Source organism: Nocardia sp. NPDC059180, assembly GCF_042754945.1.
Taxonomy (GTDB): domain Bacteria; phylum Actinomycetota; class Actinomycetes; order Mycobacteriales; family Mycobacteriaceae; genus Nocardia.
Genome location: NZ_JBHZBU010000001.1, coordinates 512,625 through 569,524 on the forward strand (window position 1 = coordinate 512,625; position 56,900 = coordinate 569,524).

The window sequence follows — 56,900 nt, forward strand, 5'->3', positions numbered from 1 at the left end:
GTGGCCAGTGTCTGATCGGCGAAAATGACGACCAGGACCAGGGTTCCGGCGGCAAGGCCGGGTGCGAGAAGCGCGGCGTACCGGAAGATCCCGCTGCCCAGCGAACCACGCGGGCGTTTGGCAGGTTTCGCGTTGTTGTCCCGAACAGCACCGCTATCGGGCTCGCCAGCAGAGCCACTGCCGGCCGCCGTGGGACCCTCGGCGGCGATCTCCGCGCGAGCCTCGCCCTCCGATCGACTATCTCCTTCTGCCGGAGCGTCACCCTTCGACCGAGCGTCGTCTCCCGGCTGAGCTTCGCCGCCGGACCCCCGCGCTTGCGCCCGCGCCTCGGCGAGAATCGACTGCGTCGCCGCCTCACCACGCGCCCGCTTCACAATCACCTGCAACACCGGCCGCGACCCCGCGATCAACGCCGCGATACAGATCAGCCCCGTCGGCCCGGCCGCAAGCGAGAACGCTGCGATGAGAATGCCGATCGCCGCGGGCAGCAGTCGCGATGTGGCGATGGCCCGCTCGATCGAGCACCAGGTGAGCAGCGCGCCCGCCGCGATCAGCGGTTCGGGCCGCAGACCGTTGTCGTAGGGCAGCCAGAAGGCCAGGAACACCAGTCCGGCCGTCCACAACGCCACCTTGTTGCTGCGCACCCGCGCACCGAGCCGTGGCAGCACCTCGCGGCTGATCACCAGCCAGCACACCACTCCGGCCAGCAGTGCGGGCAGCCGCATCCACGGGCTGGCGTCGGAGACCCGGGTCATCCAGGACAGCACCTCGTAGGACCAGCCGAACGGCGCCTCTGGCACCCCGAACCACCGGTAGTAGTTGGCCATGTACCCGGCGTGCTCGGAGGCGCGCGCCATGTTCAGGATGTAGCCGTCGTCGGAGGTGTTGGCGCCGATGACGTGCCAGACCGCGAGGGTTCCGAGCACCGCGCCGTCGGCCAGGGTGAAGCGCCACCAGTGCCCGGGGAGGAAGCGGCGCGCGCGCCGTCCGTCGGCGGTGTCGAGCAGATGCAGTGCGATCAGCGCGACGATGGTGCTCAGTACCGCGATGATCATCGCGGCGAGCTTCAACGCGGTGGGGGAGGAGCTGAACCGCGAATCGATATCGGCGTGCAAGCGGATGCCATCGAGTTGCGCCTGATCCAGCTCGGTGAACACACCGACCATCTGCGGGCGGATATCGCGAGTGACGATGGCGCGGAAGGGCGTTCCATCCGCGCGATTCACCCCGACGATCTCGGCGCTGGTGGCGGCGGCCTCGGAGGTGACGCTGATCGCCGTGCAGTCGCCGATTTCGGCCACCGGCGCCGACAACAGCGGAACGTCACGCAGCAGCACCGACAGCGTGCCGTCACGCACCGCCACGATCAGCCCCTTGGCCGAGGCTTGATCGGAGTCCATCGGGATGGTCGAGACCAGCGTGCCCGTCGCGTCCCGCAGCACCGGGCACGGCACGGTGAGTTCGAGTCGCAGTGGCTCGTAAGTCACCAGCGGCGCTTCGACACTCGCCTGCCCAGCCTGCGGCCAGTCGAGGACCGCCTGGTCCTGACGCACCGGCAACAGCGGGGTCAGCAACGCCAGCACGAATCCGAGGAATCCGGAGACGAGGGCGATCAGGCGGAGACGGTTGAACGCTCTGGGAGATCGGTCCGGTCGCACGGGTCTCGACTCTAATGGGCGCTGTCGGACGGAGTCCGCCCCCAGCCCGCGCATGGCCGCAGCGAATGCGGAGGTACGCCTAACCGCGAGTGATAGTGGTTACCGCAACGCCCGCACGTCCCAGACCCACACGTCCTGCACCCGGGTCGGCTCGACGCCGAGCAGCGAGGCCATGGTCTGGCGCAGGGTGTCGTCATGGTGGGTCTGCGGAAGCACCACCACGTCGGCCCGCCAGAACCGCAGATCCGCCAGCGCCGATGCGCGATCGTCGGCGTCGATGACCGGCACCTTGCCGGTGTCCTGGGCTTTCACCAGCAGTGACGCGGTGGCCCGTGCGGCAGGCCCGTAGATGGCCTTCTTGTCCGCGCCGGTGGGGCCGACGAAGTAGCCGCCCGCGAGCGGGAAGGAGAAGCCGGCGTCGGCTTGCCAGCGCAGGGCCTTCGCATCGGGCGGACGCGGCGGGGGCACGACGACCACGGAACCGTCATCGACATACCGGTCGACAGTGCCGTCGGCGAAGAACTGCGGCGTGACGGTCCGCTCGGCCACCGGAAGGATCGTCGGCACCAGCGGCAGCAGTGCGAAGGTCAGGGCAGCGAACCAGGCCAGCGGTTTGGGATCGACCGCCGACTCCTTCCACAACGCGATCGCGCGTTCGGTGGCCAGTGCGAGAATCACCGCGATGGCTGGTATCGCGGCCATGGTCAGCCGGGTTTCCAGCATCGAGTTGACCAGCGGCACCGATTCCAGCAGCCGCCACGGCAGCATGACCCCGGTGCCTTCCTTACCGAACATGGCTTCCGAGCCCAGCGAGAGCACGCCGAACACCGCGATGACGCCCGTCGCGGCCCGCACCATGCGCTCGCGCCACAGCAGTGCGGCGGTGACGACGAGCAGCAACAGCAGCGGCCAGCCGAAGTAGGCGTTCTGCTCGGTCGGGTTGATCGCGACGCTCTGACCGGGTGAGAACATGCCGCCCAGCGATTCCGACGGGAACTGGGTGATGGTCTTCAGGTCGTTGCCCATCTGACCGTGGTCGATGGACCGGTAGCTCTGCGGTCCGAAGAACTGCCACCACAGTGGAATCGCGGCGAGCACAAGGGTGATCACCGCGGCCAGCGCCACCGTCGGGGCGATGCGGCGCAGCATGCGCAGCCCGGTGCGTGGTTCGCGCAGGTAGTAGCCGATCGCGAAGACAGCGAAGGCCAGCGCGAAGATCAGCAGCGGCTCTTCGCCGAGCGCGATCTGCATGGCCACCAGCAGCCCGAGGATCACGGCGTCGCGCACTCGCCGTCGTGGGCGCGGAGTTTCGGCGTCGCCTGCGCGGCGCGCCATCCGGATCAGCTGCCCGGCGATCACCGGCAGCAGCACCAGCAGCACGAAGTTCGGGTGGGCGTTGGCGTGCGAGATCATCGCGGGCGCGAAACCGCAGAACAGGCCACCGATGGCGGCGGCGGCCCGCGAGCTCACCAGTTCACGAGACAACAGCCGGTACCAGGCGAATGCGGTACCGCCGAGCCCGAGGGTGAGGACAAGCACGAAGGTGACGGTCGGGCCGAACAGCAGGGTGACCGGCGTCAGCGGGACGCCGACCCCGAACATGGCCGTGTTGGCCATCATGTTCACCCCGGCCGGGAAGTTCTGCAGATGCGTGCCGAGCGGGTTCTGCAGATTGGCCACCGAATGGGCGGTGACCGAGAAGAACCACTCCCACATGGTCTGGTCCTGACCGCTCTTGATCAGGTAGGAGCCACTGGTGTCACGCCATTGCCCGGACAGAATGGTGGCGGCGAGCACCAGGTAGCTCGCGCCGATCAGCAGGTCGGCGCGCGGTATCCGTAGTCGCGGACGGGTTCGTTCGGGTGTGTGTTCTGGGCTTGGCCGCAGGGTCGGCGTCGACCCTTTCGTCGCGACGTCCACCGCCGTCGATCCACCCCGCTCGACGTCAGGTTCCCCACTCAAAACGTAAAACCACTCCTCGTACCGGCTAGATCAGCAGCCCACCGTACCCAACCACCCTGAACACGAGCTGACAAGCCAGGGACGGACCGGGCGCCGTCAGTGCGCGACGGTGACCAGCGTGAACGGTCCGATATCGGTGCTGGTGAAGCGCGGATCGTCGAACAGCGTGCTGGGGAAGGCGACGGTATAGCGGCTCACGTTCGGATCGTTGGGATACACGTCCTTCGCAAGCCTCAGCGTGTAATCCTCGCCGCTGCGCCGGAACAGGAACGCATCCGGCGCGCGCCACGCCGCCGCCGCCATCGCGTCGAGCAGTTCCTGCGGGGTTTCCAGCTCGCTCCACTGTTCGATGGCCGCCGCGCGTTCGGGGAACTCGGCGAGCGGATTGGCGTAATGCGAGGTCAGGCCCTGGAAACCGAAGTACGGGTAGTAGGCGAGAAAGGTGGTGTCGGCGGTGAGCACCACCGTCTCCGAACGGGGACGCCCGGTCTGCGCGGTGAGCGCGGCGTCGATCTCGCGGTAGTAGTGCACCGCCGAGGCGTCGCGCTGGTCGGCGCGGACGCCGTCGCCATCGGTATCGGTGTAGGCGGTGGTGATCTCCGGCGCCAGCACCCGGGGAATGTCCTGGGTGAAGGCCAGCGCACCGACCAGTGCCACCGCGACCACCACGATCCGGAACCGCTCGGGTTCGTTGAACGCCTGGTAGGCAGCCCGCGCACCCTCGACGAAACCGAACGCGCCAGCCGCGGCCAGCAGCACATACAGGATCGGTTCCAACCGGAACGACAGCAGTGTCGTCCCGGCGACCGTCGCCAGCATCGACAGCAGCGACCACAGATACACCGCGACCACGCCGATACCGAGCGCCTGCGCCCGCCGCGACGACCCGGCCCGCAGCACCAGCCAGATCGTGCCGATCAGGCAGAGGCCGCCGATCAGGGAGAACTCCACCATGGGGAACGGCAGTTCGGCGCCGGCTTCGGGCAGGTAGTGGAAGGCCGTGCCGCCGCTGGGCCAGGAACCGCCGAGCAGTTCCAGCAGGAATGGCAGGTACACCGTCAGCGCGATGAGCCCGGCGATCAGGCCGATGACAACGAGTCTGGTCACTGGGGGGATAGCTGCCTGCCACGCGCCGCCGTTCGTATCGTCGGCACTCCGGCGATGCGAGCGACCTTCCGCCCGTCGTGCCCATACCGCGTATCCGGCTGCGACCAGCGCCATCACCGTCACCGCGAACGCCGCGAACGCTAGGTACAGCGTGTAGAAGGTGGCCGCGACGCCGAGGAACACCCCGGTGCCGATCACCGCACCCCAGCCGCCTGCGGTCCCGCGCTGATCGTCGGGCCGATGCAGCGCACCCCACGCAAGCACCAGCACCGGCGGCAACAGAATCGCGATCACCGCGCCATACGCCTCGGGCGAGGCGAAGGTGAGCCCGACCGCGGTGACCGCCGCCGCAACACCGACCGCCCAATCCGCGCGAATCAGCTCCGACCAGAGCGCCAAGGCGATCACCGCCGCCACCGCGATCGAGCCGATCGCGTACGGCTTGAAGACCTCCCAGCCGTCCATCCCGAGCACATTCGCCACGCGGCCGCCGATCCAGAACCATCCGGCGGGATAGAACGGCGGCAGATCCGCGTAGGTCATATCGCGCAGCGCAGCGCTGTCGGTGAGCCTGGTCAGATACTCGGTGCGGAACTCCTGATCGACCGAGACACCGAACAGGTACAGCTTCGTAGCGGCCAACGGCATCCCGAGCGTCACCGTGACGAACGCCGAAAGCCCCGCCCACGACAGCAGTTTCGCCAGCCACAGCTTGGTTCTGCGCCGGTAAAGCGCGATCGAGGCGACCAGCAGGACGGCGGCAACCACCTGCCCGACCGTGGTCAGCGCCCGAGTCACATTGGAGGAGTTGAACGCAGGCCACTGCACCAGCGAAAACGCATAGAGCCCGACGGCCGCGACCACGGCCGCCACCACTGCCGCGAGTACAGCGGTGCCCGCACTCGAGCCGATCCGCCGAATCAACAGAGTGCCACGGCCGGACTCGTTCACCTGCGTACTCACGCGATCACTCCGGCGATACTCGTGCCACCCGGGATCGACTGTCCAGTCGCGGACCAGCCGTGGCAGCGGGCATATCGACCCGCGCCGATCTCGCACCGGACCGCCGAAAACGTCGACGAATCCTCGCGGCGGGCGCGGTGCTGCCCGAATGCTCGCATACTGCCTCCGGATCGATGGCTGTGACTCCGCGGTCGGCGCAACGTTATCGCGGACCGCCGAGCACGGACCGCCGAGCACGCCGGGCGATCCTCGTCAGCGGTGGCCGCCCATGTCCTGGACAACCACCGCTACGGGAATCGATTCACAGGGGGAGTTTGCGGAAAACCGGGCGCGGGATGTGGCGAAGCACCGACATCAGGAAGCGCACCTGACCGGGAGCCCAGATCAGCTCCTTGCCCTTCTGCGACGCCGCCACCGCCATGGCCGCGACCTCTTCCTTGTCGACGGTGAACGGTGCTTCCTTGGCGCCGGTTGCCTTCCAGTGCTCGAGCGTGGTCGTGGTGCGGACCTGGCCCGGCCGGATGACGAGCACGCGCGGGCCGTACGGCCGCAACGCCTCACCGAGACCGAGGTAGAAGCCGTCGAGGCCGGCCTTGGTGGAGCCGTAGACGAAGTTGGAGCGGCGCACCCGCTCACCGGCGACCGAGGACATGGCGATGATGCGCCCGTAGCCCTGCGCCTTCATCTTCTCGCCGACCAGCACACCGACCGACACCGCCGCGGTGTAGTTGATACCGGCGATCTGCACCGCCTTGCGCTGGTTCTGCCACAGTTCCTCGGCGTCACCCAGCATGCCGAACGCGACGATGGCGACATCCACATCGCCGCCGTCCCAGGCCTGGTCGATCACCTTGGCGTGGCTGTCGGTGTCGAGTGCGTCGAAATCGATGACGTCGACCTGCTCGGCGCCCGCCGCCTTCATCTGCGCGACCGCGCCCTCACGCAGCGGATCGCCCGGCAGCGCGGCCAGGATGATGCGAGCGGCACCCTTCTTCAGGTACTCGGCGCAGATCGCCAGCCCGATCTCCGAGGTTCCGCCGAACAGCAGGATGGTCTGCGGGTTGCCAACTGCGTTGATCACTGGAGCTCCAGCCTCCTGGCCATATCGGACATGAAAACGCCTGTGGGGTCGACACTTCGGCGGATCTTGATCCACTCGTCGATCCGGGGATACATCTGGTGGAAGGTTTCGGCGGTGGTGCGCGAATCCTTCGCGGTGTAGAGCCTGCCGCCGAATTCCAGCACGCGCTTGTCGAGTTCGGTGACCAGCTCGTTGAGGCCGGGCCGGATCGGGAAGTCGACGCAGATGTTCCAGCCCGGCATCGGGAAGCTCAGCGGCGCCTGGTTGCCGGGGCCGAACAGCTTGAACACATTGAGCGCCGAGTAGTGCCCGGAGGCCTGGATGTCGATGATGATGCTCTTGAACGCCTCGACCGCCTCGGTCGGCACCACGAACTGGTACTGCAGGAAGCCGTTGGAGCCGTAGCCGCGGTTCCACTCGGCGATCATGTCGAGCGGGTGATAGAACTGCGTCAGGTTCTGCACCTTGCCGGTGTAGTTGCCGCCCATCGCGTAGTACGCCTGGCCGATCGCGTTCATCGTCAGCTTGTTCATCGTCCAGTTCGGGAAGATATCCGGGACGGTCATCAGCTGTGGGGCATCGAACTTCAGCGGGCGCTTGCGCAGTTTCTTGGGCAGTTCGTCCACCTTGGCCAACCTGCCGCGCGTGAGCGTGCAGCGGCCGAGCGCGGGCAGCGGGCTGATCACGTCGAACCACGCGCTCGAGTAGGTGTAGTTCGCTTCGCTGCCGTCGCTGTGCACCGCGATCGTCTCGTCGAGGGTCGTTGTCTTGACGCCGTCGTTGAGGAAGTACGCGGTCTCGGTCGGGATCATCTCGATCGTCGCCCGCAGAATGATGCCGGTCAGGCCGTTACCGCCGACAGTCGCCCAGAACAGCTTGGCGTTCTTCTTGGGCGAGATGGTCTGCACCTGCCCGTCGGCGGTGAGCAGGTCGATGGAGCGGACGTGGTTGCCGAAGCTGCCCTCGGAGTGGTGGTTCTTGCCGTGGATATCGGAGGCGATGGCGCCGCCGATGGTGACCTGCCTGGTGCCGGGTAGCACCGGAACCCAGAGGCCGAACGGCAGCGCCGCCTTCATCAGCTGGTCCAGGCTCACACCACCGTCGACGTCGACCATGTGGGTGTCGCCGTCGATACGGTGGATGCGGTTGAGCGCGGTCATGTCGACGACAAGGCCGCCGCCGTTCTGCGCGTGATCGCCGTAGGAGCGGCCGAGTCCGCGCGCGATGACGCCGCGGCGCAGGTGAGCGGGCTTGCCGTCGTTGTCCTCGGCGACCATGCTCACGGCCTTGGCGATCAGCTCGGGATCGCTGGTCGAGAGCACTTCGGCGGACGTTGGCGCGGTGCGACCCCACCCGGTGAGCGTGCGGGTGCGCGTCGGTAGATCGAACGTGCGGGCCGCGCCGTTGGTGGCGGCGGAAACGCTGTCATCACCGGGCGTCGTGGTGGGGGTCGTGGCTTTCGTGGACATCGGCATAGAGGCTACAGGTATCGCCGGATACGCGGCCGGGGTCGCCGTACCCGCCGGTATGGCGTCGGCCACGCCGGCGCGTTCGGGTTACTCTCGTGCGCGTGAGTGCCGAACCCCATTTGCCGCTTCCGGTCGAGATTCCGCTGGTCGACGAGCCGGGCGGCACCGATGTCGACCTGAAGACGCAGATCATCCGGTTCGGCGTGACCGGCGGGTTGTCGGCTGTGGTCGACTTCGGCTTGTACTCGCTGCTGTATCTGGCGGGCCTCCCGGTCAACGTCGCCAAGGCCATCGGCTTCATCGCGGGCACCACCACCGCCTACCTGATCAATCGCCGCTGGACGTTCCAGGCGCCGCCGAGCCGGGCCCGGTTCATCGCGGTGGTCGCGCTGTACGCGGTCACCTTCGCGGTGCAGGTCGGTATCAACTGGGTGATGTACCAGGCATTGGACGACACCTGGTGGCGGTTGCCGCTGGCGTTCGTCATCGCGCAGGGCACCGCCACCGTGATCAACTTCGTCGTGCAGCGGATGGTCATCTTCAAGATCGACTAGGGCGAGTCGCTCGGCGGACCGCTCATCTGCTCAGCTCTCCACCAGGGCGTCCGCCTTGACGCCGAAGTAGTCCCCACCTTTGGCGCGCATACTGTCGGTGCCCCACTCCCGCTGTTCCCTGGTAGCGGGCATCAGATGCGGAATGTGCTTGCGGCAGTGGATATAGGCCTCTGCCACGTCGACCACCACCCAGACCTGGGCCTCGCGGCCGCGGCGGCTCGGCGGCAGGCCGGGCGCCCAGCCGCGTAGCGCGCTGTCGTCGACGATGCGGGCCGACCCGTTGATGTGCAGTCCGATCAGATCGCGGACGAAGTCGACCATCAGGATGCCGATATGCGGGTTGGTGTGGATATTGCCGAGGCTGGCCAGCACCCCATTGCCCCGGTATTCCGGATACGCGATCGTCTGCGCGTCGATGACGTGCAGAAAGCCAGGATCGCCCGCCCGGAAGCTGGCATCGCATTCGCCGTGCGCGTCGGCGGTGGCGATGAACGCCATATCCATCCGGCCGACGAATTCGATCATGTGGTCGTTGAGTCGATCGCGGACCTGATCGTCGTAGAAGCGCCGGGCCCGGTCCTGTGTCCCCTGGCGTTCCTGTAGTACGTGCTCGCCGTCGCTGCCGCGCATATGCGCCCCCTGTGATAGCCGGATTCGAGAGATCGTCGAGGCTCAGCATCGAACCAGCGACATAAGAGGAATCCGGTCGATTTTATCGTGAACATGCTCGTGAGGGGGCGAAACCCGTCTACCCCGATGGACGAATCATCGGTCGGCCCAAGGGTTTCCGGGCGTCCAGCAAACAGACTGGTTCGTTCGTTGGGCAATTGTCGTCATGGGGTAGCGCTCCCCGGCGACGACGAACGTTCCCGGCAACGACGAAGACCCCGCCGGTGCTCGGCGGGGTCGGTGTCTACCGTGTGCAGTTGTCGTCCTGGACGGTCTTGTCCGTGGCTCCGGTGCCGACTCAGCAGGCGACGCTGGTGAGCTGTCCACGCCGGCGACGGGCCGCGGCGGCCCGGACGGCGGCGCTGATCGCGACCACCGGCGGCACCCAGCGGGCTTCGCCCGGGGCGATGCCCCAGGCGGCCGACCCGGCCGAGAGCTGCGTGGGCGGCAGCGGGATGCCTGCACCGTCGGTGTGGACGGTGGCCCCGGCCTCGCGCAGCGCCTCGATCGCCATGGCGGCCTTGCGGGCGCCGGTGACGAGGTGGATTTCGCGACGTTCGGTACCGGGGATCTCGATCACCGGTCCGGACAGGTTGTTGGCACGCAGGAAGCGACGGACCTCGGCGGCCAGCTCCCCGCTGACCTCGATGGCGGAAATGTCGTCATCGGTGATCAGGCACAGACCGTTGGCCGTTTCAGCGACCGTCCAACCGCGCTGGGTGTAGTCCTGCGCGGCGGCGGACATGGTGTCCGCCGAGACGGAAGTCGGAAACGTCGTACGCACTGTCTTCTCCATTCCCCGTTACAGATCAGGTCCTGCATTCATGGTTCGTATCGAGGGCAGGTGCCCGAAGCGTTACGAGATTTCGCGAATTTTTCACAACTGTCGGATTCGTCTCATTTACCGGCCGGTAATGCCGATCGGTGCTAGTGCCCGGCAGGGCCGGTTCCTCGAGCATGGCCACGATGGATGTGACGAGGTCGGGGGTGGTTTCGGGGGCTGGATAGAGGAAGGATTCGGGGAATGACAGATGAGTCCGCAGGCACCGAAGCGCCACAACCGGACGACGAGCTGGAGACCGAGTCGCGCTGGATCACCTGGCGCTCGACCGCGGCGCGCCGGTTCCCCGGCGCGTCGGCCGAGGAGGAGACCGCGCCCGAGCCCTTCGTCAGCAGGCGCGCGTTCCGCCGATGGTGTGCCGACGCGGTGCGCGGCCTGCTCGATGTGCAGTTCCGCAGGCCCGCGACTCGGACGATCCTGCCGTTGGCCTATCTACTCGGGCTGCTGTTCGCCTTCGGCATCCCGATCGCCTTGACGGTGCTGATGTGGCAGGTATCGGCGCTGCTGGGGATCTTCGCGGCACTGATCGCGGTGCCGCTGGGGCTCAGCATCGCCGCGTCGGTGCGTCTGGTGCTGGAGTTCCTGGTGAACGCGTCCCGGCTGGCGACGCGAGTCGAGCACATCAGCGATCTGGCCGACGACCTGTTCCAGGCGCTCTCCGATGTGGCCGAGCCGGTGAATCAGCTCTCCGAAGACGTTCGTGCGGTGCAGTTCTGGCGGTTCCGCCGCGGCGGCTCGCGAAAATAGCTGTCGTGGAGGTGACGTCGGCCTGTCTGTGACATCGTTGCTATTTCCCTCGCGGTTCCGTTGTGGAACAATGCCGTTCGTCTAACAAGGGGGAGCAACGATGGCATTACCGCAGGGGACCACCGGATCGACCATGCCGAGGCGTCGCCTCGGCAGGCAGCTGCGCGATCTGCGCAACCGCGCCAGGATGACAACGCGCGCCGCCGCACAGCAATTGGAGTGGTCGGAGGCCAAGATCTGGCGCATCGAAACCGGGCAGACCTCGTTGCGTGGTCTGGACGTGGAGGCCATGTGCAAGGTGTACGGGGCGCCACCGGAGGCGGTGGCACCGCTGACGGCGCTGGCCAAGGAGACCAAGGCGCGCGGCTGGTGGACCGGCTACAGCGACGTCATCGGTGAGGGATTCGAGGTCTACATCGGTCTCGAGGAGGCCGCGTCTCGGCTGTTCGCCTATGAGGACCAGCTGATTCCCGGTCTGCTGCAGACCGAGGCCTATGCCAGGGCGCTACTGCTGGCCGCGCGCCCGGACCTGTCGGAATCCGATGTCGAGCGCCGGGTCCGCCTGCGCATGGCCCGTCAGCCGCTGTTGACAAGGGACGATTCGCCGCTGCGGCTGGATGTGCTGATCGGGGAGGCGGCGCTGTGGCGTCCGCTGGGCGATCGTTCGGTCACCGCGGGCCAGCTCGACCATTTGCGGTTGATGTGTGAACTGCCCAACGTGCGCATCCAGGTGGTGCCCTCGGATGCCGGATACCACCGCGGCATCGAGTCCGGCCCGTTCGTGCTCCTCGAATTCCCCGCCCCGGACCCGGCGGCGGGCCCACCGGAACCGCCGGTGGTGTACGTGGAGGCGTTCACCGGGCCGGTGTATGTCGACAAGGCCCACGAAATCGACCGTTACCGGGCGGCTTTCGACAGCATCCGGTCGGTGTCGGTGGACGCGCGTACCGCGATCGACGAGGCGCGCGCGAACTGTCGCTGAGCGCAGCGGCTCGAGCACGCCGTCGGATATCCGCCTACGCCGCTTCATTGCCCGGCCGGGCAATGAAGCGCCGGGCGACCGTAGTTCAGCGCTCGGCCAGCCGTGGCGCGGCGGCGTCCTTCGGCGAGCGCAGATAGGTGATCGCGCGGCCTTCTCGATCGGTGCTCGGCCAGTCGATGGCCAGCTCCGGGTCGAAAGCGTCGAGGTCCCGGTCGAATTCGGGCGAGTATTCGAGCGAGCACAGATAGGTGACGGTGGAGTCGTCGGCCAGCGAGAGGATCGCGTGGCCGAGACCCTCGGACAGGAACACCGAACGGCGGTCCACGTCATCGAGCAGCACGCTGTCCCAGCGTCCGAACGTCGGCGAGCCCTCGCGCAGATCCACCACCACGTCGAGGAACGCGCCGCGCACGCAGCTCACATATTTGGCCTGGCCGGGCGGGTTTTCGGTGTAGTGGATGCCGCGAAGCACGCCGGCCGCCGAGACCGAGGTGTTGACCTGCAGCAGATCGAAGCGACGCCCCGTTGCCTTCTCGAACTCGGAGGCCTTGAACGTCTCGGCGAAGGTGCCGCGTTCGTCGGCCAGCAGGCGCGGGGTGAACACCCATGCCCCCGGGATCGACATTTCTCTGATCTGCATGCTTACCAACTTCGTCCGTGCTCGAGCAGGTCGAGCAGATAGCTGCCGTAACCGGACCGGACCAGCGGATCGGCCAGCGCGCACAGTTGTTCGTCGTCGATGAAACCCAGCCGCCAGGCGACTTCCTCAGGTGAGCCGATCTTGAGGCCCTGGCGTTCCTCGATGGTGCGGACGTAATTGGCGGCGTCCAGCAGCGAGTCGAAGGTTCCGGTGTCCAGCCATGCGGTGCCGCGCGCGAGCACATCGACCCGCAGTTTGCCCGCGTCCAGATAGGCTCGGTTGATATCGGTGATCTCGTATTCCCCGCGCGCGGACGGGCGCAGGCCGCGGGCGATCTCGACGACGTCGTTGTCGTAGAAATATAGACCCGGGATCGCGTAGTTCGAGCGCGGCGTCTTCGGCTTCTCCTCGATGGATACCGCGCGGCCGTCGGTGAATTCGACGACGCCGTACGCGGTCGGATCGGAGACCCGGTAGGCGAACACCGCACCGCCGTCCAGACCGGTGAACCGGTTCAGGCTGGTGCCGAGCCCCGGCCCGTGGAAGATGTTGTCGCCGAGCACCAGCGCCGCGCAATCGGTGCCGATATGGTCCGCGCCGAGGACGAAGGCCCTGGCCAGGCCGTCGGGCTCGGGTTGGACGACATAGTCGATCGAGATGCCGAACTGGGCGCCGTCACCGAGCAGTCGCTGGAACGAGGACGCGTCCTCCGGGGTGGTGATCACCAGGATGTCGCGGATTCCGGCCAGCATCAGTGTCGAGAGCGGGTAGTAGATCATCGGCTTGTCGTAGACCGGTACCAGCTGCTTGCTGACGCCGCGCGTGATCGGGTGCAACCGGGTCCCGGTGCCGCCGGCCAAAATGATTCCGCGCATGTCTGGACAGTCTGCCAGTCCAGGAGTACCTGTCGACGACCGGTTCGATCCGCCTGCCCTGCCCTGCGGTGACGATCAGGCCGTTCGGGTGGCGCCGCAGGTCGGTCCAGGATTCGGGGAGATTCCGACTCCTGTTCGAAATGATTACGGAGTGCGGGTACCAGGTATGGGGAAGAGCGGATTCGGGCAATGTTGTTGCACAGGTCACTTCCACATGGTGTGCTGAGGCCGCGAGTTTTGAAACGTTCTCGTTTCTGAAGCGTCACCGTGTGCGATCGGTGCGAACGTCAGCGTCGACGCTCATCCGGGCAGCTGTCCGGCCGGGGGATTCGACGCCCCGAGCGGAGGGCAGGTGCGCGATGGCTGCGACCAGAGAACCCGGCATCGTCGTGAACCCCGGCGGACCGAGCGCGCCCGGACGCGTGCTCGAGGTGGCCTTCCGTGGCGTCGTGCGGCCGGTACTGCGTACCTTCCCGATCAACCGGATGACCCTGCCTGTCGGTGCGGCCCTGGTGGATGGACTGTCGATGTTGCGCCCGGAACCTTCGGGCATCGACCGCGAGCAGGTATCGCTGAACGGTTTCCGGATGGAGATCATCCGGCCCGCAGGCGCGGCGCGGTCGCTGCGACACGGTGCGGTCCTGTATTTCCACGGCGGCGGCTTCGCCATCTGCGGATTGCGCACGCACCGCCCGGTCGCGGCAGGTCTGGCCCGCCGGACCGGCCTGCCGGTGGTGAACGTCGAATATCGGCAGCTGCCCGGCACCCGGATCACCGATTCGCTGGCCGACTGCCTCAATGCCTACCGCTGGCTGCTGCGTCACCGCGTCGATCCGGCGCGCATCGTCATCGCCGGTGATTCGGCCGGTGGTCTGCTGGCGTTCTCGACGGTCTTCGCCGCGCTCGAGGCGGGCCTGCCCGCGCCGGCCGGTCTGCTCGGGCTCAGCCCGCTGCTCGACCTGGATTACGCGGCCAAACGCGATTACGAGAAGACCGCGCGCGACGCCTACATTCCGCTCGCGGCGCTGGCCGCGGTGGTGAAACTGGCCGGCGAGGTCGCCGGGGTGCTTGATCCGAAGCTGTCGCCGGTCAACGCCAATCTCAGCGGTCTGCCACCGGTACTGCTTGTCGCGGCGGAACAGGAATTGCTGCGCTACGACAGTGAGCTCATGGCCCGGCGCCTCACCGCCGCGGGCGTACCGAACTCGCTGGAGCTGTGGCGCGGGACGGTGCACGATTTCATGAGCATCGCGCCGAATCTGCCGGAGGGACGTGCGGCGTTGGCTCGGGCATCGCGGTTCATCAGGGCGCGAATCGAGCAGTCGGAGCGGGTTCGCACCGCCTGACCCGGTCATGGGCCGGAGGCGGCAGCGCAGCGTCACCACGCAGGACCTCCGGGTCAGGCAGATCCGATACCGCCTGAGCCGCCGCGCATCCCCGAACCCGGCGGTTTCGCCCGACCTGTCGAGGACCATGTGCCCTAGACGCCGACCGTCTGATGCGGGCACAGTGGAGCCGGCTCGGACGGCCTCGACCACGGTCGGCCGGACGAGTCGAACCCCGCCCCAGTCATGCCGGGGCGGGGTTCTCTTGTCTGTGCCGATTACTTGGCCGGCGCCACGAACGGCTCGTTGATGGTGGTGAAGTACTGGATCGCGGAGGCGATGGCCACCGGGACGGTGATCAGGATGGTGCCCGCGATACCGATCAGGCCCGCACCGAGTGCGCCGCCGACGAGGCAGCTGACGACCGGGCCGGCGCCGAACAGCGTCGCCACCGGAAGGGTGACGATGCCACCGGCCAGCGCGCCGAGAGCGCAACCTGCGATACCGCCGATGACGGTGGTGGTCAGGCCCGCAACGGTGGCAGCAAGGCTGATCTCGTCCTTCATCCGCGCGAAGGCGGCCTTCTCCCGCTCGTACGGCGACTTGAAGGTGTCCTGCTCCTGGAACGGCAGCGCTACCGGCTTGTAGACCGCGTGCTCCATATCGAACTGTGGGGTCAGGGTGGCGCGGCGGTCGTCGAGCTGGGCGGCGATCGGAAAGACGAAATCGTCGACCCGGAACTCCAGCGGGGTGCCTGCCAGCACGGTGCCGTCGGCCGACTTGATCGCCAGGCGGCCGTTCTCGACCGCGAGCGATCCGGAGTCGATGGCGATCGACGCGGTCTTGTCGTTGGCCTCGTAGGAGACGTTGACGCCCTCGGCGGGGGCGGGCTGAGCCTGGGCGGTGCCGGTGGCGACGCCGATCGCGGCGATCAGCAGGGCGGACGTCGCGGCGAATTTCCTCATCATCATTTCTTGACCAACCTCGATGGAGCGTGTGGACGGGGTGGCTTGATGAGAATCGAACTCAGCTAACGGTCAGTGAATTACATGCCGCCGGGTATTAAGAGCCCGTTCACCGAAAAGATGGATCTGCGTGGGAGTTCCACAGAATTCAGCCGTAACGAGCCTAAATGGTGATCTTGATAGGAGGCTGAGAAGTTACTGCCGAGAGCTGACTCGAGGCAAAGGTCACTATCTTCAGGCTCGGCTATTTCAAGAAATGTGATGTGCAGCGCTCATCGAGCAAATTGTCATGAATGTTGCTCGGATCATAGAAGTTCCGCTGCTCCGCAATTGTTTCGTGGAAATGTCCACGCCCGCACCGCATCGCATCGGGCCGGGTGCGCTGCCGGGCGCCCCGCCCGGCCCGTAAGGTCGTGGCGTGCGATTGCTGGTAACCGGCGGTGCCGGGTTCATCGGGGCGAACTTCGTCCAGCAGACCGTGACCGAGCGGCCCGAGGTCACGGTCACCGTGCTCGATGCGCTCACCTACGCGGGCAACAGGGCCTCGCTCGACCCGGTCGCCGACCGCATCGACTTCGTACACGGTGATATCGCCGATCTGGACCTGGTCGACGAACTGGTCAGCGGTGTCGACGCGGTCGTCCACTTCGCCGCCGAATCACACAACGACAACTCGCTGACCGAGCCATGGCCGTTCGTGCAGACCAATATCGTCGGCAGCTACTCGCTGCTGCAGGCGGTGCGCCGCCACGACGTGCGCTACCACCACGTCTCCACCGACGAGGTGTACGGCGACTTGGCAGCAGACGATCCGGCGTTCACCGAGCAGACCGCCTACAACCCGTCCAGCCCCTACTCGGCGACCAAGGCCGCCAGTGATCTGCTGGTGCGGGCCTGGACCCGCTCGTTCGGGGTGCGCGCCACCCTGTCCAACTGTTCCAACAACTACGGCCCGTACCAGCACGTGGAGAAATTCATCCCGCGCCAGATCACCAATCTCATCGACGGCGTCCGGCCACGGCTGTACGGCGCGGGCCACCAGGTCCGGGATTGGATCCACGTCGACGACCACAACCGTGCGGTCTGGGATGTGCTGGAACGCGGCCGGATCGGCCAGACTTACCTCATCGGCGCCGACGGCGAACTCGACAACAAGACCGTCGTGCAATTGATCCTCGAAGCGTTCGGCCGCGATCCGGACGATTTCGACCACGTCACCGACCGGCCCGGCCACGACCAGCGCTACGCCATCGACGCGAGTCAACTGCGCACCGAACTCGGCTGGCAGCCCCGCTTCGCCGACTTCCGCGCCGGTCTCGCCGACACCATCGCCTGGTACCGCGCGAACGAGGACTGGTGGCGCCCGCACAAGGCGAGCACCGAAAGCGCCTACGCCGCCGCCGGTGAAACGACGATCAGCCCCACACCACCACGTAGTACTTGATCGCCGCCGCGGCCAGCGCGATCGCCGTGGCCGCGACGATGGTGATCGGTGCGGCCCGCCCCGGCGCCTTACCGCCGGGACCGGTGAGCCGCAACGGCATCCAGCGCAGCAGCACCGCGAAGGTGAGGATCGCCAGCGGCACGAAGTAGCGGCCCTGCACGCCATCGATGATGTAGAAATCGACCGGCGTGAACGACATGTAGAGGGTCACGTAGATCATCGCGACACTGGCCGCGAGGGTCAGCGCGACGACGAGGGTGCGGCGGAAGTCTGGGGTGGTCATCCGCTCGGCGATCCCGAGGCCGACCGCGAAGGCCAGCAGGCAGGTCACGACCGACATCGCAGGCACATCGACGTAGCCGAAGCCGAGTTCGCCGAAGAACTCGGTGAACCATTCCTGATCACGGCGGGCGATGCTCTCGCCGAAGACACCGAGGAAACCGAACGGATCGCGCAGGATTCCACTGAGCTGCTCGCCCGGGTTCACCGTGTACCACTGGTGCTCGGGCCGCATCAGGCTCATGCCGTCACCGGTCGGCGCGGCGATCTTCATCCAGACCGCGAACCCGATCGCACCGATCGCCGCGCACACCCACGGCACCCACCGCAGCAGGCCGGAGAAGCCGAATCGCTTGGCGGGGACCAGCACCACGAGCATGGCGAGCAGCACGTAGGTCGGCTTGCTCAGCGGCAGCAGCACCGTCGCGGCGAGCAGCGCAGTCGTCTCCACCCGGCCCAGGCCCTTGCCCAGGAACAGCGCCTTGACCAGCAGCGCCGACACCATGATGGCGAGCGCGTTGGTCATCGTGTCCGCGGTGACGGTGCCGGACTGGAAGACCGCGATGGGCAGCAGCGCGATGCTGAACACCAGCCACTGCACGCGGTATGCCCGCAGAGCCCAGAGCGCGAACCCGACGATCACGAGGTAGGCGAGCAGCCCGGACAGCCGGGTCAGCAGCACCATGCCGCTCGCGTCGAGGCCGGTCAGCTCCGCCACCCGGATACCGATCGCGGCGGGCACATAGGGGACGGGGGAGTAGGCGGCGGTATTGGTGAACCAGACCTGCTTGTGCTCCGAGGTGATCTCGGCGTCACCGACCCGGTCGTAACCGCCCGGGTCGCCGACCATCGCACCCGGTTCCTCCGGGTTGTCGTTGTAGTCGCGGAACGCGAAGCCCATCAGCGCGTCGATGGCCGCGGGCGCCTGACCGCCGTAGGCGACGCCGCGCGGGTCTTCGATCTCCTGCGGCAGGAAACCGCCGTGCGCCACCTGGTAGGCGCGGCCGAACTGGGTGATCTCGTCATGGCCCCAGAACGGCGGGGTGATCACGGCGAAGACGGCGCCGAACAGGGTCGCGAGGATGGCGAACGCGACCGTCGCGGCACCGAACTTGGTGATCAGTGCCTCGGCCGTGCGGCGCAGTGGGTTCTGGGCAGCGGAAGACTTCGCGGTGGCCGGCGCTTCGGTCTCAGCCGCCTTGTCGCCGTCGGCTACGGACTCGGCGTCCGACGGAGTCGTCGCGGCAGCGGCTTCAGCAGTGGTCACCGATTCGGTTGCCGTCTCGCCGGACTCGTCAGCGGCTGCGGCTGCGGCGTTCTCGGGATCGACCGGTTCCTCGCGCTCGGCGGATTTCCGGTCGGCGGAAGTGGTCAACGCCCGGCCTCACCGGGACGCGGGTCCTCCCCGGGAGCCGAATAGCGCAGGTAGACCAGCCGGGCCGTCTCGTGCCTCGACCGGCGGATGCCGTCGAGGATCATGCCGGCGGTCCAAGCCAGGCTGCCGAGCAGCAGCAGCGTGAAGGCGAGGAACAGCGTCGGGAAACGCGGCACGGTGTGCGAGTCGTAGAACTCGATGACGATCGGGATGGTCAGGATCACCGAGACCAGCCAGCTCAGCGTGCCGAACAGGCCGTAGAACGCGACCGGACGCTCATGCCGGGCCAGCCCGATGATCAGCGCCAGGATCTTGAAACCGTCGTGGTAGGTGCGCAGCTTGCTCTCGCTGCCCGCGGGACGATCACGGAAGTCCACCGGCACCGCGGTCTGCGGCACCCGCAGATGCAGGGAATGCACCGTCAGCTCGGTCTCGATCTCGAACTCGCGCGAGACCGCGGGGAAGCTCTTGACGAACCGGCGCGAGAAGACCCGGAACCCGCTCAGCATGTCCTCGACGTTCTCGCCGAACACCTTGCCGACCACACCGTTGAGCACCTTGTTGCCGGTTTCGTGCCCAGCGCGGTACGCGGAAGCACCTGCGTCCTGGTCCTGCTTGCGCACACCGAGCACGTGGTCGTAGGGGCCGTCGAGCAGCGTCTTGATCATCAGCGGCGCGGCCGACGCCTCATAGGTGTCGTCGCCGTCGATCATCAGATAGACATCGGCTTCGATATCGGCAAATGCGCGGCGAACGACATTGCCCTTGCCCTTGGTGGTCTCGGCGCGCACGATCGCACCGGCTTCGCGGGCGCGTTCGGCGGTCGCGTCGGTGCTCAGGTTGTCGTAGACGTAGACGACGATCCCCGGCACGGCGGCCTGCAGGTCGGTGACGACCTTGGCGACCGAAGCCTCTTCATTGTGGCAAGGGACCACGGCGGCAATGCGAAGCTCGGTGGAATCCACCCGGGTCAATCCTCGAGGTCGGCTGTGAATGGGAACACCGGGAGATTACAGGTGTGCGCGGGCAAACGCCCCAGCGAGGTGCCTGCGGTACCGTCGCCCGAGTGTCACCCAGTGAGCCGACCAGCCCCGCACCCGAGTCAGCGCCCTCGGTGCGCCCGTCGCTGACCGGGAAGGTGCTCACCGCGCTCCGTCAGGGCGGTGCGTTCCTTGTCGTCGGCGCCATCGGATTCCTGGTCGACGCAGGCACCTACAACCTGCTGGTGTTCTGGGGCGGCGAGGGCGTGCTGTACCACGCGCCGCTGCCTGCCAAGATCATCGCGATCGTCGTCGCGACCGTGGTCACCTACTTCGGCAACAAATGGTGGACCTTCGCGCACAAGAAAACCGACAACCCCGGCCGCGAATACCTGCTGTATGCGCTGTTCAATGTCATCGCGATCGGTTTGCAGCTCGGCTGCCTGGGCTTTTCCCGCTACATCCTCGACCTGTCCAGCCCGCTCTCGGACAATATCTCCGGCACCCTTATCGGCCAGATCGTCGCCGTGGTGTTCCGGTACTGGGCTTATGACAAGTTCGTCTTCACCGGTAAGAACGAACCGTCTCCGCAGCGGGTCGGCGCCGAGTGAACGGCGACACGGGCGGGGTTATCCAACCGGCCGGGTGGGTAGCTACTCGGCGGGCTTACGGCGTGTGCGATTGATATCCTCGCTCCCGCCGCGAACCGTATGCAGGGACATGTCTGTCCCGTCGGCACAATAAGGATTTCGAGGACTTCATGGACCAGTCGGCTACCCAGGCCGTTACCGAAACGAACGATCGCTCGGACGTCGCGCCCGACGCGCTGCGTGCCGCCTCCCATCCGGCGCCCGATCGGCTGGTGCTGCAACGAGGGATCTTCACCGGCCCGTCGCCGAAGATCAGCGATGAGCTCTACGCCGTGGTCAAGGGCCGCTCGACGCGAGAGCGACAGGCGCTGCGGCTGGACAAGGGCGCGACCGCACACACCAACACCTACTTCGGCCGGTTCGCCGCCAGCTATTGGCAGCGCTGGACCACGGTCACCACGGTCGAGGTCTCGATGGTGCTGGATGTGGCCAAGAAGGCGCGGGTGCGCCTGGTCGCCTCCGATATCGCCGGACACCGGCGCATCGTCTCCAGCGCCGATATCGACGTCAGCGGTCCGCTGACGTTGTCCGCACCGCTGGACCAGTACGTCGATGGTGGCGCGCTGTGGCTGGAGTTCGACGCGGTCGGTGCCGAACTCGGCATCTCCGAGCTGACCTGGACCACCGAGTCCCCCGAACGGGTGCGCCCGGTCGCCATCGCGATCTGCACCTTCAACCGGGCCGAGGACTGCGCGCACACTGTGGCCGCGCTGGCGTCGGACCCGACCGTCCTCGCCGCCATCGATGCCGTCTACGTGGTGGACCAGGGCACCGACCTGGTGCAGGACCGGCCGCTGTTCCAGCAGACCCAGCCCGTCTTCGGTGACAAGCTGCGCTACATCCGCCAGCCCAACCTCGGCGGTGCGGGCGGTTTCACTCGCGGGCTCTACGAGGTCTCCGGCGCCAACGAGCATGCCGACGTCATCCTGATGGACGACGACATCCTGTGCGAGCCGGAAACGGTGCTGCGGCTCAATGCCTTCGCCAACCTGACCGTCGAACCGACCCTGGTCGGCGCGCAGATGCTGTTCCTGCTCAACCCCGACTACCTCAACGTCGGCGCCGAGGAGGTGCATCTGAACAAGCTGGTCCACGGGCAGAAGGTGCCCAAGGCGCTACGCAACACCAGCATGCTCAAGCGCAATCAGGAACGCCGCGTGGACGCCGGCTACAACGCCTGGTGGACCTGCCTGATCCCGGCCGAGGTGGTCAAGAAGATCGGTCTGCCGATCCCCATCTTCTTCCAGTGGGACGACGTCGAGTACGGCGTGCGCGCCCGCGAGAACGGGTTCGTCACGGTGACGTTGCCCAACGCCGCGGTCTGGCACGCCGATTTCTACTGGAAAGACTTCGACGACTGGGCCCGCTACTTCAGCACGCGCAACTCGCTGATCGTCTGCGCCATGCACAACGATCTCGACGGCAAGGCCATCACCCGTCAGCTGTTCCACAACATCGCCGAACACCTGGTGGCGATGCAGTATGGCCTCGTGCACACCACCCTGCAGGGCATCGAGGACTTCCTTCGCGGCCCGCAGGTCCTGCGTGACGGTGGTATCGAAGCGCTGGCCGCGGCGCGTACCAGCCGCAACGACTACGGCGAGACGATCAAGCATCCGGCCGCGACACCGCCGGTGCCGTCCTCGGAGATCCAGATCCGGCGCGCGGGCGGTGAGCCGAGCCGGTTGCTCGCGGTGCTCGTCAAGCGGGCGATCACGCAGTGGACCGGCCGCACCCAGCACGGCATCGTCGGCGTCACCCGCGAGGACGCGCACTGGTGGCATGTGTCGCTGTTCGACCATGTGGTCGTCACCGACGCCTCCCAATCCGGTGTGCGAGTTCGACGCCGCGACAAGGCAACCGCCCGCAAGCTGCTGCTGCGCACCCTCCGTGTGCTGCGCCGCCTGCGCCGCGAACTGCCCGCGCTGCAACAGCAGTACCGCGCCGCGGTGCCGGAACTCACCAGCCGCGCGAACTGGGAGCGGTTGTACGGGATCGACGGGGACTGAGGTTCGCCTGGCGGTCGATCACGTAGCGCGACAGTGGTCGACCGCCAACGGCGTTTCGCGTGATTCGAGTTCGGCTGGGCTGGGTAGGTATTGGTGAGCTCGCGCTGCCCTGAACTCGGGCGGTCAGGGCGTTGATCAGCCATGGCCGGCCCGCTCGTTCTCGACATGAGGGACCGGCGAAACACCGGTAGGGTGCGCCGTGCACGTTACCGATCTTGGGAGGAATCGATGAGTTACCCCGGGGCGCCGCAAGCGCAGCCTGTACCAGGTCAGCCGCAGTTCGGGGGTGCGCCGCAGTTCGCGCCGCCCGGTGCTCCGGGTTACGGGCAGCCGCCGATGGGGCAGCCGATGCCCGGCCACCAGGCACCCGGCCAGCCGATGCCGTACGGGCGTCCTCCCGGTCCTCCCGGCCAGCCGATGCCGAATGGCCCCGCGCCGTTTCCGCAGGGCGGGCCATACGGTCAGCCACCGATGGGTCAGCCGCCGATGCCCAACGGCCAGCCGCCGATGCCGTACGGCGCGCCGGGTGCGCAGGCAGGGCCCGTCGGCCAGGGCATGCCGGGTGACCCGCCCGGGCTCACCGTCGACGCTTCCTACACGCCGATGGCCTTCTTGCTCGCCATCACCAAGCCGAAGATCTTCGTCAACGGCCAGCAGGTCCCCGGCACCCGCTGGGGCGCCAACCACATCCCGGTCGGCCCCGGCCAGCACCAGGTGAAGGTGAGCACCCCCTGGTTGTTCGACATGGGCCCGGCCACCACCGTCGCCCCCGTCGCCGAAGGCCAAGCCGCCCGCCTCTACTACCGCGCACCGGCCCTGATCTTCCTCAACGGCGCCATCGGCCCGGTCCCGCAGAAGACCCCCGGCATGGTCTTCGTCTACGTCTCTTGGGGCCTGGCCGCCCTGATCTTCCTGATGACCTTCCTGCCGCTGCTGCTGGTCTAATCGTCGGCGTTGATGTCCCGAGCCGGGCTGCGCGAACCAGCCCGGCTCGCATTAACCTTGAACCGATCGCAATTTCGTTAAAGGTTAACGCGAAAACCTTGAATCGATAAGAACTTCGTTCAAGGTTAATGCACTAACCTTGAACGATGGACCTCGCTGCGATGAAGAACAGCCCGATCGGTCGGCTGGTACCGACTCGTGGCTTCGACCGCCGCTTCGATGAAGAGTTCACTTGTTCGGCCTACCTACCGGACCCGCTGCCTGTCTCGATCGAGCTACCGACGGCGACGTGGTCGCTGGTGGTAGACGCGACGGCTGCGATGTCCCGCGCCGACGAGCTCACCATGAAGTTGCCGGATCCACTCCTGTTGGTCCGGCAGGCGACACGTACCGAGGCCGTCAGTACCTCGGCGATCGAGGGGACCTACGCCGCGCTGACCGATGTGCTCGAAGCCGATTTCCTCGAGGTCGAGGAGATGTCGGCCAGCGTCAGCGAGGTGCAGAACTACGTTCGGGCCGCGGAAAGTGCCTATCAGTGGATTGCGGAGGGCAGGCCTATCACGTTGAGTCTGCTGCAGGACTTGCAAGCGATGCTGGTTCGCGGGACTCGAAGCGATGGACGCGACACGGGAACTGTCCGGAGCACACAGGTATTCATCGGTGTGGGTCGGGGCCGGGTGGAACAAGCGCGTTTCGTGCCCCCGCCGCCGGGAGATCTACTTCGGGATGGACTCATCGAGTGGGAGCAGTGGATCCGCCGTCCTTCGGCCTTGCCGTCAGTAGTGCGTATCGCTTTGGCCCACTATCAGTTCGAATCGCTGCATCCATTCACCGACGGCAATGGGAGACTCGGCCGCCTGGTCGCCCTGCTGCAACTGGTCGTCAGCGGCGACCTGCGCTTTCCGGTGCTGAACATCTCGCCGTGGCTGGAACAGAACCGGGGTGAATATCAGCAGGGGCTGCTCAATGTGTCTGTGACGGGCGATTGGGATGCTTGGGTGGCGTTCATCAGTGCGGCGGTGCACGCCGAGGCCCTTGAAACCGCTGCGCGCGCGAGGGGGCTGTTCGACCTGCGGACTCAGTTCGAGGATCGGGTCAAAGGGCTTCGTCGTGGCAGCGCCGCCGTTCTGATTGCGCAGGATCTGATCGGCTATCCCATGCTGACCGCCAAAGTGGCCGCCGAGCTGCACGGTGTGTCGTATCAGGCTGCGAACGAGGGCCTGAAGAAGCTGTCCCAGCTCGGGCTGATCCGGCCGCGGAGCGAAGGGCGCGGCGAGCGGATATACGCGTGCGATGCGGTGCTGCGCCTGCTCCAGGCCTAGTTTCCCGTTTTGGGCTGGACTCGGTTGCCCCGAATCCAGCCCAGCGGCAACCGGCTAGAGGAACAGGTCCGTGGTCAGCGGCCCGTCGCCCGGTACGACCCGGTACTTGTCCAGGTCGGTGATGCCGTGGGCGGCGAGGACATCGTCGTCGATGAAGAAGTTGCCGGTGGTTTCGGTCGACGGCGCGGTCAGGACCAGGTAGGCGGCGTCGGCGTAGATGTCGGGGGTGCGGGAGGTGGCGACCATTTCTTCGCCGCCGAGCAGGTTCTTCACCGCGGCGGTGGCGATGGTGGTGCGCGGCCACAGCGAGTTGACGCCGATGCCGTCGGACTTCAGTTCTTCGGCCAGGCCGAGCGTGGTCAGCGACATGCCGTACTTGGCGATGGTGTAGCCGAGCGAGGATCCCGCCCACTTCGGGTCGAGGTTCAGCGGCGGCGACAGGGTGAGGATGTGCGGATTGCGCCCGGCGGCGGCGGATTCGCGCAGCGCGGGGATGCACAGCTTCGACAGCAGGAAGCTGCCGCGGCAATTGATGTCCTGCATGAGGTCGTACTTCTTCATCGGCAGCGCGTCGGTGGGCGACAGGTCGATGGCCGAGGCGTTGTTCACCACCAGGTCGACGCCGCCGAACTGCTCGATCGTCTGCTGGACGGCGTCGGCGACCGACTCGTCGATGCGCACGTCACCGACGAACGGCAGCACCTTGCCGCCCGCGGCCTCGAGCTCGGCGGCAGCGGTGTGAATGGTGCCGGGGAGCTTGGGATGCGGCTTATCGGTCTTGGCGATCAGCGTGATGTTCGCGCCGTCCGCCGCGGCCCGCTTGGCGATTTCGAGCCCGATGCCGCGGCTGCCGCCCGACATGATCAGCGTTTTCCCCGCGAGCGACTTCGTTTCGGTCATTGACTGCTCCTGTCGTGTCCGCCGCGGCTACGGCATCCGCGGCCATCCGCTTCTCGACACTAAGGGTAGACCCACCCCCTATGCAACCAGTTGCATAGGGGGTGTCGAGTGGCGTGCTTCACAGCCTGTTTACGGAAGGCTGATCGACCGTCGCTGCTAGTAGATCGGCTGTTGCACTCCGCAGGTTCGCACCGCAGGCCGACCGATATGCCGAGCCCGGCAACGGGGGCCACCGGTTGCCCGATGGCCCGCCGCGCGCCTGGTTCAGCGCCGCTGATTCTTCTCGCGGAACATGCGGCGGTGCTGTTTGGTGATATCGCGCCACACCTTCTCGCGTTCGGCGCGCAGGCGTTTGTCGGTGCGGGCGGCCATCCATTCGTTTTCGCGAGCGAGTTTGCGGTAGTTGTCGAAGCGACGGTCGGTGAGTTCGCCGTTGTCGATGGCGGCCCGCACGGCGCAGCCGGGTTCGGCGTCGTGGGCGCAATCGCTGAAACGGCAGTCGGCGGCGAGGGATTCGATATCGCTGAAGGTGCGTTCGATGCCGTCGGTCGCGTCCCAGATGCCGACGCCGCGCAGGCCGGGCGTATCGATCAGCGTGCCGCCACCGGGTAGCGGCCGCAGCTCGCGGTGCACGGTGGTGTGCTTGCCCTTCTTGTCGACGGCGCGAACGTCGTTGGTGGCGAAGACTTCCGCGCCGAGCAGCGCATTGGCGAGTGTCGACTTGCCCGCACCGGACGGGCCGATCAGCGCGACGGTGCCATCGAGCAACGCGGTGAGCACGTCGAGTCCGTACTCGGCGGTGGCGCTGACCGCGACAACGGTGGCGCCGGGCGCGACGGCTCGCACTTCGTCGAGCCGAAGATGCTCGGCCGCATCGGCTTTGGTGAGCACGACGACGGGCTGCGCATCGGACTCCCAGGCCAGAGTGAGCATCCGCTCGATCCGGCCGAGATCGACGTCACCGTCGGCAGCGGTGCAGACCAGCACGGTATCGACATTGGCGGCGAGCACCTGTCCCCGCGAATCCCGCGACGCCGTCGAGCGCACGATCGCAGACCGGCGCGGCAACATCCGCCGCACATTCATCGCCGCATCGATGAGCACCCAGTCGCCGGTGCACAGTCCGCTGACTTCCGAATCCGAGCGCGGGCATGTCGCCCGGCCGGGTCCTGAAGGTGTGGCGACATCGCATTCGCCACGATCCATCCGAATCACCCGTGCGGGCACGCAGTCCGCTTCGAGCAGTGCGGCATATTCGAGCCGGACACGTTCGGTCCAGCCATAGGGAACCAACAGGTCGTAATCGACCATGATGAGAGAAACCTCCGTGGGGCGCCGAGCCCCGATCGGAGCTCAGCGAGTTGAGTACGAGATGGAGTTCCGTCCGGCGGCGCGCACCTGCACAGCCGACCTGGACACGACAAACCGCGTAACAATCACCACGAACTCCACCTCCTCATTCACCTCGAAGTTTCCACAACTCTCACAGACGGGCCGATCCCGCGCAATCGAATTTCGCCCGAGCAGGGCAGGCGCGATCTACTCCGGCTTCCCGAACTGCTCGTGCCGTCCCAGACTGCGCAGGTGGAACCATTCGCGAAGTCCGGCCGGGTCGCGGCGGGTGACCAGGAAGAACCAGGAGAAGCGGACCCATTCCTGGGGCAGGAGTTTGCGCATACCGGGCTGGGACATGAGATATCCGCGATTGCGGTAGGTGAAGTAGCGCTTGACCGGGTCGTCCGGGTACTGGGTGTGCATGCGGCCGCCGAGGATGGGCTTGAATTCGGCCGCGCCGTTGGGGTGCAGGTAGGCCGTTTGCAGGCAGGTGCCGAAAGGGAGGCCGGAGCGCACGAGGCGGCGATGCACCTCGACCTCGTCGCCGCGCACGAACAGACGCAGATCGGGAACGCCGATGACGTCGATCGCGGTGGCGGAGACGAGCGCGCCGTTGAACAGTGACGCGATACCGGGCAGGAAGTCGTCGTCGCCGAGTTCGGAACGCAACCGACGCCAGACCACACCGCGCCGCAGCGGGAACGCCAGCCGGTCGGGTTCGTCGATATCGCAGACCACCGGCGAGACCTCGACCAGGTTGTGCCTGCCCGCGCAGTCCAACAGCGTGGCCAGCACTTCGGGGCCTTCGGGCCTGCCGTCGTCGTCGGCCAGCCACACCCAGTCGGCACCGAGGCTCAGCGCGTGCAGGATGCCGAGTGCGAATCCGCCGGCACCGCCGAGATTGTGAGCCGAGCCCAGGTAGGTGGTTTCCAGTGGCTGGTCGCGGACCAGGTCGGCGACCTCGGGCTCATTGCCGTTGTCGACGACGATCAGATGGTCGACCGGACGGGACTGTGAGGCGAGCACCTTCAGCGATTCGGCCAGCAGTTCGCGCCGTTTGTGGGTGACGACGACGGCGACGATGCGGGCGGTCGCGCCGGTGTCGACCGCCACCTGCTCGGCGGAAGCCGCGGACTCGACCGGGGACGCCCCGGCAGCGATCGGGGTGTTCGGCCCGGTCGGCTCACTCATGTCTGGTTCGGCTCCAGTTCTCGTTCGGCGTCATCGGTGGCCTTCTCGGCTTCCAATTCGGCAAGGACGGTCGCGACGTGATTACCCGCCTCCGGGCCTTCGTATGCCCGCACGACTTCTTCGATGCCGCCGTGCAACCGGACCTGGCCGTGATCGATCCACATGGCCGAATCGCAGAGCTGGGCGAGGAATTCGTTGGAATGGCTGGCGAAGACCAGGATGCCGGATCGGGCCACCAATTTCTGGAGGCGCAGCCGGGCTTTTTTCATGAATTCGGCGTCGACGGCACCGATGCCCTCGTCCAGGAGCAGGATTTCCGGGTCGATCGAGGTGACCACGCCCATGGCCAGGCGCACGCGCATACCGGTGGAGTAGGTGCGCAGCGGCATCGCGAGGTATTCGCCGAGTTCGGTGAAATCGGCGATCTCATCGATCTTGGCCATCATCTGCTTGCGGGTCTGGCCGAGAAACAGCCCTCGGATGATGATGTTCTCGTAGCCGGAGATCTCCGGATCCATGCCGACACCGAGATCGAAGACCGGCGCCACCCGGCCACGAATGCGGGCGCTGCCGCGCGAGGGTTCGTAAATGCCTGACAGCAACCGAAGCAGGGTGGATTTGCCCGCGCCGTTGTGCCCGACCAGGCCGACCCGGTCACCCTCCTTCAGCGACAGGGTGATGTCGCGCAGTGCCTCGACCACGACGACATCGGACTGATTGCGTCCGATGGCGCCGCCGGCCTTACCGAGGAATGCCTTCTTCAGTGACCGCGATTTCGCGTCGAAGATGGGGAACTCCACCCACGCGTTGCGGGTTTCGATGCTCACATGATCTGTCATCGCTGCATCGGCTCCTATACCCAGTACGGCACGCGCGAACGGAATTTCTTCAGGGCGAGTACGGCCGCGATCCAGCCGACGACGGTGATCGCGCCGACGATCACCCAGTGATAGAGCTGCTGGTCGTCACCGAGCAGCGGCGCGCGCACGATTTCCAGGTAGTGGAAGGTCGGCACGATTTCGGCCAGCTTGGCCCGATCGGCCACATCGCCGCCCTGTTCCTGCAGGCTCTTGGTGTTCCACATGACCGGGGTCAGCACGAACAGCATCAGCGTCATGCTGCCGAGGATCGGCGCGATATCGCGGTAGCGGGTGCTGATGATGCCGAACAGGATCGACACCCACATCGAGTTGAGGAAGATCAACAGCAATGCCGGTATCGCGAAGATGACCGTCCAATGCAGGTTCTGCCACACCCCGAAGGCGATCAAGACGACGAAATAGATCGCGAAGTTGTGCGCGAAGAACAGGAACTGCCGCCACACCAGGCGATACACATGCACGCTCAACGCCGAGGGCAATTGCTTGATCAGCCCCTCGTTGGCGATGAACACATCGGAGCCTTCGAGAATGCTCGCCTGGATCACGTTCCACACGATCAACCCGACTGCCACATACGGCAGGTATTCCCGCAGCGGCTGCCCGAGTAGTGCGGCATACAGAATGCCGATGGCCGCGGCCTGCACGCCGGTGGCGATGGTGATCCAGAACGGGCCGATCACCGAACGCCGGTAGCGCTGCTTGATGTCCTGCCAGCCCAGCGAGAGCCACAGTTCGCGCTGGCCGAAGCCGTCGCGCATGTCCTGGAACGCGCGGGCGAAGGACTGCGAGTCCGACACCAGCGTCTCGGCAGGCTCGACCGGCGCGGTGACGGTGGGTTCGGAAGTCTGTTCTTTACTCACATCGGTAACCGAGTCGGGGCTGGCGGCAGCGGCGGGCACGGTGCTCGACACTACCCGGGCGATACGTTCCGGGCCCCGCCACCACTATCCGCCCTGCGGTTACAGGTACTGGCCGGTGCCGCCGATGGTCTGGCCGTGCTGCCCGCCACGGGGGTCGCTCGCGTGCAGACCGGGCGGCAGCGCACCCTGGCGCATCTGCTCGAGCTGGGCACGCGCGGCCATTTGCTGGGCGAACAGCGCGGTCTGGATGCCGTGGAACAGGCCCTCCAGCCAGCCGACCAGCTGGGCCTGGGCGATGCGCAGCTCGGCATCCGACGGCACCGACTCATCGGTCAACGGCAGCGTCAGCCGCTCGAGCTCCTCGCGCAGCTCCGGCGCCAGCCCCTGCTCCAGCTCGCGGATCGAGGACTTGTGGATCTCGCGCAGCCGGGCGCGGCTTGCGTCGTCGAGCGGCGCCGCACGGACCTCCTCGAGCAGCTGCTTGATCATGGTGCCGATGCGCATGACCTTCGCAGGCTGCTCGACCATGTCGGCCAGCGATTCGCCGGTGTCGTCACGGTCGTCGGAGTCGTTGGATTTCTCGTCGTCGTCGGAGACCACCTGGGCGGTGAAAGGCGCGTCCGAACCCTTACCGCCGGGTAGCAGCAGGGGGCGTCCTTCGGGTCCGATTACGACAACGGGATCCGATGCGTCATCCGAGTGCGTCATGGTCTCCATCATGTCGCGTCGGCGGCGAACGTGCTAAAGACGGTCGCTGTGGGGAGGGTTACGCGGCCTCGCCCGCTGCCCTTAGAGTGGCCAGCATGACTTACGACGTCGCACGGGTTCGGGGCCTGATACCGTCCCTGGGCGACGGCTGGATCCATCTCGACCCGCAAGCGGGCATGCTGGTTCCGGATTCGGTATCCCGGGCCGTATCAACAGGTTTCCGTACGTCGTCGTTTTCCCACGTAGGCCGCCATGGTGCCGCCAAGCGCGCCGCCGCCATTCTGGACTCGGCACGCGAGGCGGTCGCGGACCTGGTCGGCGGTGATCCCGCCGGCGTCGTTCTCGGACCGGATCGTGCGGTACTTCTGGCCTGGCTGGCCGAATCGCTGAGCTCGCGCCTCGGGCTCGGTACCGGGATAGTGCTGTCGCGCCTGGATGACGAGGCCAACGTCGCCCCCTGGCTGCGCATCGCCAACCGATACGGCGCGCATGTGCGCTGGGCCGAGGTCGAGATCGAGACCTGCGAGATGCCGTCGTGGCAGTTCGAGGAACTGATCGGGCCGACCGCGCGCTTGGTCGCGCTGACCGCGGCGTCGCCGATCGTCGGCTCGGCGCCGGGCGTGCGGGTGGCGGCCGACCGGGTGCATGAGGTGGGTGGACTGCTGGTGGCCGACGCGTTCGGCGCCGCGCCCTACGCGCTGATCGATATCGAGGAACTCAACGCCGACGTGGTCGCGCTGAGCGCGCCGTCTTGGGGCGGGCCGCAGATCGGTGCGCTGGTGTTCCGCGACCCTGCGTTCTTGGACCGCATCCCGTCGATGTCGCTCAACCCGTATGCCAAGGGTGCCGAACGGCTCGAGGTCGGCGGGCACCAGTACTCGCTGCTCGCCGGGCTCACCACCTCCATCGACTACCTGGCGAGCCTGGACGAACGGGCCACCGGCACCCGCCGCGAACGCCTGGAGGTCTCGATCACCTCGTTGCAGGACTATCACGACCAGCTGTTCGAGCATCTGATGGACACCCTGGACAAGATCGACAACCTCACCGTCATCGGCCGCGCCTCCACCCGCATCCCGACCGTCAGCTTCACTATGGACGGGCTGCAGGCCGAGAAGATCGCCGCCGAGCTCGCCGACAACCGCATCGGCGTCCTCAGCGGCACGCACGGCGGCAGCCGGTTGCTGGACGCGCTCGGGGTCAACGACGAGGGTGGCGCGGTGACCGTCGGCCTTGCGCCCTATACGACGAAGTTCGAGATCGACCAGCTCGGCCGGGCACTGTCGGCGCTGGACTGAGTCCGGTCGAGCCGGTGCGATCGCTCCTGGCAGCTCAGTAGTCGCCGATCTGCAGCACAACCTTGCCGACCGTGTCCGGGGAATCGAGCAGCTGATGTGCCTCGCCCACCTCGCTGATCGGCAGTTCTGCGTGGATCACCGGAACCACCGCACCCTGCGCGACCAGCGGCCACACATGCTTGCTGACCTCGGCGATGATCTCGGCCTTGCTGCCTGGACCGTTCGCCGGACGCCCGCGCAGGTTCGTCGCGCGGACCGCGGCGCGCTTACCCAGCAACACCGCGAGGTTCAGCTCGGCCTTGACCCCACCCTGCAATCCGATGACGACCAGCTGTCCGTAGGTGGCCAGCGCCTCAACATTGCGGGCGAGGTAGGCGGCGCCCATATTGTCGAGAATGATGTCGGCGCCCGGTCCGCCGCTGCCCTGTTCGGCGCGGATGACGGCGACGAAATCGTCCTCGCGATAGTTGATCAGAATGTCTGCGCCCAGCTCACGGCACTGTTCCAGCTTGCCGGCCGAACCCGCCGTCACCGCCACCCGTGCACCGAGCCGCTTGGCCACCTGGATCGCATGCGTGCCGATGCCGCTGCCGCCGCCGTGGATCAGCAGCAGCTGTCCCGCGTGCAGGCGCGCGGTCATCACCAGGTTGGACCACACCGTGGCCGCTACCTCGGGCAGCCCGGCCGCCGCGCCCAGATCGAGCCCGTCCGGTATCGGGAGCAGCTGGCCCGCGGGTACGACTGCCTGTTCGGCGTAGCCGCCGCCGGACAGCAGCGCACACACCCGATCACCCACCGACCAGCCGCGCACACCTTCGCCGACCGCCGCGATCACCCCCGAACATTCGAGTCCGGGGATCTCGCTCGCACCCGGCGGCGGCGGATAGTGGCCTTTACGCTGCATGACGTCGGCCCGGTTCACCCCGGCCGCCGCGATATCGACGAGCACCTCCCCGGGCCCGGCCTCGGGATCGGGCGCCTCAACCCACTCCATAACCTCGGGCCCACCGAACCCGTCCAACTTGATCGCACGCACGAGCCCATAGTGCCCGACAGCCGCAGACCATCGCCGCAACCTCGCGAGCGGCACATGGCTGAGGCGTTTCGCGAGTAGACCCCGCGCTGGTGTGCCTCTCGGTATGGGTTGCCGAACCAGCTCGGCAGGCGAGGCGGCGGCAGGCGGCTACCCACGCCCGCGAGATCGGCGAGGCACCGCGGTATTTCGGTGTGTGGGCGCGGTCACGAGACGCAGGCGCTAGCGTCTTCGACCGTGAGCAGCTTCATCGACTTTCAGAATGAGATCTACTTTCGCGGTCTTGGCGGCGAGGTGCCCGAACTGCCGATGACGGCCGACGGGCTCGAGGCGCGCGCCGAGGAGTTGCTCGGCGCCGAGGCTTTCGCCTACGTCGCGGGTAGCGCGTCGGGTGAGCGGACCGCGCAGGCCAACCGCGCGGCCTTCGACCGGTACCGGATCGTCCCGCGCATGTTGCGGGGCACCACCGGTTATGGCGCCCGCGATCTGTCGGTCGAGGTGCTCGGCACCAAGCTTGCGGCGCCGGTGCTGACCGCGCCGGTCGGCGTGCTGGAACTGCTACAGGACCGTGGGGAGACTGTGGTCGGCGAGGTCACCAAGGAACTCGGGGTCGGCATGGTGCTGTCCACGGCGGCGTCGTCGACCATCGAGGAGGTCGGCGCGGCCTCAGGCGAATGGTGGTACCAGCTGTACTGGCCCGCCGACAACGATCTGGCCCGCTCGTTCGTCCAGCGCGCGGAGAAGGCGGGCGCCAAGGCGATCGTCGTCACCGTCGACACTCCGTCGCTGGGCTGGCGTCCCCGCGATCTGGAGCAGGCGCATCTGCCGTTCCTGCAGGGCAAAGGCATCGCCAATTACCTATCGGATCCGGTGTTTCGCGCCAAACTACCCGCGCCGCCCGAGGACAGCGAGGACGCGATGCGAACCGCGATCCTCACCTGGGCCGGGCTTTTCGGCAACCACACGCTGCGTCCGGCCGATATCGCGCACGTGCGGGAATGGACCGATCTGCCGATCGCGGTGAAGGGCATCCTGCACCCCGACGACGCCAGGCAGGTGGTGGACGCCGGCGCCGACGCGGTGGTGGTGAGCAATCACGGCGGCCGCCAGGTCGACGGTTCCATCGCGGCTCTCGACGCGCTGCCCGCTGTCGTCGCGAGTGTCGGTGACCGGGCGGACGTGCTCTTCGACTCCGGAATCCGCACCGGATCCGACATGCTCATCGCGCTGGCACTCGGTGCGAAAGCGGTGTTCTACGGGCGCCCATGGGCCTACGGCCTCGGCATCGCAGGCCATGACGGCGTGCGTCATGCGCTGCGTCTGCTGCTCGCCGATTTCGATTCGACGATGGGTCTGTCGGGCCATGCGAAGGTCGGTGATCTCTCGCGCGATCTGCTCGCCACCCCGCGCTGACCGCGACAAGGGTAACCGGCCGGTAACTTCGCTGGTCGGACGACATAGAATACCGACGTGCCTACCAAACCAAGCGGTCGCGTTTCCGCTGAGCCGGAGTGGTTGACCCCGGCTCAGCAGAACGCGTGGCGGGCGTTCATGGACGGCCACCTCCGTCTCATGACCACGTTGAACCGGCAGCTGCAGCGCGACAACGATCTGAGCCTCGCCGAATACCGCATCCTCGTCCTGCTGTCAGAGGCTCCGGGGCAGTCACTGCGCATGAGCGAACTCGCCGACGGCGTGCTGTCCTCGCGCAGTCGCCTCACCCATCAGGTCCGCCGGATGGAGGCGCAGGGGCTGGTGCGCCGCAATACCTGTGTCGAGGACGGGCGCGGGGTGCTCGCCGAACTCACCGACGCCGGAGTGAGCAGGCTTTCCGAATCCGCACCAGGTCACGTCGAGGCCGTCCGTAAGGGTTTCATCGACCTGCTCACCCCCGAGCAACTCGACGTCATCGCCGACGTCTTCGGCCGCATCGACCTCGAAGCTCTCTCGGACGGCCGCTGACCTACCCGCCGGATCGGTTACGATCGTTGGCCTGGAGACGTGGCAGAGCGGCCGAATGCACTCGCCTTGAAAGCGAGCGTCGTGAGAGCGACCGGGGGTTCAAATCCCTCCGTCTCCGCAACGAACCGCCGCCGTCGGCCGGATCCCTCCGGCCGCGGCAGGCGTGAACGCCCCGATACCGATCACGTCCCAGCCCGATGACACGCCCGCGATTATCGGGTGTGTCGTGCGGGGCGAGTGTTTCAATGCGGCTATGACGTGGACCACCATCGCTAGATCCCTGACCTTGCTGGCCGTGGGTACCGCGGCCGGTCTCACCCTCGCCGCACCGGCCCAGGCGAGCGACGCCAACCCACTCGACTGTGGTGGCGTGCCGTACGCCCAAGGCGTGGCCGACCGGCACAGCGCCGCGCGTGGGGTCCCGGTGGTGCCGGTGTGCATGAACAACAAGGTCTACGTGGGGATTCCGCTGGCGGTCTCGCCGCTGGCGAACATCACCCTGCCCGGGACGACCACCGTCTGCCTGGTGGAACGCGAAACCGTCGAGGCCGCCGCGCGATTCGAATGGCGCCGCGATCAGCACGTGGTGCCGATGTGCATCGCCAACCGTGCCTACGGCGTCTACGAGCCCTGAGTTCGGCCATACGTCCTGCTGACAGCGTGAATCCGCGCCGCGCCCGATTCTCGCCGACGGGAACCCGTCGGCGCTTCTGGCAGTATGGCCACATGCTGTCACGGCGTGGACCGCGGCGCTGGTTGTCCGGTGCACTGGTGAGCGCCGCACTGCTGATCGGTGCGGCGGCGACCGGTGCCCCCTTGACGACGGCGGCTCCCGCCGAGGAACAGGGCACCGGATCTTCCGATGGCCCTGGCATGGCCGAGCAGACCAGGCCCATGCCCGCACGCCCGAAGATCAGCGGGATCAGCGAGATCACCGACCGCAGGTTGCGCGTCTACGTCGATTCGCCGGCGATGAGCCGCACCGTCGAGGTACAGGTGCTGCTGCCGCGGGATCGCAGCGCGCCCCGGCCCACCGTCTACATGCTCGACGGCCGCAGCGCCGTCGAGGACAGCAACAATTGGATCGAACGCGGCCGGGCGGTGGAGTTCTACGAGGACAAGAACGTCAACGTCGTGCTGACCGTCGGCGGTCCGGCCAGCTACTACACCGACTGGCAGCACCCCGATCCCGTGCTCGGCACCAACATGTGGGAGACATTCCTCACCGAGGAACTACCCCCGCTGATCGACGCCGAGTTCGACGGCAACGGCCGCAACGCCCTCATGGGTGTGTCCATGGGTGCCGAGGGCGCCATGATGCTCGCCGTGCGTGAACCGCAGCTCTACACCGCCGTCGCCGCGCACAGCGGCTGCTACACCAGCGGATCCGATCTCGGTCAGGCACAGGTCCGCGCCGTGATCGCCACGTACAAGGGCGATCCGAACAATATGTTCGGCCGACCCGATAACCCGGCCTGGCTCGCGCACGACGTCACCAGTCACGCGGAAGCGTTGCGTGGCAAGGCCATCTACCTGTCGTCGGGTAGCGGTGTCCCCGGCAAGTACGACCATCCCGGTAATCCGGAATGGCTAACCGCCATCGGATTCGGCAGTCCGCTCGAGGCGGGCACCAGCACCTGCACCCGCCGTCTCGTCGACCGGCTCAACACCCTCGGCATCGCGCACACCGCGAATTTCCGGTCCACCGGCACCCATTCCTGGCCGTATTGGGCCGACGAGCTGGTCAGCTCCTGGCCGACCATCTCGCGCGGGCTCGGGGTGTCCTGAGGTCGGCGAGCGCAGCGTGCGGCAGTTCGGCCCGCCCTGATGGCGGCGCATTCCGCGCGTACTGGGATCGCGGGCGCAGCGTGCGCAGAGATCGGCGCGTCCTGAGTCAGGCGGTGAACCGGGCGGCGACCGCCGGATCGGTGGCGAAGTCCAGGAACAGGTCGTTCTCGTGCGGGTCGCCGGTGGTGACGCGCACACCGTCACCGGCGAACGGCCGCACCAGCACACCCGCTTCGGCGCTCGCCTCCGCGAACGGGACACTGTGCTCGCCCAGCGCCAGCCAGACGAAGTTCGCCTCACTCGGCGGCACCCGGTAGCCGGCGGCGACCAGGGCAGCACGCACGCGGTCGCGTTCGGCGATCAGCGGCTCGGTGCGGTCGAGCAGTTCGTGGCGCGCCTCCAGCGAGGCGATCGCCGCGGCCTGCGCGATCCGGTTGACGCTGAACGGGATGTGCACCTTCAGCAGCGCGGTGATCACCTCGGGGGCGCCCACCGCATAGCCTGCCCGCAGCCCTGCCAGGCCATAGGCCTTCGAGAAGGTGCGCAGCACAACGACATTGGGCCGGGTGCGGCCGAGCTCGACGCCGTCGGGGTGATCCTGCGGTGTCAGCCGCATGTACTCGTAGTAGGCCTCGTCCAGGACGACGAGCACATCGCTCGGGACGGAGTCGAGGAAACGAGTCAATGCCTCGCGGCCGACGGCGGTGCCCGTCGGATTGTTCGGGTTGCAGACGAAGATCATCTTCGTCCGCTCGGTGACCGCGGCGGCGATCGCGTCCAGATCGTGCACCAGCTCCGGGTCCAGCGGCACCGGCACGGCCTTGGCATTGCCCACCTGGGTGACGATCGGGTACGCCTCGAACGAGCGCCACGCGTACACCACCTCGTCCTCGGGCGAGGAGCAGGTGATCTGCACCAGCTCCTGGCACAGCGCGACGCTGCCACAGCCCACCGCGACGTTCGCCGGCGAGACGCCGAGGAACTCCGCGAGCGCCGCACGCAACTCCGTCACCTGATTGTCCGGATAGCGGCTCGACAGCTCCGCCGCCTCCGCGATGGCCTTCAGTGCGGTGGGCAGCGGGCCGAAGGTGGTCTCGTTGCTCGCGAGCTTGACCGCACCGGGATGGTTGCGGCCGGGGACGTACGCCGGAATGGAATCGAGGTCCGGCCGAATCTTCGCGCTCACCCCCCAACCATATGCCCGGCCCAGGAATTTCCGTGCGCGAGGGCCTCTCACGTGCAATTTCTCCCCAAGATCAGAATTCGGTCCTAGGCTGGATTCATGTCGGGCACTTATGACGATCTAGCGCCGCTGCGCGTCGGGGACGACATGGCAACCGAGGGTGCGCCCGAGCCGGATCAGCGCCCGGCCGCGCACCGGCAGGTGCCCATCACGGTGGTCGAACCCGAAGGCAATGCCCGCGGCGGCATCGTGTTGCTGCACGAGTCCAGCGAGTTCACCGGACCGTTGCTGGAGCTCATGCAGGCGCTGGCCACCGAGGGCTGGACGGTGGTCGCGCCCAACCTGTTCCACCGCGCCACCGACACCCCGTCCACCGGGGTGTTCGGCGACGAACTCTTCGAGGATTTCGACGCCTGCTTCGACTGGCTGACGCGGCACGGGGTGTTCCCGGACTGCATCGGCGCGCTCGGATTCGACACCGCGGGCACCGCCGCCTTCCTCGTCGCGACCAACCGGCCCATCGGCGCCGCCGTCAGCGTCGCGGCCCCCGGCATCGCCAGCCCGCTCACCGACAAGGCCGAGGCGCTCGTACGGGTCGCCCCGAGCCTGCAGGCGCCGTGGCTGGGTCTGTTCGGCGACACCGATCCCACCACCCCGCCCGCGGAGGTCGAGCAGTTGCGTGACGCCGCCGCGCGCGCCTCGGCGGCCAGTCTGGTGATCAGCTACCCCGGCCTGCTGCACCGCGCCGACAACCCCGGCGACGACGATGAGGACGAGCGCGACGATCTCATCGACGCGCAAACCAGGATCTTCGACTGGTTCGACAGCAATTTACGCTAACTACCAGCCGTTTTGCGCTCTGTGGATCGCCTACTGTAACCTTGCTGCTCGGCGGTTCGAAAGGACCGGTGCCCTCGAAGAGAAGGCTCCAGGAGGCGTGCCAGAGCGGCCGAATGGGACTCACTGCTAATGAGTTGTCCCTTCACGGGGACCGGAGGTTCAAATCCTCTCGCCTCCGCCAAGCCCGGGAAACCGGGTGAACAACTGAACACAGGCAAGCGCCCGTAGCTCAACGGATAGAGCATCTGACTACGGATCAGAAGGTTAGGGGTTCGAATCCCTTCGGGCGCACTTCAGAAGGCCCCTCCCACAGTGGGAGGGGCCTTCTCGTCTTTGCGCCCGATCGCGGGCCGGGCCGCTCGCCGGTTTGTGGTGTTATATTCAGAATATTGTGAATATGACTCAGGCATTCGAACTTCCGGGTTGCGCGATCCGATACCACGACAGTGGTGGGGCGGGGCTGCCGGTGGTGTTCACCCATGGCGCGGGGGTCGACGCGGCCATGTTCGACGAACAGATGGACGCGGTGCGGCGGGCCGGGATGCGGGTGGTCGGCTGGGATTTGCGTGGGCACGGTCGCTCACGCCCGAACAGTGGCGGGTTCACCGCCGAGCGGGCGCTGGCCGATCTCACCGCGCTGATCGAGCACCTCGGCCTGGAACGACCGGTGCTGGTCGGGCATTCGCTGGGCGGAAACCTGAGTCAGGTCGCGGTGTACCGGGAACCGTCGCGTTACTCCGGGCTGGTCGTCATCGACTCGACCTGGAGCCATGGGCCGCTGCGTGCATGGGAGCGTGGTTTGTTGCGGACGGCCGCACCGCTGTTGCGGTTGATACCGGCGCGATCGTTACCGCGGATGATGGCCGACGCTTCCGCCGTGACGCCGGCCGCTCGCGCCTATGCCGCTGACGCGTTCACCCGGATCGGCAAGGACGAATTCATCGAGGTCTGGCGGGCCACCGCGAGTCTGGTCGACCCCGAGCCCGGCTATCGGACCCCGCTTCCGCTATGCCTGATCCGAGGCGCTCTCGATCGCACCGGCAACATCGCCTCGGCGATGCCACGGTGGGCCGAGGCCGAAGGGGTCGGCGAACACGTCATCGCCGACGCGGGCCACCTCGCGCCGTTGGACGCACCCGGCTCGGTCACCACAGTGCTGCTCGATTTCATGCGCGAGATCCGGTCATGAGCACCGACGAGCGAGAAGAGTTCGCCCAGCAGGTCGGCGACCTGTTCGCCTCCTGGAACCTCGCCCGGGCCACCGGTCGCGTCTACGGCAGGCTGCTGCTCGAATCCGAACCGGTCGGACTCGACCACCTCGGCGCGATCGCCGACGCCAGCAAAGGGGCCGTGAGTACGGCTGTCCGCGAGCTGGTGTCCTGGGGCCTGGCCCGCACCATCGCGCAACCCGGCAGCCGCCGCCTCCTTGTGGAAGCGCGCGGTGGTCTGGAGAACCTGCTCGCGGCCAGCCAGCAGCGCGCGCGCCGATTCGTCGAGGTCCTTCGTCATGGCGCCGAACTCACCGACGATCTGCCGGCTCGCGCTCGTCTGGCCGACGTCACCGACCTGTTCGAGCGATACGTCGACGCCGGAGACCAGATCCTCCGGGCACGCCCGAGCGGCGATAGCTGACACCCGCCAGCGGTGGGGATGGTCGGCCCGCGGCTTGTAGCATCGGCGCGTGAAACTTGGAATGGTCTCCTGCTGGGGTGCTCTCACCATCATCGCCGCGTCCGTGGCGGCACCTGCCGCGTCCGCCTTTCCCGCCGGCCTTCCCACCGGTTCGTTCGGCGGCGGAGGTGACGGCCGCGAGGTCGTGATGATCGACGGCACGATGGAGCTGAGCAACCTCGACCAGTGCTGGGCCAGCGGCTTCCCGCGTGAGATCGAGATCGAGAACCGCAGCTCGCGCAACTTCCTGCTGTTCGCCTCCGACAACTGCACCGGCGCCCCCGTCGCGACAGTCGCCCCCCACACCCGCCTCACCCACCACGGCTGGTCCGCCAAAGCCGCCTGACACCAGCTCGCGAGTGGTACCTGGCTGCGGGGTCTTCTCGACGTTTGCCGCAGCCGAGTACCACTCGCTCTACTTCCAGTCGGGGAGCGGCGGGAGAGGTTGGGGGAGTGAGTCGGGGGTGGTGCGGCCGAGGAGCCAGACGAGAGTGTCGGCGGCCGGGGCGGTGATGATGTGGGTGGGAGTGCCATCACCGATGGTGGTGGTGAAGTCGGGGGTGATGACCTCGAAGGGTTCCGTGGCGGACTTGCTCAAGCTCGCGGTGGCCTCGGGGAGCAGGCGGGTGACGAAGGCAGTGGGCCAGTCGGTGTGGGTGTAGCCGGCATTCAGGTCCACATGGTGGATTTCGACCTCCTGCCAGCGCATCCAGACGATCTCGGTGGCGGGGATGGGGCGGCCCTGCCGGGTGCGGACCTCGGCCTGCCACTGCTCGGGGGTGAGGGTGCGGGCGAGGCCGGCGAAACGCTGAGCCGACTCCACGAAATCGGTGCGCTGTTCGGCGAGGGGCCGTTGGGCGCCTTCCTGGATGTCGGATTCGCGCAGGAAAGCGCTTGCGTACTGCGGGGTTTCGATGCCGGTGCGAGCCCACAGCAGCAGATTGACCAGGCTGTCGGCATTACGGGACAGGTGCGCAAGCACGTGGCCGCGGGTCCAGCCGGGCAGCAGGGACGGCCCTGTGAGAGCGGCGTCGTCCAGAGAATCGATCGTGGCGAGCAGCCGCTGCGTCGATTCGGTGACAGTATCGAGCAGCCGCAGGGCCGCTTCGTGAGATTCGCTGGTCACGGCTCGACATTAGTAGGCGGCCGTCGGCTCGGCCGGCTATCCGCACGACGGCCGCCCTCCAGAATTCAGCTCAGCGGCATGTGCCGGGTGACGATGCGGTGGATCAACCGCGCCGCCGTTCGCGCGGTCCGGTTGTCGATGTCGAGCCCCGGATTCAGCTCGGCCACATCCACGACGGCGAGCTTGCCGCTCGCGGTGACGCGATCGCACACGGCTTGGATCGTCGGGAGCGGGATTCCGAAGGCCGCCGGTGCGCTGACACCCGGCGCGACCGAGGCGGGCAGGACATCCAAGTCGATGGTGAGGTAGACGAGATCGACCTCGGCGAGGAAGTCGTCGACGAAGGTGCGTGCGGCCGCCTGATCGCATTCGTCGTCGAGCAGGTAGCGCACGTCGAACTTCGCGGCGGTGTCGAAGAGAGCGGCGGTATTGCTCGGCTGGCTGATGCCGAGCACGGCGTACCGCACACCGCCATCGGCTTCGAGGATCTGCCGGAACGGGGTGCCGGAACTGGGGACCGGGTCGGCGCGGAGATCGAAATGGGCGTCGAGGTTGAGGATTCCGACCCGGGTCGCCGAGGTGCGCCGCGCGGATCCGGCGACGCCGAGGTAGGTGCCGTAGGCGATTTCATGGCCGCCACCGAGGACGATCGGGAAATGCCCGGCGTCCAACAGGCCTGCGACAGTGGCGCCGAGTTCGCGCTGACCCTCTTCGAGCGCGTCGACAACTGTGACGGTGCCCGCGTCGAAGGCACGGCGCGGTTCGGCCAGTGCCATGAGTGCCAGCGCCCGCCGCAGCGCGTCGGGCCCGCCCGCCGCGCCGACGCGACCCTTGTTGCGTCGCACCCCTTCGTCACTGGCGAAGCCGACGAACACACAGGCCCCGGGCTCGACTCCGGTTTCGTACGGTTCGACGACCTGATGCCAGCGCAGGTGCTCGGGGGCGGTGCCATCGGTGCGGCCGGTCCAGCGGGGTTGCATCGGGTGCTCCTCAGTTCGCGTAGGCGAGCGTGCCTTCGCGCCACACTCGGCTGATCAACGGGACGCCGGGCCGGTAGGCCAGGTGCAGGTGGGATGGTGCGTCGAGCGCGAGTGCGTCGGCGCGCGCGCCGGGCGTCAGCGTGCCGACGTCGGTGCGTCGCAGGGCGCGTGCGCCGCCGGCGGTGGCGGCCCAGACGGCTTCGTCGGGCGTCATGTGCATATCGCGCACCGCGATGGCGATGCAGAACGGCAGGCTGGTCGTGTAGCTGGTGCCGGGGTTGCAGTCGGCGCCGAGCGCCACCGTCACGCCTGCGTCCAGCAGTGCGCGAGCGTCGGGATAGCTGCTGCGGGTGCAGAAGTCCGCGCCGGGCAGCAGGGTGGCGACGGTGTCGCTCTGGGAGAGGGCGTCGATATCGGCGGCGTTCACGTGCGTCACGTGGTCCACCGAGGCCGCCCCCAGCTCCACCGCGAGTTGTACTCCAGGTCCCTGCCGCAGCTGGTTTCCGTGCACACGCGGAATCAGCCCGTGCGCGATTCCGGCGGTGAGCACGGCGTGCGCCTGGTCGCGGTCGAAGGCGCCCTGTTCACAGAACACGTCGATCCACTTGGCGTGCGGCGCGCACTTCGGGATCATCTCCGCGACCACCATCGCCACATAGTCGTCGGCACGGCCCGCGTACTCCGGCGGCGGCACATGCGCGGCCAGCAGCGTGACCTCATCGGTGTGGCGGCCTGCCACCTGGACGCTGCGCAGTTCGTCGGCGACCGACTGCCCGTAGCCGGACTTGCATTCGACGGTCGTGCTGCCCGCCCGCAACGATTCGTCGAGCAGCCTGCGCACATTCGCGCCCAGCTGGTCATCGGTGGCGGCCCTGGTGGCCGCGATGGTGGTGCGGATTCCGCCCGCGGCGTACTTCTGCCCGGACATCCGCGCCGCGAACTCCTCGGCCCGGTCCCCGGCGAAGACCAGGTGCGAGTGGGACTCCACGAACCCGGGCAGCACGGCGCGCCCGTCCATGGCGTGCTGTGTATCGGCGGCCGGAGCGGCGGCCGAGTCACCGACCCACGCCACGGCGCCGTCCTCGAAGACGACGGCGGCGTCACGGCGCAGGCCGAGCGGCCCCTCGCCGAGGGCGGGATCGTTGGTGACGAGGACGCCGATATCGGTCAGTGCGGTGGTTGCCATGCATGACTCCTAGATACGGGTGTCGACCATCGCGGTGTGCGAGGGGTAGATCATCTGCGCGGGCGGGTTGTTGGTGCGTTTGGCGACCGGGTAGTAGATCGCGCCGGTGAACACGATGCCGACGATCCACGAAATGTCGGCGCCGCCGAGCAGGTCGGTGACCGGACCGGTGTAGAGCTTCTGCGCGAGGAACGGGATCTGCGCGATCACGCCGACGGCGTAACAGGCCAGTGCGGGCACATTCCATGCGCCGTAGCGGCCTGCCGGGTCGTAGAGCGCGGGCAGGTCGATGCGTTCCTTGGAGATCAGGTAGTAGTCGATCAGATTGATCGCGCTCCACGGCGTGAACACCATCAGCAGCACCAGGACGAAGTTCTTGAAGTTCTCCAGGAAGTCTGCGCTCGCGGCGATCGCGATCAGCATCGACACCCCGACGAACCCGAGGATGTACAGGCTGCGGGCGAGGGTGGAGATGTGCGAGCGGCCGTTGAACGCGGTGACGCTGGTGAGCACCGACATGAATCCGCCGTAGGCGTTGAGCACGTTGACCGTCAGCTTGCCGACCACGATCACCAGATAGATCAGGAAGGCGATGATCGCGGGCCCGGCGAGCTCGCCGAGGAACCCGACCTGGTTGCCGAGGAAAGCGTCACCGGCGACCGCCGCGACCAGCGCACCGAAGGTCATCGACCACTGCGAGCCGATGACGCTGCCAAGGAAGGTCGACCAGAAGGTGGTGCGTTCGCTGGTGCTGCGCGGCAGGTATCGCGAGTAGTCGGCGACGTAGGGGCCGAAGGTCAGCTGCCAGCCTGCGCCGAGGGAGATGGCCAGCAGGAAGGTCACCGGATCGAATCCGATGATGCCGACGAAATCGCCCACGTTGTATTCGGCGAACAAACGGATCGCCAGGTAGGTGAACCCGAGAATCCCGAGGACGGTGGCGACGCGCCCGACCACGTGGATCAGCCGGTACCCGGTGATCGCGACGAACGCCGTGAGCGCGCCGAAGACGAGGATCCCGACGGTCGGATTGTCGATCCCGAGCATCTTGTTCACGGCCTGTCCCGCCAGCACGGTGCCGGTGGCAGCGAATCCCAGATACATCAGGATCACCAGCACCAGCGGAACGACAGCGCCCTTGACGCCGAATTGAGCGCGGCTCGAGATCATCTGCGGCAACCCCATCCGCGGACCCTGCGCCGAATGCAGTGCCATGACCGCACCGCCGAAGACGTTGCCGATGAGTAGCCCTAGAATTGCCCAGAGCGCGTCGGCGCCGAAGACGACCGCGAGCGCACCGTCGACCACCGCGGTGATCTGCATATTCGCCCCGAACCACAGGGTGAACTGGCTGCGCGGTGTGCCGTGCCGTTCGTTGTCCGGCACGACGTCGATGGTGCGGCGTTCGAGCTTGAGGATTTCCTCTGAGGTGCCGTCGTTGTTCATGAGCCTGACTTTCTGCGGCGTCGACATGAGTGGCGACCCGGCGGCACGGTGGTTACCGCGCTGTGTGGTGGATCACGCCATGCCGAATATGTATAGGCCTGTATAGACAGGCTGTCAAGGGGCTGACGTGGCGGTTCGCCCGTCCCGGCCGCGGCAGGCTCGGGCTGTACGGAATGTGGGCGTTGACATTCCTGTATAGACAGGTTTATACATGTAGGGCCAATGTGACGGGACACACAACCGGGGCCCAACCGCATCGGTCGCTTTCCGCCTGAACGATCTCGGGAGAATGGTTTGAACAAGACCGCCGAAGTGCTGACCCGTGGGCTCAACGCCCGGCACATACGTTTCATCGCGCTCGGATCGGCCATCGGGACCGGCCTGTTCTACGGCTCGGCCGAAGCGATCAACCGCGCAGGCCCGTCCGTGCTGCTGGCCTACCTGATCGGCGGCGCCGCGATCTACATCGTGCTGCGCGCACTCGGCGAGATGGCGGTGAGCAACCCGGTCTCCGGCTCGTTCGGCGAATACGCCAGCAAGCACCTCGGCCCGCTGGCCGGGTTCATGACCGGCTGGACCTACACCTTCGAGATGATCATCGTCTGCCTCGCCGACGTCACCGCGTTCGGCGTGTACATGGGCCTGTGGTTCCCCGACGTACCCCGATGGATCTGGGTGCTGTCGATCATCTTCTTCATCGGCGCGATCAACCTGCTGCACGTCAAGGTGTTCGGTGAGGTCGAATTCTGGTTCAGCCTGGTCAAGATCGTCGCGATCGTGGCGATGATCGCCGGCGGCATCGCGATCCTGATCTTCGGATTCGGTGTGCACGACACCAGCACCGGTGTCTCCCATCTGTGGGCCGATGGCGGGTTCTTCCCCGAAGGATTCGGTGGTTTCGTCGCCTGCTTCGCGATCGTGATGTTCGCCTTCGGCGGCACCGAGATCATCGGTATCACCGCAGGTGAAGCCGAGAATCCGGAGCGAACGATCCCGCGCGCGATCAATACCGTCCCGGTCCGGATCATCCTGTTCTATGTGCTGACGCTTGCCGTCATCATGGCCATCAACCCGTGGCAGAGCATCAGCGGCGAAAGCAGCCCGTTCGTGCAGATCTTCCAGGGACTCGGTATCGGTCCGGCCGCCACGGTCCTCAACATCGTGGTGATCACCGCGGCGCTGTCGGCCATCAACAGCGATATCTTCGGCGCGGGCCGGATGATGTTCGGGATGGCCCAGCGTGGCCAGGCGCCTGCGGTGATGAAGCAGGTCTCCCGCAACGGCGTGCCCTGGATGACGGTGGTCATCATGACTGTCACGCTGCTGGTCGGCGTGCTGCTCAACTACCTGATCCCGGACAAGGTGTTCCTGGTCATCGCCTCGATCGCCACCTTCGCGACCATCTTCGTCTGGTTGATGATCCTGCTCTCGCACTACCGCTCGCGCCGCCGGATGAGCCCCGAAGAGGTCGCAGAGCTGAAGTTCCCGGTGCCGTTCTGGCCCTACGGGCAGCTGATCACCATCGGATTCCTGGTGTTCGTGATCGGCGTGATCGCCTTCGACACCGACAGCCGGGTCGCGTTGGCCGTCGGCGTGGGGTGGCTGGTGCTGCTGTTCATCGCCTATCGCCGCTGGGTGCGCCAGGAGCCCGAGCCGGAAGACGTTCCGGTCGCAGCGCCGGTGACCGAGCGCGCCTGAGTTTTGTCCTAACACCTATTTCGGAACGGAGAACAATTGTGAGTATGGAGACCTTGCGACGTACCGGACGAGCAGCGGCCGACAGCGCTGATGCCGTGGTCGTCGGGACCGGTCCGGTGGCGCCCGAGGACGTGGTGCGGGTCGCCAGGGACGGTGCCGCGGTGCGGCTGTCTGAGGACGCGCTGGCAGCGCTCGCGGAAAGCCGCAAGCGGATCGAGGCGCTGGCCGCGGACCCGAAGCCCGTCTACGGCGTGTCGACCGGATTCGGTGCGCTCGCGGTCCGGCATATCCCGCTGGAGCTGCGTAAGCAGTTGCAGCGCAGCCTCGTCCGCTCGCATGCCGCCGGTTCCGGTCCCGAGGTGGAGCGTGAGGTGGTGCGCGCGCTGATGCTGCTGCGGCTGTCGACGCTGGCTACCGGCCGTACCGGTGTGCGTCCGCAGGTGGCACAGGTGTACGCCGACTTACTGTCGGCAGGAATCACGCCGGTGGTGTACGAATACGGCAGCCTCGGCTGCTCCGGTGATCTGGCGCCGCTGTCGCACGTCGCGCTCGCGGTGATCGGCGAGGGCACCGTGCGCGACGCCGACGGTGAGCTCATGCCCGCCGCACAGGCCTTGGCCGCGGCAGGCATCGAACCGGTCGAGCTCGAGGAAAAAGAAGGCCTCGCGCTCATCAACGGCACCGACGGCATGCTCGGCATGCTGGTACTCGCCTGCCACGACCTGCGCAAGCTGCTCCAGCTCGCGGACGTGACGGCATCGATGAGCGTCGAAGGCCTGCTCGGTACCGACAAGGTCTTCGCCGCTGATCTGCAGGCCCTGCGCCCGCAGCCCGGCCAGGCGCTCGCCGCCGCGAATATGACCCGGCTGCTGGCAGATTCGCCCATCGTGGCCAGCCACGCCACCCCCGACTGCACCGTCGTCCAGGACGCCTACTCCCTCCGCTGCGCCCCCCAGGTCGCCGGCGGCGCACGAGACACCCTGGCTCACGCCGAACGCGTCGCCGCCTGTGAACTCGCCAGCGCAGTCGACAACCCGGTCGTCACCCTCGACGGCCGCGTCGAATCCAACGGCAACTTCCACGGCGCCCCCGTCGCCTACGTCCTGGACTTCCTCGCCATCGTCGTCGCCGACGTAGCCAGCATCAGCGAACGCCGCACCGACCGCTTCCTCGACAAGGCCCGCAACCACGGGCTGCCCCCGTTCCTCGCCGACGATCCTGGTGTGGACAGCGGGCACATGATCGCCCAGTACACCCAGGCGGCCATCGTGTCGGAGTTGAAGCGTTTGGCCGCTCCCGCCAGCGTCGATTCGATCCCGTCGTCGGCCATGCAGGAAGACCATGTCTCCATGGGGTGGTCGGCCGCGCGCAAGCTCCGGCGTGCGATCGACGGACTTACTCGTGTGCTGGCCATCGAGGCCCTGACCGCAGCCCGTGCCCTGGACCTGCGCGCCCCGCTCGAGCCGTCCCCGGCGACCGGGGCCGTCCGCGCCGTGCTCCGCGAACACATCGAGGGTCCGGGCACCGATCGGCACTTGGCGCCAGAAATCGAAAAGGCCGTAGAGCTGGCCGCCTCCGGCGCCCTCCTCGCCCGCGCCGAATCAGCAATCGGCCCCCTCAACTAACCCCGTCGATGGATCGAGTGGCACCTGGCTGCGGCAAACGTCGAGAAGACCCCGCAGCCAGGTGCCACTCGTGTTTGCTCGGGCCGGATTCACTCACGGTCAGGGAACTCTTGGACGACCATTGCGTCCATATCGGCGCGCCATTCGGCGTAGTCGATGCGAGGCAGGCGAGCGCTGGTGCGGGCGAGATCGGCCACGGGAACGAATTTCCGCGCTGCCCAGGATTGTATCCTTACGGACTTCGCTCGGTATTCGTATTCCCCCTGTCGGACGTCATCGATATCGACGTCGACCGGCATCCCCTCGGCGATAGTGCTGATGCTCTCGCCGTGTACAGCAGACAGATGAAACCAAACCAGCGTGCCGTCGTCGGTCTTGACGACACCGGTGCCGTTGCGCGGTTTCCACCGCCAGATGATGCCTGCTACCACGATCGACGCCCCTCTCCCGGTGGTGCCAGTCGCATCCATGATCACCTGGATTCGGCCGCTACCGCTACCCGATAAGTCGGTGGGGTGGTCGAAAGCGGCTGGACGGACGCCAACGCTGCGCTCTTGTGCAGCAGCATCATTGGCGCGATTTGCGTCGTTTTGGACAGGCCATCAGGGTTCCTCATCAAGGTATAGGTCTTGCAGCATCTCGTCGAGAGTGCGCCGTTCACTCGGTATCCCATACACATCGAGGGTCGACCAGGTGCCGTCATCCCAGTGGACCCACCCACACGGCTCATCCTCGGGGTCGATCACCGCACATACCGCTCGGCGCGCTGATCCGGCGTGATCGCCCCAACCGCGACGAGGGTCCGATACGCATCCCGCTTATGGGGGCAGCTTTCGATGCTGCATTTGCGATGCGACTGCATGAGCCCGTGCGCCGTTCGCGCCGACATTCGGGGCGCTGTCTCCGTGATCGGCGGTTCATCCTCGCCAAAGGTGTAGGGCAGGACATAGATAAGGCCGAGCAGCAGCACGGCGATCGAACCGGCCACGACGAACGCAGCGATGTAATCCGACATCGAACCCCCTGCGGTTGTTGGTTTTTGGAAACCACCCGGCGCCGAGGATGAGGGGCACGCACCCGGCGACGGGGGCTGAATCGAATGGTGCTCGGCGGACCAGTCGACATGTAAGGCGTGCAGCCGAGGCAGGTGTGTGCACAGGGGGTGTGCATGGGCTTGTGATCCTGGCGCAGTCCCGTAATCACGTGCCACACTTCGGTGATGGGACGCCTGCCGAAGCAGCCGAATCACCAGCTCGAGGAGCTTCTGGACGAGGTACATGCCAGCCGAAAGGGATTCGCGCGCCGTGTTGTCGAACGAGGCCGCTCGACCGGCGCCGATCTGCGGTATGACCACACCTCGGTCAATCGATGGCTGGCCGGGGAACAGCCGAATCCGCCTGGCCCGTCATTGATTGCCGAAGTCCTGACCGAGCTGGCGGGGCGACGCATCACTCCGGAGAACTGCGGGATGGCCAGCACACGCGAGTCGGCAGACCTTGGTTTGCAGTTTCCGCTCAGCCTCGCGGAGGCGACCGCCGAAGCAACAGCGTTGTGGCGCAGCGACGTCGAACGGCGCAGATTCCTGACGGGGACGGGCTACACAGTCGCTGTTTACCCGGCCGCATCGATGAGGTGGCTCACCCTTCCCGGCCCCGAGCACCCGACGTCTGCTGGTACGCGACGGGTAGGTGTCGCTGATGTCGAAGCGGTGCGCACCATGGTCAGCGCATTCCGCGACTTGGACAACCAGGTCGGTGGCGGAAAGGTGCGGTCAACGATCGTGCACTACCTGCACACCTCTGTTGCCCCGCTGCTGCGTGGCAGCTATCCGGAATCGGTCGGGCGCAAGCTTTTCGCAACCACAGCAGAATTGACCAAGTTGGCAGGGTGGGCGGCGTACGACCTCGAAGAACATGGGCTCGCGCAGCGGTATCTCATCCAAGCCCTCCGGATGGCCCGGGCGGCCGGAGATGTCGGCCTCGGTGCCGAGATCCTCGCCGCTATGTCGCATCAGGCGACCTACGTCGGCCGCCCGGGAGACGCTGTGGATCTGGCCCGAGCAGCCCAGTTGGCAGCCCGTGGCGCTGGGCTGCCATCGCTGGAGTCCGAATGCCACCTGGTCGAGGCTCACGGGCATGCGGCACGGTCCGACGGCAGCTCATGCGGCGCCTCTCTGAACGCAGCAGAGAGGTCCTTCTCTCGTGCTGCCGCGGTGCCGCCGTGGCTCGACTACTTCGACAGCGCCTACATGTCGGCAAAGGCTGCCCACTGTTTCCGCGACCTGGGAGATCACAAGCGCGCCGCTGGCTTGGCTACCCAATCACTGGATATGGCCGGCGGATACCTGCGCGGCAGGATGTTCAACCTCTGTTTGCTGGCGTCCGCAGTCGTGGAGCAGGACCCGCACGAAGCGGTGCGGATCGGTACCGAAGCCTTGAACATGGCAAGCGGGCTCGAATCGCGCCGGACGCATGCTTACCTGCGCGACCTTCGTGCCCGGCTCACCCCGCATGCCGATTTGCCTGATGTTGCAGCGTTTCGGGACAGGGTGATGCTCGAGCGGGCTAGGTAAGTGACAGTGCGCGGTAGACGCCGACGACAGTAGCCGCGCCGACAACCTCTCCCCGGGAAATCATGTCGACCGCTTCGGACAATGGAATCCATGCCACCTTCTCGGCTTCATTGATGTCCGGTACGGTCTCGGTGAGGTCGGCTCCTCGTGCCAGGTACACCTCTTGTGGCTGGTCCAAGGTGCCGATTGCAGGTTGGTAGGTGACGAGGTGTTCCATCGAGCGCGGCCGCCAGCCGGTTTCCTCCTCCACCTCCCGTGCTGCCGCCACGGCGACGTCTTCGGCGTGGTCGACGTACCCACCGGGCAACTCCCACACCCAGCGGTCGATGATGAACCGGTGCCGGTACATGAGCAGCACCTCACGGTCATCGTTGATTACCAGAGTCATCGCGCACCGGGGCATGCGGGCGACGTACTGCGTGAACTGCACGCCGTCCGGTAGTTCGATGTCGACGGTGGAAAGCTGGATGTGCCGGTTCTCGTCTACGCGGCGCTCGCCGAGAATCTTCCACTGGGTCACCCCTCGACGGTAACGGTCCTCTGCACCCTGGTGCCAGACGCAGCAGGTCAACGAGAGGACCACACTCAGCCGGCCGGCCACTTCCGACGCAATCGCGGCGGCATCGGAGCCGTCGTCGACCTCGCCCGCGAAGCGGGGTGCTTGCCGAGATCGTCAGACCCGACGGTCCCAGCGAGACCTACCGAGCCCGGGTGGGGAACGTCAGAAAGTAGCGCGAGTGGCACTTGGCTGCGGTCGGTGGATCCGTGGGTTGCGCGCGGTCCTCGGCCGCTCAGTCGAGGCAGAACTCGTTGCCTTCGATGTCCTGCATCACGAGGCACGACTCGTTGACGCCATCGGCGCGCAGTAGTCGCACACGTACGGCGCCGAGCGCAACCAGTCGTGCGCATTCGGACTCGAGAGCGGCTATGCGCTCATCACCTATGAGCCCGGTGCCGACCCGCACGTCGAGATGCACCCGATTCTTCACGACCTTCCCCTCGGGCACACGCTGGAAGTACAGCCGTGGGCCCGCGCCTGAGGGGTCGATGCATGCTGAGCCCTGATGTTCGTACCCCAATACGTCAGACCAGAAACGAGCGACGCGCTCGGGGTCCGCACAGTCGAAGGTGACTTGGATCTGTTTGACCGAGGGCATCGGTCCACCATAGAGACATAGCCTTACCCCGGCTCCCCGAGGCAAGGCGGTGTACGACCAGCCTGGTTGCGGGGCGGCCACGGCGCACGTGATGACTTTGAGGACACGGGCAGCGATACGTATGAATTCACGTGCGATTCCTGACCAACGCTGGACAGCGTTGCAGAGCTGGGAAGCGTCTAGGGTCGGAAAGTTGATTGCCCGGCTGAATCAGGAATGCCAAAGATCGAGAGAACGGTGCCAACACATGGGTTTCTACGACTGCCGTTGCATGATCACCGGAGTCAGTCTGATGCCCGTTGACGCCACCTTGGTCGTGTTGCGGCGTGTCGGTGGCAACTATCTGCCGATCACGCTGGGCGTTGCGGGTACATATGACCGGATCGGTGGGATCGACGGTGTCCATGAGGATCTCAATACCGAACTCGTTCTGCGGTACTTCCTCGACCGGTCAGGCGATGGCAGGTTCTTTGCCAAGGATCAGACCAGCACCTTCGAAGGCGACGCACTGACCGCCGACAGTGACATCGAGGATCTGATTCGGCTCATCGAGCGCACTCACGTCGCGATCGATGACGAGAACCATGATGGGCACACCTATTCCGCATCGACCGTGCTGGACGGCGATATGGTCGCCTTCGCGTTGATCGCGCAGCCTGTGTGGGATGCCATCGCCGATGCCGCCCCGGTGGTGGACCGGCCCCTGGATCGAGAGTTCGAGGGTTTGTTCGGCCGGGAATCGGCAGCTGCGGAAATCTATGAAGGTCGGCTCCCGGAACTGTCCACGGCTCTGCGTCAACTGGCGGCGGTCGGTGACGTCGTCGAGAGTCACGGACTGTGCTGGGCCCCGGCACCTGAACCGTCGCAGCGGTACCCGACCGATTATGGCTGCCAGCACGGCGACGATGAGGTCAAGGAATTCCTCGTCCGAGCGAAACGCGACTATCAGGATGCCGCTGTCGTTTCGGCCGGACTGGCTGCCTATGAACAGTCGATCGACTGGATCATCGATGAAAGCGACGAGCATGCAGCCGACGAGGTGACACACCAGTCGATGCTCTCGGCAGGGCTGGAGATGCTCGGCGAGTCGGCGCAGTTCGCCACCGTCGTCTACGCCGACGAGACCGATCAATCCTGAAGTAAGGCCTTCTACGCGGGCAGTCGAACCGTCAGCTGGCGGGGTCGTAGTGGAACGCGCGGACCTCCTGCGCGCACCGGCAGGCGGCCGCGAGCTTCGCGGCCCATTCCAGTGCCGCCTCGCGGGAGGGCACCTCCAGCACCGTGTAGCCGCCGTCGAGCTGTTTCGTCTGGGGGTACGTGCCCTCGGTCACCGTGCCAGCGCGATCGACGAGGACAGGTGGAACGCTTTCGTCGATTCCACCGCCGAACACCCAGACGCCGGCGGCCTTCGCCTCCTCGACTACTGCGTGCGACGCGTCGGAAGCCGCCTGTAGATCCTCGTCGGCTATGGCGCCGCTCGGGAACGAGATCAGGTACTTCGTCATCGGTCGACTCCTTCTCGTTTCAGGGATCGGGCCCATACTCGCAGACGCGGGCGCGTTACGCGCACGACTCGCTCGCCTACCCCCAACAGGCCGTCTCCAGCCCAGCGCTCACCGCCGACGCGACACCGCGGGCTTGAAGCAGTTGATCACTATGTCTTAGTAGAGGGCGGCTCGGGCCGACCAACCGTAGTGGGTCGCAGTGGTGCCCGGGGCGACTGTCGCGATGGGGTCACCCAGGCAGTCGTGCGATGCGTACACCAAGTAGTCGCGTGAGCTCTGGTTATCGAATTCGATGTCACGCGAATACACACTCGCCCAGCACTTATACAGCTCGCCCACCTCCTGTATGCCGTCGATGACCACCACTTCTCTGACGCCCCCGTAGCCGGAGGATCCGGTCGGGGACGCCGATGCGAGGGGTGCCGCGACGAACAGCGCAGAAGTGGCGAGAATGCCTGCACAAGTGAGTTTTCCAAGCTTCATGTGCCGATGCTACAAGTCGCGAGTCCGCGGTCCCACGACTGGCGAGCTGCGCGCCTGAACGCACGACGACCTCGGAGCTGCCCCTCATGCAGCTCCGAGGTCATCGGTATGACCAGTGCGCCCGGAGTCCCGGGCGCACGGCTCAGATCAGCTCTCCTGCATAGGAATCCGAACCCAACGCTCCCGCGCGACATCGGCCGCGTGCTCGTACCCGGCATCCACATGCCGAATCACGCCCATACCCGGGTCGTTGGTCAGCACCCGCTCCAACTTCTGCGCCGCAAGCTCGGTGCCGTCAGCAATACACACCTGACCGGCGTGGATGGAGCGCCCCATGCCGACCCCACCGCCGTGGTGGATCGACACCCAGGAGGCACCCGAGGCGGTGTTGAGCAGGGCGTTCAGCAACGGCCAGTCGGCGATGGCGTCGGAACCGTCTGCCATGGCTTCGGTTTCGCGGTACGGGGAGGCCACCGAACCGGAATCCAGGTGGTCGCGGCCGATGGCGACAGGGGCGGAAAGCTCTCCGGAGGCCACCATTTCGTTGAACTTCAGGCCCGCGCGATGGCGTTCGCCGTAACCCAACCAGCAGATGCGGGCAGGCAGACCTTCGAACTTCACCTTCTCGCCCGCCATGGTGATCCACCGCTTCAGGTGCTCGTTCTCCGGGAACAGTTCGAGGATCGCCTTGTCGGTGGCGGCGATGTCCTTCGGGTCGCCGGACAACGCCGCCCAGCGGAAGGGCCCGAGGCCCTCTTCGAAGAGCGGGCGAATGTAGGCCGGGACGAATCCGGGGAACTCGAAGGCGCGCCCGTAACCACCCTTGCGGGCCTCGTCGCGGATGGAGTTGCCGTAGTCGAAGACCTCCGCGCCCTTGTCCATGAACCCGACCATGGCCTCGACGTGCTTGGCCATCGAGGACTGTGCCTCGGTGGTGAACCAGCCCGGGTCCTTGTCGGCGAGCTTGTGCCAGTCCTCGAGCGCGACGCCGATGGGCAGGTAGGACAGCGGGTCGTGGGCCGAGGTCTGGTCGGTGACGATGTCGATGGGCGCGTCCATCTCCAGCAGCTGCGGGAAGATCTCGGCGGCATTGCCGACCAGGCCGATGGACAGCGGCTTACGCTCGTCGCGCATCTTTGTCGCGAGGTCGAGCGCGTCCTGCACGGTGTCGACCTTGGTATCGAGGTAGCCGTGGTCGATGCGACGGTCGATGCGGGCCGGATCGCAGTCCACGCAGATCGCGACGCCATCGTTCATGGTGACGGCCAGCGGCTGCGCGCCACCCATACCGCCCATGCCCGCGGTGAGGGTGATGGTGCCTGCCAGCGTGCCGCCGAAGCGTTTGCGCGCGACGGCGCCGAAGGTTTCGTAGGTGCCCTGGAGGATGCCCTGGCTGCCGATGTAAATCCACGAGCCGGCCGTCATCTGCCCGTACATGATCAGGCCGAGCTGCTCGAGCTTGCGGAATTCTTCCCAGTTGGCCCAGTCGCCGACCAGGTTCGAGTTCGCGAGCAGCACGCGCGGCGCCCACTCGTTGGTGCGGAACACGCCGACCGGCTTACCGGACTGGACGAGCAGGGTTTCGTCGGATTGCAGCGTCTTCAGGGTGCGCACGATCGCGTCGAACGCCTCCCAGCTGCGCACTGCCCGGCCGGTGCCGCCGTAGACGACGAGGTCGTCGGGGCGTTCGGCGACCTCGGGATCGAGATTGTTCATCAGCATCCGCAGCGCGCCCTCTTGCTGCCAGCCCAGGGTGCTCAGCTGGTTGCCGTGCGCGGCGGAGACGGGACGCGGGCCGGATCCTGGCGGGGTGGAGGCGTCGGTCATGGGTTTTCTCCTCGAAATGACGAATGTGTGCCGGGTCACTGAAAATCAGGATTTAGGTGTATAGTCCTGTATATACAACCACCTGTCAAGCGTCCTCAGCGGAAGCGGTGGCTTTCCGTTCGGAAGGTAGTGACATGAAGGCAACGTCGATGGCTCCGGAGCGCGATTCGAATGCGGGGGTGTGGCACGGGCGACCCGGTAGCGACTGGGACGACCGTTTCCTCGCCACCCCGATCGCGCGCGACCTGGCCGGCCACTACGTATCGGCCATACCAGAAGGCTATAAGCAGGACGTCGATCCGGGTAGCGCCCCGAACGACATCGCCCGCCTGGAACGCCTCGGCCCCGACGTCATCGATCTGGCGCTGGAACGCAGCCCCGGATCGAATGCGGAATGGCGGCTGACGCTCTACCTCGGCGGCCGTTCGGCCTCGCTGAGCGAGGTGCTGCCGATTCTGCAGAGCCTCGGCGTCGAGGTGCTCGACGAGCGGCCATACGTCATCGCCAATACGGGCGCCATCGATTGCAGGATCTATCGGTTCTCGCTGCGCTACCCCGAACAGATGCTGCCGCCGCAACTCGACGACGCCGCCTTCGCCCGCCGCTTCACCGACACCTGCGCCGCCATCTGGCATGGCCGGGCGGAGGCGGACCGATTCAACGAGCTGGTACCTCGCGCCGGGCTGGACCACCGACAGGTCACCGTGCTGCGCGCGTATGCGAACTACCTTCGACAGGGCGAATTCCCCTACAGCAGAGCCCATATCGCGAGCGTGCTCGGCGAGAATCCCGGGCTCACCGGC

53 protein-coding genes, 3 tRNA genes and 1 pseudogene (2 of these 57 cut by a window edge) are annotated in these 56,900 nt (G+C 66.7%); 26 read left to right on the forward strand and 31 right to left on the reverse strand.

All coding sequences use genetic code 11. The annotated features are described in order from the left end of the window. From ACFXNW_RS02355 to ACFXNW_RS02375, 5 genes are all read right to left on the reverse strand, one after another. Positions 1-1,712, reverse strand: the 5' portion of a protein-coding gene (locus tag ACFXNW_RS02355; protein ID WP_379415295.1) for an arabinosyltransferase domain-containing protein. Its footprint begins 1,843 nt before the window's first position; 1,712 of the gene's 3,555 nt are visible here — the first part of the coding sequence; the start codon lies at positions 1,710-1,712; its stop codon lies off the left edge, out of view. A gap of 45 nt (positions 1,713-1,757) precedes the next feature. Next, the gene (locus tag ACFXNW_RS02360) at positions 1,758-3,578 is read right to left on the reverse strand and encodes a glycosyl transferase (protein ID WP_379416255.1); all 1,821 of its coding nucleotides are present in this window, start codon (positions 3,576-3,578) and stop codon (positions 1,758-1,760) included. Between the two features lie 138 nt (positions 3,579-3,716). Further along, complete coding sequence (locus tag ACFXNW_RS02365) at positions 3,717-5,690, reverse strand: galactan 5-O-arabinofuranosyltransferase (RefSeq protein ID WP_379415296.1); 1,974 nt, start codon at positions 5,688-5,690, stop codon at positions 3,717-3,719. 301 nt (positions 5,691-5,991) lie between these two features. Then, positions 5,992-6,771, reverse strand: a complete 780-nt coding sequence (locus ACFXNW_RS02370) for a decaprenylphospho-beta-D-erythro-pentofuranosid-2-ulose 2-reductase (protein ID WP_379415297.1) — start codon at positions 6,769-6,771, stop codon at positions 5,992-5,994. Beyond that, complete coding sequence (locus tag ACFXNW_RS02375) at positions 6,768-8,240, reverse strand: FAD-binding protein (RefSeq protein WP_379415299.1); 1,473 nt, start codon at positions 8,238-8,240, stop codon at positions 6,768-6,770. The genes ACFXNW_RS02370 and ACFXNW_RS02375 overlap by 4 nt, the downstream gene beginning before the upstream one ends. A 95-nt stretch (positions 8,241-8,335) precedes the next feature. Between ACFXNW_RS02375 and ACFXNW_RS02380 the strand changes: the two genes are divergently transcribed. Further along, the gene (locus ACFXNW_RS02380; protein ID WP_379415300.1) at positions 8,336-8,794 is read left to right on the forward strand and encodes a GtrA family protein; all 459 of its coding nucleotides are present in this window, start codon (positions 8,336-8,338) and stop codon (positions 8,792-8,794) included. Positions 8,795-8,824: 30 nt separating this feature from the next. Here ACFXNW_RS02380 and ACFXNW_RS02385 read toward each other — a convergent pair whose 3' ends face one another. Continuing rightward, the gene (locus ACFXNW_RS02385; protein WP_379415301.1) at positions 8,825-9,424 is read right to left on the reverse strand and encodes a pyridoxamine 5'-phosphate oxidase family protein; all 600 of its coding nucleotides are present in this window, start codon (positions 9,422-9,424) and stop codon (positions 8,825-8,827) included. A gap of 337 nt (positions 9,425-9,761) precedes the next feature. After that, on the reverse strand, positions 9,762-10,247 hold the full coding sequence (locus ACFXNW_RS02390; protein ID WP_379415302.1) for a hypothetical protein: 486 nt from the start codon (positions 10,245-10,247) through the stop codon (positions 9,762-9,764). A 240-nt stretch (positions 10,248-10,487) separates the two neighbouring features. On the opposite strand from ACFXNW_RS02390, the gene ACFXNW_RS02395 reads away from it, so the two are divergent. Further along, positions 10,488-11,051 carry a DUF4282 domain-containing protein gene (locus ACFXNW_RS02395; RefSeq protein ID WP_379415303.1) on the forward strand — a complete coding sequence of 188 codons (564 nt, stop codon included), beginning with the start codon at positions 10,488-10,490 and terminating at the stop codon, positions 11,049-11,051. A 100-nt stretch (positions 11,052-11,151) separates the two neighbouring features. Then, positions 11,152-12,033, forward strand: coding sequence for a helix-turn-helix domain-containing protein (locus ACFXNW_RS02400; protein WP_379415304.1), 882 nt, complete (start codon positions 11,152-11,154; stop codon positions 12,031-12,033). 85 nt (positions 12,034-12,118) lie between these two features. Here ACFXNW_RS02400 and ACFXNW_RS02405 read toward each other — a convergent pair whose 3' ends face one another. Both ACFXNW_RS02405 and rfbA read right to left on the reverse strand, forming a co-directional pair. After that, positions 12,119-12,673: a dTDP-4-dehydrorhamnose 3,5-epimerase family protein gene (locus ACFXNW_RS02405; protein WP_379415306.1), complete on the reverse strand. Its 555-nt coding sequence runs from the start codon at positions 12,671-12,673 to the stop codon at positions 12,119-12,121. A gap of 2 nt (positions 12,674-12,675) precedes the next feature. Then, on the reverse strand, positions 12,676-13,548 hold the full coding sequence (gene rfbA / locus ACFXNW_RS02410; RefSeq protein WP_379415307.1) for a glucose-1-phosphate thymidylyltransferase RfbA: 873 nt from the start codon (positions 13,546-13,548) through the stop codon (positions 12,676-12,678). 359 nt (positions 13,549-13,907) lie between these two features. On the opposite strand from rfbA, the gene ACFXNW_RS02415 reads away from it, so the two are divergent. Further along, positions 13,908-14,894, forward strand: a complete 987-nt coding sequence (locus ACFXNW_RS02415) for an alpha/beta hydrolase (RefSeq protein WP_379415308.1) — start codon at positions 13,908-13,910, stop codon at positions 14,892-14,894. 257 nt (positions 14,895-15,151) lie between these two features. On the opposite strand, the gene ACFXNW_RS02420 is transcribed toward ACFXNW_RS02415, so the two are convergent. Further along, the gene (locus ACFXNW_RS02420; protein ID WP_379415309.1) at positions 15,152-15,844 is read right to left on the reverse strand and encodes a hypothetical protein; all 693 of its coding nucleotides are present in this window, start codon (positions 15,842-15,844) and stop codon (positions 15,152-15,154) included. 412 nt (positions 15,845-16,256) lie between these two features. Here ACFXNW_RS02420 and rfbB point away from each other — a divergent pair, with 412 nt between their 5' ends. Beyond that, positions 16,257-17,282, forward strand: coding sequence for a dTDP-glucose 4,6-dehydratase (gene rfbB / locus ACFXNW_RS02425; RefSeq protein WP_379415310.1), 1,026 nt, complete (start codon positions 16,257-16,259; stop codon positions 17,280-17,282). Here the strand turns inward: rfbB and ACFXNW_RS02430 are convergent. Then, positions 17,254-18,936, reverse strand: coding sequence for a DUF2142 domain-containing protein (locus tag ACFXNW_RS02430; protein ID WP_379415311.1), 1,683 nt, complete (start codon positions 18,934-18,936; stop codon positions 17,254-17,256). The two genes, rfbB and ACFXNW_RS02430, sit on opposite strands and share 29 nt — an antisense overlap. Then, entirely contained in the window at positions 18,933-19,901 is a 969-nt protein-coding gene (locus ACFXNW_RS02435) for a glycosyltransferase (protein ID WP_379415312.1), read from the reverse strand. The genes ACFXNW_RS02430 and ACFXNW_RS02435 overlap by 4 nt, the downstream gene beginning before the upstream one ends. Positions 19,902-20,002: 101 nt before the next feature. On the opposite strand from ACFXNW_RS02435, the gene ACFXNW_RS02440 reads away from it, so the two are divergent. The 4 genes from ACFXNW_RS02440 (at position 20,003) to ACFXNW_RS02455 (ending at position 24,842) form a co-directional block, all read left to right on the forward strand. Next, the gene (locus ACFXNW_RS02440; RefSeq protein ID WP_379415313.1) at positions 20,003-20,527 is read left to right on the forward strand and encodes a GtrA family protein; all 525 of its coding nucleotides are present in this window, start codon (positions 20,003-20,005) and stop codon (positions 20,525-20,527) included. Between the two features lie 149 nt (positions 20,528-20,676). Then, on the forward strand, positions 20,677-22,575 hold the full coding sequence (locus ACFXNW_RS02445) for a glycosyltransferase (protein WP_379415314.1): 1,899 nt from the start codon (positions 20,677-20,679) through the stop codon (positions 22,573-22,575). 228 nt (positions 22,576-22,803) lie between these two features. Further along, entirely contained in the window at positions 22,804-23,520 is a 717-nt protein-coding gene (locus tag ACFXNW_RS02450) for a hypothetical protein (protein ID WP_379415315.1), read from the forward strand. A 146-nt stretch (positions 23,521-23,666) separates the two neighbouring features. Then, a complete protein-coding gene (locus ACFXNW_RS02455) occupies positions 23,667-24,842 on the forward strand; it encodes a Fic family protein (protein ID WP_379415316.1) in 1,176 nt (391 codons plus the stop codon). Positions 24,843-24,896: 54 nt separating this feature from the next. Here the strand turns inward: ACFXNW_RS02455 and ACFXNW_RS02460 are convergent, their stop codons facing one another. The 6 genes from ACFXNW_RS02460 to ACFXNW_RS02485 form a co-directional block, all read right to left on the reverse strand. After that, positions 24,897-25,742 (reverse strand): SDR family oxidoreductase, encoded by an 846-nt coding sequence (locus ACFXNW_RS02460; protein ID WP_379415317.1) that lies wholly within the window; start codon positions 25,740-25,742, stop codon positions 24,897-24,899. A 264-nt stretch (positions 25,743-26,006) separates the two neighbouring features. Then, positions 26,007-27,053, reverse strand: a complete 1,047-nt coding sequence (gene rsgA, locus ACFXNW_RS02465; protein WP_379415318.1) for a ribosome small subunit-dependent GTPase A — start codon at positions 27,051-27,053, stop codon at positions 26,007-26,009. A 228-nt stretch (positions 27,054-27,281) separates the two neighbouring features. After that, complete coding sequence (locus ACFXNW_RS02470) at positions 27,282-28,268, reverse strand: glycosyltransferase (protein ID WP_379415319.1); 987 nt, start codon at positions 28,266-28,268, stop codon at positions 27,282-27,284. Then, a complete protein-coding gene (locus ACFXNW_RS02475; protein WP_379415320.1) occupies positions 28,265-29,107 on the reverse strand; it encodes an ABC transporter ATP-binding protein in 843 nt (280 codons plus the stop codon). Before ACFXNW_RS02475 ends, ACFXNW_RS02470 begins: the two co-directional genes overlap by 4 nt. A 14-nt stretch (positions 29,108-29,121) precedes the next feature. Beyond that, positions 29,122-29,907 (reverse strand): ABC transporter permease, encoded by a 786-nt coding sequence (locus ACFXNW_RS02480; RefSeq protein WP_379416257.1) that lies wholly within the window; start codon positions 29,905-29,907, stop codon positions 29,122-29,124. 201 nt (positions 29,908-30,108) lie between these two features. Continuing rightward, positions 30,109-30,717, reverse strand: a complete 609-nt coding sequence (locus ACFXNW_RS02485; RefSeq protein ID WP_379415321.1) for a bacterial proteasome activator family protein — start codon at positions 30,715-30,717, stop codon at positions 30,109-30,111. Between the two features lie 95 nt (positions 30,718-30,812). Here ACFXNW_RS02485 and ACFXNW_RS02490 point away from each other — a divergent pair, with 95 nt between their 5' ends. Then, positions 30,813-32,015, forward strand: a complete 1,203-nt coding sequence (locus ACFXNW_RS02490; protein ID WP_379415322.1) for a cysteine desulfurase-like protein — start codon at positions 30,813-30,815, stop codon at positions 32,013-32,015. A gap of 34 nt (positions 32,016-32,049) precedes the next feature. On the opposite strand, the gene ACFXNW_RS02495 is transcribed toward ACFXNW_RS02490, so the two are convergent. After that, positions 32,050-33,051: an NAD(P)H-quinone oxidoreductase gene (locus ACFXNW_RS02495; RefSeq protein ID WP_379415323.1), complete on the reverse strand. Its 1,002-nt coding sequence runs from the start codon at positions 33,049-33,051 to the stop codon at positions 32,050-32,052. A 234-nt stretch (positions 33,052-33,285) separates the two neighbouring features. Between ACFXNW_RS02495 and ACFXNW_RS02500 the strand changes: the two genes are divergently transcribed. From ACFXNW_RS02500 to ACFXNW_RS02520, 5 genes are all read left to right on the forward strand, one after another. Next, the gene (locus ACFXNW_RS02500) at positions 33,286-34,461 is read left to right on the forward strand and encodes a lactate 2-monooxygenase (RefSeq protein WP_379415324.1); all 1,176 of its coding nucleotides are present in this window, start codon (positions 33,286-33,288) and stop codon (positions 34,459-34,461) included. A gap of 138 nt (positions 34,462-34,599) precedes the next feature. After that, on the forward strand, positions 34,600-35,010 hold the full coding sequence (locus tag ACFXNW_RS02505; protein ID WP_379416258.1) for a MarR family winged helix-turn-helix transcriptional regulator: 411 nt from the start codon (positions 34,600-34,602) through the stop codon (positions 35,008-35,010). 33 nt (positions 35,011-35,043) lie between these two features. Next, positions 35,044-35,128 (forward strand) — tRNA-Ser (locus ACFXNW_RS02510). Positions 35,129-35,263: 135 nt separating this feature from the next. Further along, on the forward strand, positions 35,264-35,644 hold the full coding sequence (locus tag ACFXNW_RS02515; protein ID WP_379415325.1) for a hypothetical protein: 381 nt from the start codon (positions 35,264-35,266) through the stop codon (positions 35,642-35,644). Positions 35,645-35,736: 92 nt separating this feature from the next. After that, positions 35,737-36,798, forward strand: a complete 1,062-nt coding sequence (locus ACFXNW_RS02520; RefSeq protein ID WP_379415326.1) for an alpha/beta hydrolase — start codon at positions 35,737-35,739, stop codon at positions 36,796-36,798. A 106-nt stretch (positions 36,799-36,904) separates the two neighbouring features. Here ACFXNW_RS02520 and hisC read toward each other — a convergent pair whose 3' ends face one another. After that, positions 36,905-37,984, reverse strand: a complete 1,080-nt coding sequence (gene hisC / locus ACFXNW_RS02525) for a histidinol-phosphate transaminase (protein WP_379415327.1) — start codon at positions 37,982-37,984, stop codon at positions 36,905-36,907. Between the two features lie 96 nt (positions 37,985-38,080). Here hisC and ACFXNW_RS02530 point away from each other — a divergent pair, with 96 nt between their 5' ends. The 6 genes from ACFXNW_RS02530 to ACFXNW_RS02555 all read left to right on the forward strand — a co-directional run bounded on the left by ACFXNW_RS02530 (position 38,081) and on the right by ACFXNW_RS02555 (position 40,838). Then, the gene (locus ACFXNW_RS02530; protein WP_379415328.1) at positions 38,081-38,821 is read left to right on the forward strand and encodes a dienelactone hydrolase family protein; all 741 of its coding nucleotides are present in this window, start codon (positions 38,081-38,083) and stop codon (positions 38,819-38,821) included. Positions 38,822-38,912: 91 nt separating this feature from the next. After that, positions 38,913-39,002: transfer RNA gene (locus ACFXNW_RS02535), tRNA-Ser, on the forward strand. A 37-nt stretch (positions 39,003-39,039) separates the two neighbouring features. Beyond that, positions 39,040-39,112 (forward strand) — tRNA-Arg (locus ACFXNW_RS02540). 106 nt (positions 39,113-39,218) lie between these two features. After that, entirely contained in the window at positions 39,219-40,010 is a 792-nt protein-coding gene (locus ACFXNW_RS02545; RefSeq protein ID WP_379415329.1) for an alpha/beta fold hydrolase, read from the forward strand. Continuing rightward, positions 40,007-40,453 carry a GbsR/MarR family transcriptional regulator gene (locus ACFXNW_RS02550; protein ID WP_379415330.1) on the forward strand — a complete coding sequence of 149 codons (447 nt, stop codon included), beginning with the start codon at positions 40,007-40,009 and terminating at the stop codon, positions 40,451-40,453. The genes ACFXNW_RS02545 and ACFXNW_RS02550 overlap by 4 nt, the downstream gene beginning before the upstream one ends. A gap of 49 nt (positions 40,454-40,502) precedes the next feature. Further along, positions 40,503-40,838 carry a hypothetical protein gene (locus ACFXNW_RS02555; RefSeq protein WP_379415331.1) on the forward strand — a complete coding sequence of 112 codons (336 nt, stop codon included), beginning with the start codon at positions 40,503-40,505 and terminating at the stop codon, positions 40,836-40,838. Positions 40,839-40,907: 69 nt separating this feature from the next. Here ACFXNW_RS02555 and ACFXNW_RS02560 read toward each other — a convergent pair whose 3' ends face one another. The 4 genes from ACFXNW_RS02560 to ACFXNW_RS02575 all read right to left on the reverse strand — a co-directional run bounded on the left by ACFXNW_RS02560 (position 40,908) and on the right by ACFXNW_RS02575 (position 45,230). Continuing rightward, the gene (locus tag ACFXNW_RS02560) at positions 40,908-41,618 is read right to left on the reverse strand and encodes a maleylpyruvate isomerase family mycothiol-dependent enzyme (RefSeq protein ID WP_379415332.1); all 711 of its coding nucleotides are present in this window, start codon (positions 41,616-41,618) and stop codon (positions 40,908-40,910) included. A gap of 65 nt (positions 41,619-41,683) precedes the next feature. Next, positions 41,684-42,598 (reverse strand): formimidoylglutamase, encoded by a 915-nt coding sequence (gene hutG / locus ACFXNW_RS02565; protein WP_379415333.1) that lies wholly within the window; start codon positions 42,596-42,598, stop codon positions 41,684-41,686. A 10-nt stretch (positions 42,599-42,608) separates the two neighbouring features. After that, a complete protein-coding gene (hutI, locus tag ACFXNW_RS02570) occupies positions 42,609-43,784 on the reverse strand; it encodes an imidazolonepropionase (RefSeq protein WP_379415335.1) in 1,176 nt (391 codons plus the stop codon). A gap of 9 nt (positions 43,785-43,793) precedes the next feature. Then, positions 43,794-45,230, reverse strand: coding sequence for a purine-cytosine permease family protein (locus ACFXNW_RS02575; protein WP_379415337.1), 1,437 nt, complete (start codon positions 45,228-45,230; stop codon positions 43,794-43,796). A gap of 294 nt (positions 45,231-45,524) precedes the next feature. On the opposite strand from ACFXNW_RS02575, the gene ACFXNW_RS02580 reads away from it, so the two are divergent. Next, positions 45,525-46,928, forward strand: coding sequence for an amino acid permease (locus tag ACFXNW_RS02580; protein ID WP_379415339.1), 1,404 nt, complete (start codon positions 45,525-45,527; stop codon positions 46,926-46,928). Positions 46,929-46,972: 44 nt separating this feature from the next. Further along, entirely contained in the window at positions 46,973-48,553 is a 1,581-nt protein-coding gene (hutH, locus tag ACFXNW_RS02585; RefSeq protein WP_379415340.1) for a histidine ammonia-lyase, read from the forward strand. Positions 48,554-48,642: 89 nt separating this feature from the next. Here hutH and ACFXNW_RS02590 read toward each other — a convergent pair whose 3' ends face one another. Both ACFXNW_RS02590 and ACFXNW_RS02595 read right to left on the reverse strand, forming a co-directional pair. Continuing rightward, entirely contained in the window at positions 48,643-49,029 is a 387-nt protein-coding gene (locus ACFXNW_RS02590; protein ID WP_379415342.1) for a hypothetical protein, read from the reverse strand. Positions 49,030-49,295: 266 nt separating this feature from the next. Next, positions 49,296-49,568: a hypothetical protein gene (locus ACFXNW_RS02595; RefSeq protein WP_379415344.1), complete on the reverse strand. Its 273-nt coding sequence runs from the start codon at positions 49,566-49,568 to the stop codon at positions 49,296-49,298. A 204-nt stretch (positions 49,569-49,772) separates the two neighbouring features. Here ACFXNW_RS02595 and ACFXNW_RS02600 point away from each other — a divergent pair, with 204 nt between their 5' ends. Further along, complete coding sequence (locus ACFXNW_RS02600; protein ID WP_379415345.1) at positions 49,773-51,125, forward strand: hypothetical protein; 1,353 nt, start codon at positions 49,773-49,775, stop codon at positions 51,123-51,125. On the opposite strand, the gene ACFXNW_RS02605 is transcribed toward ACFXNW_RS02600, so the two are convergent. Together ACFXNW_RS02605 and ACFXNW_RS02610 are read right to left on the reverse strand one after the other, a co-directional pair. Next, entirely contained in the window at positions 51,118-51,645 is a 528-nt protein-coding gene (locus tag ACFXNW_RS02605) for an NUDIX domain-containing protein (RefSeq protein ID WP_379415346.1), read from the reverse strand. The genes ACFXNW_RS02600 and ACFXNW_RS02605 overlap by 8 nt on opposite strands. A 271-nt stretch (positions 51,646-51,916) precedes the next feature. Continuing rightward, positions 51,917-52,282 carry a VOC family protein gene (locus tag ACFXNW_RS02610; protein WP_379415348.1) on the reverse strand — a complete coding sequence of 122 codons (366 nt, stop codon included), beginning with the start codon at positions 52,280-52,282 and terminating at the stop codon, positions 51,917-51,919. A 247-nt stretch (positions 52,283-52,529) separates the two neighbouring features. On the opposite strand from ACFXNW_RS02610, the gene ACFXNW_RS02615 reads away from it, so the two are divergent. Then, positions 52,530-53,420 carry a hypothetical protein gene (locus tag ACFXNW_RS02615; protein ID WP_379415349.1) on the forward strand — a complete coding sequence of 297 codons (891 nt, stop codon included), beginning with the start codon at positions 52,530-52,532 and terminating at the stop codon, positions 53,418-53,420. A 31-nt stretch (positions 53,421-53,451) separates the two neighbouring features. On the opposite strand, the gene ACFXNW_RS02620 is transcribed toward ACFXNW_RS02615, so the two are convergent. The 3 genes from ACFXNW_RS02620 to hutU form a co-directional block, all read right to left on the reverse strand. Further along, positions 53,452-53,787 carry a YciI family protein gene (locus tag ACFXNW_RS02620; protein ID WP_379415350.1) on the reverse strand — a complete coding sequence of 112 codons (336 nt, stop codon included), beginning with the start codon at positions 53,785-53,787 and terminating at the stop codon, positions 53,452-53,454. A gap of 156 nt (positions 53,788-53,943) precedes the next feature. Next, the gene (locus ACFXNW_RS02625) at positions 53,944-54,270 is read right to left on the reverse strand and encodes a hypothetical protein (protein ID WP_379415351.1); all 327 of its coding nucleotides are present in this window, start codon (positions 54,268-54,270) and stop codon (positions 53,944-53,946) included. A 147-nt stretch (positions 54,271-54,417) separates the two neighbouring features. Next, positions 54,418-56,097 carry a urocanate hydratase gene (gene hutU / locus ACFXNW_RS02630; protein ID WP_379415352.1) on the reverse strand — a complete coding sequence of 560 codons (1,680 nt, stop codon included), beginning with the start codon at positions 56,095-56,097 and terminating at the stop codon, positions 54,418-54,420. Between the two features lie 206 nt (positions 56,098-56,303). Here hutU and ACFXNW_RS02635 point away from each other — a divergent pair. Then, positions 56,304-56,900: pseudogene (locus ACFXNW_RS02635) on the forward strand (NAD-glutamate dehydrogenase domain-containing protein); its annotated part runs 2,736 nt beyond the window's last position; the annotation flags it as partial.

Coding starts and splice junctions, on each gene's coding strand:
- ACFXNW_RS02375 (WP_379415299.1), bottom strand. CDS start 8,240: ATGTCCACGAAAGCCACGACCCCCACCACGACGCCCGGTGATGACAGC.
- ACFXNW_RS02385 (WP_379415301.1), bottom strand. CDS start 9,424: ATGCGCGGCAGCGACGGCGAGCACGTACTACAGGAACGCCAGGGGACA.
- ACFXNW_RS02395 (WP_379415303.1), top strand. CDS start 10,488: ATGACAGATGAGTCCGCAGGCACCGAAGCGCCACAACCGGACGACGAG.
- ACFXNW_RS02400 (WP_379415304.1), top strand. CDS start 11,152: ATGGCATTACCGCAGGGGACCACCGGATCGACCATGCCGAGGCGTCGC.
- ACFXNW_RS02405 (WP_379415306.1), bottom strand. CDS start 12,673: ATGCAGATCAGAGAAATGTCGATCCCGGGGGCATGGGTGTTCACCCCG.
- rfbA (WP_379415307.1), bottom strand. CDS start 13,548: ATGCGCGGAATCATTTTGGCCGGCGGCACCGGGACCCGGTTGCACCCG.
- ACFXNW_RS02415 (WP_379415308.1), top strand. CDS start 13,908: ATGGCTGCGACCAGAGAACCCGGCATCGTCGTGAACCCCGGCGGACCG.
- ACFXNW_RS02420 (WP_379415309.1), bottom strand. CDS start 15,844: ATGATGATGAGGAAATTCGCCGCGACGTCCGCCCTGCTGATCGCCGCG.
- ACFXNW_RS02445 (WP_379415314.1), top strand. CDS start 20,677: ATGGACCAGTCGGCTACCCAGGCCGTTACCGAAACGAACGATCGCTCG.
- ACFXNW_RS02450 (WP_379415315.1), top strand. CDS start 22,804: ATGAGTTACCCCGGGGCGCCGCAAGCGCAGCCTGTACCAGGTCAGCCG.
- ACFXNW_RS02455 (WP_379415316.1), top strand. CDS start 23,667: ATGGACCTCGCTGCGATGAAGAACAGCCCGATCGGTCGGCTGGTACCG.
- ACFXNW_RS02460 (WP_379415317.1), bottom strand. CDS start 25,742: ATGACCGAAACGAAGTCGCTCGCGGGGAAAACGCTGATCATGTCGGGC.
- rsgA (WP_379415318.1), bottom strand. CDS start 27,053: ATGGTCGATTACGACCTGTTGGTTCCCTATGGCTGGACCGAACGTGTC.
- ACFXNW_RS02470 (WP_379415319.1), bottom strand. CDS start 28,268: ATGAGTGAGCCGACCGGGCCGAACACCCCGATCGCTGCCGGGGCGTCC.
- ACFXNW_RS02475 (WP_379415320.1), bottom strand. CDS start 29,107: ATGACAGATCATGTGAGCATCGAAACCCGCAACGCGTGGGTGGAGTTC.
- ACFXNW_RS02480 (WP_379416257.1), bottom strand. CDS start 29,907: ATGCGCGACGGCTTCGGCCAGCGCGAACTGTGGCTCTCGCTGGGCTGG.
- ACFXNW_RS02485 (WP_379415321.1), bottom strand. CDS start 30,717: ATGACGCACTCGGATGACGCATCGGATCCCGTTGTCGTAATCGGACCC.
- ACFXNW_RS02490 (WP_379415322.1), top strand. CDS start 30,813: ATGACTTACGACGTCGCACGGGTTCGGGGCCTGATACCGTCCCTGGGC.
- ACFXNW_RS02505 (WP_379416258.1), top strand. CDS start 34,600: ATGGACGGCCACCTCCGTCTCATGACCACGTTGAACCGGCAGCTGCAG.
- ACFXNW_RS02515 (WP_379415325.1), top strand. CDS start 35,264: ATGACGTGGACCACCATCGCTAGATCCCTGACCTTGCTGGCCGTGGGT.
- ACFXNW_RS02520 (WP_379415326.1), top strand. CDS start 35,737: ATGCTGTCACGGCGTGGACCGCGGCGCTGGTTGTCCGGTGCACTGGTG.
- ACFXNW_RS02530 (WP_379415328.1), top strand. CDS start 38,081: ATGTCGGGCACTTATGACGATCTAGCGCCGCTGCGCGTCGGGGACGAC.
- ACFXNW_RS02545 (WP_379415329.1), top strand. CDS start 39,219: ATGACTCAGGCATTCGAACTTCCGGGTTGCGCGATCCGATACCACGAC.
- ACFXNW_RS02550 (WP_379415330.1), top strand. CDS start 40,007: ATGAGCACCGACGAGCGAGAAGAGTTCGCCCAGCAGGTCGGCGACCTG.
- hutG (WP_379415333.1), bottom strand. CDS start 42,598: ATGCAACCCCGCTGGACCGGCCGCACCGATGGCACCGCCCCCGAGCAC.
- hutI (WP_379415335.1), bottom strand. CDS start 43,784: ATGGCAACCACCGCACTGACCGATATCGGCGTCCTCGTCACCAACGAT.
- ACFXNW_RS02575 (WP_379415337.1), bottom strand. CDS start 45,230: ATGAACAACGACGGCACCTCAGAGGAAATCCTCAAGCTCGAACGCCGC.
- hutH (WP_379415340.1), top strand. CDS start 46,973: ATGGAGACCTTGCGACGTACCGGACGAGCAGCGGCCGACAGCGCTGAT.
- ACFXNW_RS02595 (WP_379415344.1), bottom strand. CDS start 49,568: ATGTCGGATTACATCGCTGCGTTCGTCGTGGCCGGTTCGATCGCCGTG.
- ACFXNW_RS02600 (WP_379415345.1), top strand. CDS start 49,773: ATGGGACGCCTGCCGAAGCAGCCGAATCACCAGCTCGAGGAGCTTCTG.
- ACFXNW_RS02610 (WP_379415348.1), bottom strand. CDS start 52,282: ATGCCCTCGGTCAAACAGATCCAAGTCACCTTCGACTGTGCGGACCCC.
- ACFXNW_RS02615 (WP_379415349.1), top strand. CDS start 52,530: ATGGGTTTCTACGACTGCCGTTGCATGATCACCGGAGTCAGTCTGATG.
- ACFXNW_RS02620 (WP_379415350.1), bottom strand. CDS start 53,787: ATGACGAAGTACCTGATCTCGTTCCCGAGCGGCGCCATAGCCGACGAG.
- ACFXNW_RS02625 (WP_379415351.1), bottom strand. CDS start 54,270: ATGAAGCTTGGAAAACTCACTTGTGCAGGCATTCTCGCCACTTCTGCG.
- hutU (WP_379415352.1), bottom strand. CDS start 56,097: ATGACCGACGCCTCCACCCCGCCAGGATCCGGCCCGCGTCCCGTCTCC.